51 protein-coding genes (1 of these 51 running past the window's edge) are annotated in these 56,726 nt (G+C 74.1%); 28 read left to right on the forward strand and 23 right to left on the reverse strand.

The annotated features are described in order from the left end of the window. The first annotated feature begins 223 nt into the window (after nt 1-223). On the forward strand, nt 224-718 hold the full coding sequence (locus AC07VC_RS10970; protein WP_317229084.1) for an FAD synthase family protein: 495 nt from the start codon (nt 224-226) through the stop codon (nt 716-718). Nucleotides 719-819: 101 nt separating this feature from the next. On the opposite strand, the gene pip is transcribed toward AC07VC_RS10970, so the two are convergent. Further along, on the reverse strand, nt 820-1,785 hold the full coding sequence (gene pip, locus AC07VC_RS10975) for a prolyl aminopeptidase (RefSeq protein WP_494675254.1): 966 nt from the start codon (nt 1,783-1,785) through the stop codon (nt 820-822). A 152-nt stretch (nt 1,786-1,937) separates the two neighbouring features. Between pip and AC07VC_RS10980 the strand changes: the two genes are divergently transcribed. Then, nucleotides 1,938-2,519: a DUF1349 domain-containing protein gene (locus tag AC07VC_RS10980; protein WP_494675253.1), complete on the forward strand. Its 582-nt coding sequence runs from the start codon at nt 1,938-1,940 to the stop codon at nt 2,517-2,519. 109 nt (nt 2,520-2,628) lie between these two features. Then, nucleotides 2,629-3,738 (forward strand): hypothetical protein, encoded by a 1,110-nt coding sequence (locus tag AC07VC_RS10985; protein ID WP_494675252.1) that lies wholly within the window; start codon nt 2,629-2,631, stop codon nt 3,736-3,738. Between the two features lie 6 nt (nt 3,739-3,744). Here the strand turns inward: AC07VC_RS10985 and AC07VC_RS10990 are convergent, their stop codons facing one another. The 4 genes from AC07VC_RS10990 to AC07VC_RS11005 form a co-directional block, all read right to left on the reverse strand. Further along, nucleotides 3,745-5,967 carry an acyl-CoA dehydrogenase family protein gene (locus AC07VC_RS10990; RefSeq protein ID WP_494675251.1) on the reverse strand — a complete coding sequence of 741 codons (2,223 nt, stop codon included), beginning with the start codon at nt 5,965-5,967 and terminating at the stop codon, nt 3,745-3,747. Between the two features lie 505 nt (nt 5,968-6,472). After that, entirely contained in the window at nt 6,473-8,347 is a 1,875-nt protein-coding gene (gene recQ / locus AC07VC_RS10995; RefSeq protein WP_494675250.1) for a DNA helicase RecQ, read from the reverse strand. A gap of 110 nt (nt 8,348-8,457) precedes the next feature. Next, entirely contained in the window at nt 8,458-8,859 is a 402-nt protein-coding gene (gene trxA / locus AC07VC_RS11000) for a thioredoxin (RefSeq protein ID WP_104290319.1), read from the reverse strand. Nucleotides 8,860-8,946: 87 nt separating this feature from the next. Beyond that, nucleotides 8,947-11,067 carry an ExeM/NucH family extracellular endonuclease gene (locus AC07VC_RS11005; protein ID WP_494675249.1) on the reverse strand — a complete coding sequence of 707 codons (2,121 nt, stop codon included), beginning with the start codon at nt 11,065-11,067 and terminating at the stop codon, nt 8,947-8,949. A 340-nt stretch (nt 11,068-11,407) separates the two neighbouring features. Here AC07VC_RS11005 and AC07VC_RS11010 point away from each other — a divergent pair, with 340 nt between their 5' ends. The 16 genes from AC07VC_RS11010 (at nt 11,408) to AC07VC_RS11085 (ending at nt 24,663) form a co-directional block, all read left to right on the forward strand. Then, nucleotides 11,408-12,325 carry a sugar phosphate isomerase/epimerase family protein gene (locus AC07VC_RS11010; protein ID WP_494675248.1) on the forward strand — a complete coding sequence of 306 codons (918 nt, stop codon included), beginning with the start codon at nt 11,408-11,410 and terminating at the stop codon, nt 12,323-12,325. A gap of 96 nt (nt 12,326-12,421) precedes the next feature. After that, nucleotides 12,422-13,429, forward strand: coding sequence for an inositol 2-dehydrogenase (gene iolG / locus AC07VC_RS11015; RefSeq protein ID WP_494675247.1), 1,008 nt, complete (start codon nt 12,422-12,424; stop codon nt 13,427-13,429). A gap of 237 nt (nt 13,430-13,666) precedes the next feature. Next, nucleotides 13,667-14,650 (forward strand): sugar ABC transporter substrate-binding protein, encoded by a 984-nt coding sequence (locus AC07VC_RS11020; RefSeq protein WP_317230237.1) that lies wholly within the window; start codon nt 13,667-13,669, stop codon nt 14,648-14,650. A 145-nt stretch (nt 14,651-14,795) separates the two neighbouring features. Continuing rightward, the gene (locus AC07VC_RS11025) at nt 14,796-15,839 is read left to right on the forward strand and encodes an ABC transporter permease (protein ID WP_317230238.1); all 1,044 of its coding nucleotides are present in this window, start codon (nt 14,796-14,798) and stop codon (nt 15,837-15,839) included. Then, the gene (locus AC07VC_RS11030) at nt 15,836-16,753 is read left to right on the forward strand and encodes an ATP-binding cassette domain-containing protein (protein WP_317230239.1); all 918 of its coding nucleotides are present in this window, start codon (nt 15,836-15,838) and stop codon (nt 16,751-16,753) included. The genes AC07VC_RS11025 and AC07VC_RS11030 overlap by 4 nt, the downstream gene beginning before the upstream one ends. A 53-nt stretch (nt 16,754-16,806) precedes the next feature. Further along, nucleotides 16,807-17,568, forward strand: a complete 762-nt coding sequence (locus AC07VC_RS11035) for a GntR family transcriptional regulator (protein ID WP_094115215.1) — start codon at nt 16,807-16,809, stop codon at nt 17,566-17,568. Nucleotides 17,569-17,637: 69 nt separating this feature from the next. Then, complete coding sequence (locus tag AC07VC_RS11040) at nt 17,638-17,982, forward strand: hypothetical protein (protein WP_494675246.1); 345 nt, start codon at nt 17,638-17,640, stop codon at nt 17,980-17,982. Between the two features lie 279 nt (nt 17,983-18,261). Further along, nucleotides 18,262-18,594, forward strand: a complete 333-nt coding sequence (locus tag AC07VC_RS11045; RefSeq protein WP_494675245.1) for a DUF7882 family protein — start codon at nt 18,262-18,264, stop codon at nt 18,592-18,594. Between the two features lie 51 nt (nt 18,595-18,645). After that, nucleotides 18,646-18,942, forward strand: coding sequence for a hypothetical protein (locus AC07VC_RS11050; RefSeq protein ID WP_494675244.1), 297 nt, complete (start codon nt 18,646-18,648; stop codon nt 18,940-18,942). Nucleotides 18,943-19,006: 64 nt separating this feature from the next. Beyond that, nucleotides 19,007-19,705 carry an ANTAR domain-containing protein gene (locus tag AC07VC_RS11055; RefSeq protein WP_494675243.1) on the forward strand — a complete coding sequence of 233 codons (699 nt, stop codon included), beginning with the start codon at nt 19,007-19,009 and terminating at the stop codon, nt 19,703-19,705. A gap of 89 nt (nt 19,706-19,794) precedes the next feature. Next, nucleotides 19,795-21,531, forward strand: coding sequence for a dihydroxyacetone kinase family protein (locus tag AC07VC_RS11060; protein ID WP_494675242.1), 1,737 nt, complete (start codon nt 19,795-19,797; stop codon nt 21,529-21,531). Between the two features lie 25 nt (nt 21,532-21,556). Beyond that, nucleotides 21,557-22,018, forward strand: a complete 462-nt coding sequence (locus AC07VC_RS11065) for a ribose-5-phosphate isomerase (RefSeq protein ID WP_094115210.1) — start codon at nt 21,557-21,559, stop codon at nt 22,016-22,018. A 4-nt stretch (nt 22,019-22,022) separates the two neighbouring features. After that, nucleotides 22,023-22,826 (forward strand): triose-phosphate isomerase family protein, encoded by an 804-nt coding sequence (locus AC07VC_RS11070; protein WP_494675241.1) that lies wholly within the window; start codon nt 22,023-22,025, stop codon nt 22,824-22,826. 15 nt (nt 22,827-22,841) lie between these two features. Next, entirely contained in the window at nt 22,842-23,573 is a 732-nt protein-coding gene (locus AC07VC_RS11075) for a GntR family transcriptional regulator (RefSeq protein ID WP_494675240.1), read from the forward strand. 59 nt (nt 23,574-23,632) lie between these two features. Then, entirely contained in the window at nt 23,633-23,986 is a 354-nt protein-coding gene (gene cmtR, locus AC07VC_RS11080; protein WP_317230246.1) for a Cd(II)/Pb(II)-sensing metalloregulatory transcriptional regulator CmtR, read from the forward strand. Continuing rightward, nucleotides 23,983-24,663, forward strand: a complete 681-nt coding sequence (locus tag AC07VC_RS11085) for a cation efflux transmembrane domain-containing protein (protein ID WP_494675239.1) — start codon at nt 23,983-23,985, stop codon at nt 24,661-24,663. Before cmtR ends, AC07VC_RS11085 begins: the two co-directional genes overlap by 4 nt. A gap of 30 nt (nt 24,664-24,693) precedes the next feature. Here the strand turns inward: AC07VC_RS11085 and AC07VC_RS11090 are convergent, their stop codons facing one another. From AC07VC_RS11090 to AC07VC_RS11150, 13 genes are all read right to left on the reverse strand, one after another. Further along, on the reverse strand, nt 24,694-25,671 hold the full coding sequence (locus tag AC07VC_RS11090) for a 3-hydroxyacyl-CoA dehydrogenase family protein (RefSeq protein WP_494675238.1): 978 nt from the start codon (nt 25,669-25,671) through the stop codon (nt 24,694-24,696). Further along, nucleotides 25,668-26,678, reverse strand: coding sequence for a sugar phosphate isomerase/epimerase family protein (locus AC07VC_RS11095; RefSeq protein ID WP_494675237.1), 1,011 nt, complete (start codon nt 26,676-26,678; stop codon nt 25,668-25,670). Before AC07VC_RS11095 ends, AC07VC_RS11090 begins: the two co-directional genes overlap by 4 nt. A gap of 106 nt (nt 26,679-26,784) precedes the next feature. Further along, nucleotides 26,785-28,701, reverse strand: a complete 1,917-nt coding sequence (gene iolD, locus AC07VC_RS11100; protein ID WP_494675236.1) for a 3D-(3,5/4)-trihydroxycyclohexane-1,2-dione acylhydrolase (decyclizing) — start codon at nt 28,699-28,701, stop codon at nt 26,785-26,787. Then, nucleotides 28,698-29,690: a 5-deoxy-glucuronate isomerase gene (gene iolB / locus AC07VC_RS11105; protein WP_494675235.1), complete on the reverse strand. Its 993-nt coding sequence runs from the start codon at nt 29,688-29,690 to the stop codon at nt 28,698-28,700. The genes iolD and iolB overlap by 4 nt, the downstream gene beginning before the upstream one ends. A gap of 55 nt (nt 29,691-29,745) precedes the next feature. Continuing rightward, entirely contained in the window at nt 29,746-31,251 is a 1,506-nt protein-coding gene (locus AC07VC_RS11110; RefSeq protein WP_494675234.1) for a CoA-acylating methylmalonate-semialdehyde dehydrogenase, read from the reverse strand. 67 nt (nt 31,252-31,318) lie between these two features. Then, complete coding sequence (locus AC07VC_RS11115) at nt 31,319-32,281, reverse strand: class I fructose-bisphosphate aldolase (protein ID WP_494675233.1); 963 nt, start codon at nt 32,279-32,281, stop codon at nt 31,319-31,321. After that, nucleotides 32,278-33,237 (reverse strand): 5-dehydro-2-deoxygluconokinase, encoded by a 960-nt coding sequence (gene iolC / locus AC07VC_RS11120; RefSeq protein ID WP_494675232.1) that lies wholly within the window; start codon nt 33,235-33,237, stop codon nt 32,278-32,280. The genes AC07VC_RS11115 and iolC overlap by 4 nt, the downstream gene beginning before the upstream one ends. Nucleotides 33,238-33,371: 134 nt before the next feature. Then, on the reverse strand, nt 33,372-33,863 hold the full coding sequence (locus tag AC07VC_RS11125) for a GNAT family N-acetyltransferase (protein WP_317231090.1): 492 nt from the start codon (nt 33,861-33,863) through the stop codon (nt 33,372-33,374). 106 nt (nt 33,864-33,969) lie between these two features. Continuing rightward, nucleotides 33,970-36,114: a DEAD/DEAH box helicase gene (locus AC07VC_RS11130; protein ID WP_494724463.1), complete on the reverse strand. Its 2,145-nt coding sequence runs from the start codon at nt 36,112-36,114 to the stop codon at nt 33,970-33,972. A 267-nt stretch (nt 36,115-36,381) separates the two neighbouring features. Beyond that, nucleotides 36,382-37,245 carry an aldo/keto reductase gene (locus AC07VC_RS11135; protein ID WP_317230464.1) on the reverse strand — a complete coding sequence of 288 codons (864 nt, stop codon included), beginning with the start codon at nt 37,243-37,245 and terminating at the stop codon, nt 36,382-36,384. Between the two features lie 97 nt (nt 37,246-37,342). After that, a complete protein-coding gene (locus AC07VC_RS11140; RefSeq protein WP_494675230.1) occupies nt 37,343-37,972 on the reverse strand; it encodes an NAD(P)-dependent oxidoreductase in 630 nt (209 codons plus the stop codon). A 115-nt stretch (nt 37,973-38,087) separates the two neighbouring features. Then, nucleotides 38,088-38,753: a TetR/AcrR family transcriptional regulator gene (locus AC07VC_RS11145; protein ID WP_494675229.1), complete on the reverse strand. Its 666-nt coding sequence runs from the start codon at nt 38,751-38,753 to the stop codon at nt 38,088-38,090. 59 nt (nt 38,754-38,812) lie between these two features. Further along, nucleotides 38,813-42,055 carry an efflux RND transporter permease subunit gene (locus AC07VC_RS11150; protein ID WP_494676547.1) on the reverse strand — a complete coding sequence of 1,081 codons (3,243 nt, stop codon included), beginning with the start codon at nt 42,053-42,055 and terminating at the stop codon, nt 38,813-38,815. A gap of 189 nt (nt 42,056-42,244) precedes the next feature. Here AC07VC_RS11150 and AC07VC_RS11155 point away from each other — a divergent pair, with 189 nt between their 5' ends. Beyond that, the gene (locus tag AC07VC_RS11155; protein WP_494675228.1) at nt 42,245-42,643 is read left to right on the forward strand and encodes a DUF3253 domain-containing protein; all 399 of its coding nucleotides are present in this window, start codon (nt 42,245-42,247) and stop codon (nt 42,641-42,643) included. 17 nt (nt 42,644-42,660) lie between these two features. Then, a complete protein-coding gene (locus tag AC07VC_RS11160) occupies nt 42,661-43,059 on the forward strand; it encodes a hypothetical protein (RefSeq protein ID WP_317230460.1) in 399 nt (132 codons plus the stop codon). Here AC07VC_RS11160 and AC07VC_RS11165 read toward each other — a convergent pair. The 4 genes from AC07VC_RS11165 to yczR form a co-directional block, all read right to left on the reverse strand. Further along, nucleotides 43,056-44,138: an FUSC family protein gene (locus AC07VC_RS11165; RefSeq protein ID WP_494675227.1), complete on the reverse strand. Its 1,083-nt coding sequence runs from the start codon at nt 44,136-44,138 to the stop codon at nt 43,056-43,058. The two genes, AC07VC_RS11160 and AC07VC_RS11165, sit on opposite strands and share 4 nt — an antisense overlap. Nucleotides 44,139-44,366: 228 nt before the next feature. Then, complete coding sequence (gene glgX, locus AC07VC_RS11170) at nt 44,367-46,448, reverse strand: glycogen debranching protein GlgX (RefSeq protein WP_464171316.1); 2,082 nt, start codon at nt 46,446-46,448, stop codon at nt 44,367-44,369. A 128-nt stretch (nt 46,449-46,576) separates the two neighbouring features. After that, nucleotides 46,577-47,590: a trypsin-like serine peptidase gene (locus AC07VC_RS11175; protein WP_494675226.1), complete on the reverse strand. Its 1,014-nt coding sequence runs from the start codon at nt 47,588-47,590 to the stop codon at nt 46,577-46,579. A 160-nt stretch (nt 47,591-47,750) separates the two neighbouring features. Beyond that, complete coding sequence (gene yczR / locus AC07VC_RS11180; RefSeq protein WP_494675225.1) at nt 47,751-49,214, reverse strand: MocR-like transcription factor YczR; 1,464 nt, start codon at nt 49,212-49,214, stop codon at nt 47,751-47,753. 63 nt (nt 49,215-49,277) lie between these two features. Here yczR and yczE point away from each other — a divergent pair, with 63 nt between their 5' ends. The 6 genes from yczE to AC07VC_RS11210 all read left to right on the forward strand — a co-directional run bounded on the left by yczE (nt 49,278) and on the right by AC07VC_RS11210 (nt 54,969). Then, the gene (gene yczE / locus AC07VC_RS11185; RefSeq protein ID WP_317230964.1) at nt 49,278-49,943 is read left to right on the forward strand and encodes a membrane protein YczE; all 666 of its coding nucleotides are present in this window, start codon (nt 49,278-49,280) and stop codon (nt 49,941-49,943) included. An 88-nt stretch (nt 49,944-50,031) separates the two neighbouring features. After that, complete coding sequence (locus AC07VC_RS11190; protein ID WP_494675224.1) at nt 50,032-52,089, forward strand: APC family permease; 2,058 nt, start codon at nt 50,032-50,034, stop codon at nt 52,087-52,089. 188 nt (nt 52,090-52,277) lie between these two features. Then, nucleotides 52,278-53,162: a hypothetical protein gene (locus tag AC07VC_RS11195; RefSeq protein ID WP_494675223.1), complete on the forward strand. Its 885-nt coding sequence runs from the start codon at nt 52,278-52,280 to the stop codon at nt 53,160-53,162. Next, nucleotides 53,159-53,578: a phage holin family protein gene (locus AC07VC_RS11200; protein ID WP_494675222.1), complete on the forward strand. Its 420-nt coding sequence runs from the start codon at nt 53,159-53,161 to the stop codon at nt 53,576-53,578. The genes AC07VC_RS11195 and AC07VC_RS11200 overlap by 4 nt, the downstream gene beginning before the upstream one ends. After that, a complete protein-coding gene (locus AC07VC_RS11205) occupies nt 53,575-54,138 on the forward strand; it encodes a DUF3618 domain-containing protein (RefSeq protein ID WP_494675221.1) in 564 nt (187 codons plus the stop codon). Before AC07VC_RS11200 ends, AC07VC_RS11205 begins: the two co-directional genes overlap by 4 nt. Before the next feature lie 621 nt (nt 54,139-54,759). Next, nucleotides 54,760-54,969: a DUF3073 domain-containing protein gene (locus AC07VC_RS11210; protein ID WP_012037444.1), complete on the forward strand. Its 210-nt coding sequence runs from the start codon at nt 54,760-54,762 to the stop codon at nt 54,967-54,969. Between the two features lie 196 nt (nt 54,970-55,165). Here AC07VC_RS11210 and purM read toward each other — a convergent pair whose 3' ends face one another. Further along, nucleotides 55,166-56,275 (reverse strand): phosphoribosylformylglycinamidine cyclo-ligase, encoded by a 1,110-nt coding sequence (gene purM, locus AC07VC_RS11215; RefSeq protein WP_494675220.1) that lies wholly within the window; start codon nt 56,273-56,275, stop codon nt 55,166-55,168. 89 nt (nt 56,276-56,364) lie between these two features. Between purM and purF the strand changes: the two genes are divergently transcribed. Beyond that, nucleotides 56,365-56,726, forward strand: the beginning of a protein-coding gene (gene purF, locus AC07VC_RS11220; protein ID WP_494675219.1) for an amidophosphoribosyltransferase. The gene runs 1,099 nt beyond the window's last position; the window shows 362 of its 1,461 coding nt (coding positions 1-362); the start codon lies at nt 56,365-56,367; its stop codon lies off the right edge, out of view.

A 56,726-nucleotide genomic window follows, 5' to 3' on the forward strand; every position in this document is an offset into this window, starting at 1 on the left:
CCCCCCCTTTCGCGGGCTCCCGCTTCCCACGGCGGGACCCCGCGACCTATGCTCGTGAGGAGATCCACCCGCTCCCCGCCGCCCCCACCCAGGTCGGCCGACGTACCCGCGTCGCTGGAGCAGGTCGATCCGACCCGGCGTACCCGCACCGGGCAGCACCCGATCCCGCTCCCCCGGCGTACCCGCGCCCGGACGCGGTCTACCCGAGAAGACACGACGAGCCATGACCCGTATCGGCTACGCCGCTGGAGCATTCGACCTGTTCCACGTCGGCCACCTCAACATCCTCAAGCACGCCAAGAGCCAGTGCGACTACCTGATCGCCGGCGTCGTCTCGGACGAGATGCTCGAGCGCAACAAGGGCATCACCCCGGTGGTGCCGCTCGCCGAGCGCCTCGAGATCGTCAGCCACATCAGCTACGTCGACGAAGCCCGCGCGGAGACGCTGTCCGACAAGCTCGACACCTGGCGCGACGTGCGCTTCGACGTCTTCTTCAAGGGCGACGACTGGCGCGGCACCCCCAAGGGCGAGCGGCTCGAGGCGGAGTTCGCCGCGGTCGGCGTCGAGGTCGTCTACTTCCCATACACGATGCACACCTCCAGCACCCGGCTCCGTCGCGCGCTCGACGTCCTGAGCGGTGTCGGCGCCGCGGCCGCTCCCGCGGCCACGCTCGCCCAGCCCGCCGGCCACGTGGCGCACACGCTGGTCAGCCGCTAGCGGCCATCCGCCAGCCGAGAGCGGCACGCGGCTGCCATGCGCTCACGTGACGGCGGATGCCCGTGCCTCCGCTCCGCGCAGAAGCCCCGCCAGCCCGCACCTCACCCCAGCCGCTCCGCCGCCCGGTCCGTCGCGGCGACGAGCGCGTCGAGGATGCCGGGCTCGTCGAACGCGTGCCCCGCGTCCGGCACCATCGTGAAGCGCGCCTCCGGCAGCGCCCGGTGGAGGTCCCAGGCGGTGACCGCGGGCGTGCACATGTCGTAGCGGCCCTGCACGATCTCGGTGGGGATGCCGGCGAGCAGGTGCGCGTCGCGGAGCAGCTGGCCGTCCTCCATCCAGCCGCCGTGGGTGAAGTAGTGGTTCTCGATGCGCGCGAAGGCCAGCGCGTAGGACGGCTCGGCGAAGCGGGCGACGACCTCGGGCTTCGGCAGCAGGGTGATGCCCGACGCCTCCCACGTCGACCAGGCGACCGCGGCCGGCCCGTGCACCTCCGGGTCGGGATCCGCGAGCAGCGCCGCGTACGCCGCGATGATCCCGCCGCGCGGGACCCCGCGGACGGGCGCGGTGAACGCCTCCCACCCGTCGGGGTAGACCATGCCGGCCGGGCCCTCGTAGAACCAGTCGAGCTCGGATGCCCGCAGGGTGAAGATGCCACGGAGGATGAGGCCGGTCACGCGGGTCGGGTGCGTCTCGGCGTAGGCGAGCGCGAGGGTCGAGCCCCAGGATCCGCCGAACACCAGCCAGCGCTCGACGCCGAGGTGCGTGCGGAGCCGCTCCAGGTCGGCGACGAGGTGCCAGGTCGTGTTCACGGAGAGGTCTGCGGAGGGCTCCGACACGTGCGGCGTGCTGCGGCCGCAGCCGCGCTGGTCGACGAGGACGATGCGGTACCGGGCGGGGTCGAACAGGCGCCGGTGCGCGGGGCTGATACCGCCCCCGGGACCGCCGTGCAGGAAGACGACCGGGATGCCGTCGGGGTTCCCGGAGGTCTCCCAGTAGAGGAGCTGGCCGTCCCCCACGTCGAGCATGCCGGTGTCGTACGGGTCGATCTCGGGGTACGGGCTGCGCATGGGACGAGCCTACGGTCGCCTCGCGGCCGGGTGCCGCGGACCGGGAGCGTCGGCGCGGTCCGGGCGCGTCGGACCAGGCGCACCGCGCCGAGCGGCCCGCATCGCCCCGACGCCGGGTCGCGCGGGGACACGGGGACCCGTAGCGTCGACGCATGATCGACGTGCCCTGGACGGACGGACGCTGGACCACGGAGCCCGAGGCGGTGCGGATCCACTCGGACGGCATGGACGTGACGGCCCGCGCGGGCAGCGACGCCTGGCGCACCACGTCGTACGGCTTCGTGCACGACACGGAGCACGCCCTGCTGGCGCCCCTGCCGCCGGGCTCGGCCGTGGAGGTCGCCTTCGTCCTCGACCTGGCGGAGCAGTTCGACCAGGCGGGTGCGTTCGTGCGGGTCGACGCGGAGAGCTGGATCAAGGCCGGCGTCGAGCGCAGCGACGGGGAGGACGGGCTCGGCGCCGTCGTGACCCGCGGCGTGTCCGACTGGTCGCTCGCGCCCGTGCCGGGCTGGTCCGGCCGGCTGGTCACCATCCGCGCGAGCCGCTCCGGCGACGCCCTCACCGTGCGCGCGCGGGTCGACGAGGAGTCGTGGCGCCTCGTGCGGGTCGCGCCGCTGGATCCGGCCGCGTCCGCGGGCGCCGGTCCGTTCTGCTGCGCGCCCACCCGCGCGGGCTTCACGGCCCGCTTCACGTCGTGGCGCACGGGACCGGCGGACGCCGCCCTGCACGCCTGACGCCCGGCACGCCTGACGCCCGGCCCTCCCCCGCACGGACGCACCGGCGGTCCGTCACCGGCACCCCGGCCGGGGCCCGCGCGCCCCGTCCGCCTGCCACACTCGGCGGATGCCCTCCTCCCCGCCGTCCGCCTGGTTCACGACCCGCATCCGGGGCGCCCGCGTCCGGGTGGGCGTCGCCCAGCCGGTGGCCGTGATCGAGCGCGACGACGGCACGCGCGAGGTCGTGGCCTGGCCCGGCCTCCCGACCGGCCTCGTCCGCCCCGTCCAGGAGGTCGCGCCCACGTCCGACGGCGTCTGGGTCGCGTACCTCCCCGACGAGGCGCCGGAGGGCGTGCCGCGGGAGACCACCGCGTCCGCCGTCCACGTCGCCCTCGACGGCCGGATCCGGCAGCACCACGGGCTGCCCGCCATCGCCTCCCTCGGAGCGACGCGGCACGGACTCTGGCTCTCGACCGCTCGGGAGCTCCCCGATCCGGACGTGCCCGCGTCGTGGCGTCGGGATCGGGAGCTGCTCGTCGTCGCGCCCGACGGCACGCGCCGCCCGATCACGGTGGACCGCGTGCCCGTGCGCGCGAGCGACCACGGCGAGGGCTCCCAGCTCGTCCTGTACGCGGACGGACCCGAGCGGACGCCCGCGCACGGCGGGTGGGAGTACGCCTACGCCGAGGTCGCCGTCGCCCTGCCGGCCGGTCTCCCCGCGGTGCTGCGGGTGGATGCGCACGACCCGAGGCCGCTGCGCGACGACGACGAGCGGGAGGCCGCTCGTCCGGCGGACCTGACGGGCGACGACCCGACCGACCGCTCGAGGGGCGACGACCCGACGGGCGAGGAGCCCGCGCGCCCCGACGACCCCGCGATCCCCTGGGACCTCGTCGCGATGCCCGACGCGCTGGCCCGCGCGGCCACGGAGGCCATGGTCGCGGGCTTCGGCGATCCCGACGCCTACTGGCGCGACACGCGCGGACGCGCCCCGCTGGCGCAGGGCATGAGCGGCTCGAGCGTCACGGTCGTCGGCGACTGGCCGCGGACGCGCGTCGTCGTGGCGTTCCGGCACGCGAGCCGCCCGGGGCTCCTCCTGCGCCGCACGCTCCCCGTGTTCGACGCGGCCGGCCGCATCGCCACCGCCGAGTACGCCTCGATCCACCTGATGGAGGACGTCGAGACCGGGCAGCTGCCCCCGGCGAGCGCGGCCCGCGACGGCGTCCTCGAGTTCTGACCCGCGCTACCGCGCCGTCTTCCTCTTCTCGCTCCGCTCCATGCGCGGCGCCGTGCCATCGGCGATCCGCGCGTCGCGGTACGCGCGCGCCTCGTCCTGGCGCGCCCGCTCCTCCCCCGAGGCGACGGCGGCGCGGACGTGCGCCGGCGTGTAGCCGAACGCGTCGACGAGGTCCTGCGCGTGCGGGCGCAGGCGCGCGACGAGCCGGTCGATGTAGGCGGTGACGGCCCGGGCGCGCGGCGCGCTGATCCGGCCGTGGATGAGGTACCAGGCGAGGTCCTCCTCGATGAGGCGGAGGCCGAACAGGTCGCGTGTCCAGGTGAGGATGCGACGCGTGCCGTCGTCCATCGCGCGCCCGGTCTCCGACGCGGGATCCAGCGCCTCCGTGAACGCCTCCCACTGCAGCAGCTGCGCGTGCGCGCGGGCCGCCTCGATGAGCGCGTCCTGGTGCCGGTTGAACAGCGTCGCCGCCTCGGCGGGCGCCATCTTCCGGGTGGCCCGGAGCGCTGTCGCGATCTCGCCGACCATCGTCTCGACGCGTCCGGTGAGGAGCGCGCGCTGGGTGTCCGGCTCGCGGAGCTGGCCGACGGAGCGGGCGGTGGATCCGCGGTCCGCGAGCGCCTGCCCGAGCGTCCGGAGCCCCGTGGAGCGGAGCGTGCGGTCGGCGGCCTGCTCCACGACGTACCGCGCGAGCACTCCGAAGTCCGCCTTCGCGAAGCGGCGGTTGACGTCGGTGAGGAGGCGCTTGGCCACGAGCTGCAGGAGCACGGTGTTGTCGCCCTCGAACGTCGCGTAGACGTCGAGGTCCGCGCGGAGCCCGACGAGGCGGTTCTCGGCGAGGAAGCCCTGGCCGCCGCACGCCTCGCGCGCCTCCTGGATGGTGTCGAGCGCGTGCCAGGTGCTGAGCGGCTTGAGCGCGGCGGCGAGCGTCTCGAGGTCCTGCCGGTCCTCGTCGGTGTCCGTCGTGCCCGAGAACACGGAGTCGAACTGGCCGAGCAGCTTCTCGTGCGCGAAGGAGGCGGCGTAGGTGGTCGCGATGCGCGGGATCAGGCGCCGCTGGTGCCGCTGGTAGTCGAGCAGCACCTCCTCGTCGGTTCCGCCGGCGACGAACTGGCGCCGCTCGTTGCCGTACGTGACGGCGATCTGCAGCGCGATCTTCGCGGCGCTCGTCGCCGCCCCGTCGAGCGAGACGCGGCCCTGCACGAGGGTGCCGAGCATGGTGAAGAAGCGGCGTCCGGGGCTCGGGATCTCCGACGTGTAGGTGCCGTCCTCGGCCACGTCGCCGTAGCGGTTCAGGAGGTTCGCGCGCGGGACGCGGACGTGGTCGAAGTGCAGCCGGCCGTTGTCGATGCCGTTGAGCCCGCCCTTCAGGCCGTCGTCCTCGCCGCCGATGCCGGGGAGGAACGCGCCGTGCTCGTCGCGGAGGGGCACGAAGAAGCAGTGCACGCCGTGGTTCACGCCCTGCGTGACGAGCTGCGCGAAGACGGTCGCCGCGCGCCCGTCGACGGCGGCGTTGCCGAGGTAGTCCTTCCACGCCGCGCGGAACGGGGTGTGCAGGTCGAACTCGCCCGTCGCGGGGTCGTAGGTCGCGGTCGTGCCGATGCTGGCGACGTCGGATCCGTGCCCGGTCTCCGTCATCGCGAACGCGCCGGGCGTCTCGAGGGTCATGATCCCGGGCAGCAGCTCCCGGTGGTGGCGCTCGGTGCCGAGGTGCATCACCGCGGAGCCGAACAGGCCCCACTGCACGCCCGCCTTGATCTGGAGCGAGGGATCCGCCGCGACGAGCTCCTCGAAGCCCGCGATGTTGCCGCCGTGGTCCTCGAGCCCGCCGACGATGCGGGGGAACGCGCGGTGCACGCCGCCGTGCTCGACGAGGATCCTCAGCTGCTCGGTCACGCGCGCCCGGTGCTGGTGCATGTCGAGGCCCTCGATGCGGTGCAGCTCGGGGCGGCTGGTGAGCTCGCGCGACGAGGTGCGGACGTCGGCCCAGCGGCCGAGCAGGATGCGGCCGAGCCGGGCGACGTCGACCTGCGGGCCGTCCCCCGTGCCCGCGGTCCCGTCGGTGCGGTCGAGGTCGCGCGCCACCTCGGCGTCGACGTCGCCGGCGACCGGCACGTCCGCCTCGCGGAGCGCGCCGTCCGCGGGCGCGCCGCCGTCGCGCGGGCTCGTGGCGGGGCCCCGTCCCCTCGTGCCGCGGGTGGTGCGTCCTCGTGCCGCCGTGTCGACCATGGATCCTCCGTGCCGTCGTCTCCGCCGGCGTCCCTGCCGGCACCGGCCACGCTACGGACGATTCCTCCACCTGCCGAATGTCCCGTCGCGGGCCTCCAACGCGGTCCCGCGGCGACGGCCCGCGGGTTGTGGGAACCCTCAGCGCGGGGTCGGGCGACGGGGCCAGGACGGGCGCGTCGCGTGCCGGCCGGGAGGGTGGCATCCCGAGGGGGCGTCCGAGGCCTGCGTCGCCCGCGGAAGCGCGGCCCTCAGCGGCGCGGCGCACCGAGAGCGGACCCTTCGGCCCACCGCGCGTCCGGCAGCGGGACGCCGTCGCTCCTCACAGCCCGCATGGGGCGGACGCACGGACCAGTACGATCGTGGGCAACGGCGACAGCTCTTCGGGTGAGCTGTCCCGCCAGCGCCGGGCCGGTCTTCGGGTAAAAGTCGGCCGTGTGCGCGGCCCGGTCCCGTAGCCCTCGAGGCTCGGGACCGGGTCCCTCTCCCCTCGCCGCGCCGCCGGACCCTAGGCGGAGGCGGTGGACTCCGCGGCGACGACCGCCAGGAGGCCCTCGCCGTAGGTGTCGAGCTTCTTCTGCCCGACGCCCGTGACCTGCGCCAGCTGCCCGAGGTCCGCCGGGCGCACCGTGGCGACCTCGCGCAGCGTGACGTCGGCGAAGACGACGTAGGCGGGCACGCCCTGCTCCTTGGCCTGCTCCGAGCGCCAGGCGCGGAGCGCCTCGAACAGGCCCTGCGCCTCCTCGGGGAGGTCGACCACCTGGCCGCCGCGGCTCCGCGTGGTGCGCGTGCCGCGTCCGCGGACGATGCGCTCGGGCTCCTGCCGCATGGGCACCTGGCGCGCACCCGTCAGGACGTCGCCGCTGCCGGCCGTGATGACGAGGGTGCCGTAGCCGTCGTCGCTCACGCCGAGGAGGCCCTGCGCGAGGAGCTGGCGCACCACCCCGCGCCACTGGACGTCGGTGAGCTCGGTGCCGATGCCGAAGGTGGCGAGCTGGTCGTGGCCCTGCTGGCGCACGCGCTCGGTCTCCTCGCCGCGCAGGATGTCGATGAGGTGCGCCGCCCCGAAGCGCTGGCCGCGCTCGCGCTGCAGCCGCACGACGGTGGAGAGGAGCTTCTGCGACGGGACGGTCGCGTCCCACGTCTCGACGGGCTCGAGGCACGTGTCGCAGTTGCCGCACGGGCCCGTCTCCTCGCCGAAGTAGCGGAGGAGCTGCACGCGACGGCACCCCACGGTCTCGCAGAGCGCGAGCATGGCGTCGAGGTGCTGGGAGAGCCGCCGCCGGTGCTGCGCGTCGCCCTCGGACTGGTCGATCATGCGGCGCTGCTGCACGACGTCCTGGAGCCCGTAGGCGAGCCAGGCGGTGGACGGCAGCCCGTCGCGGCCCGCGCGCCCGGTCTCCTGGTAGTAGCCCTCGATGGACTTCGGCAGGTCGATGTGGGCGACGAACCGCACGTCCGGCTTGTCGATGCCCATGCCGAAGGCGATGGTGGCGCACATGACGATGCCGTCCTCGCGGAGGAAGCGCGCCTGGTTGCGCTGGCGGACCGCCGCGTCGAGGCCCGCGTGGTACGGCAGCGCGGTGATGCCCTGCTTGTTCAGCGCCTCCGCGGTCTGCTCGACCGTCTTCCGGGAGAGGCAGTAGACGATGCCCGCGTCGCCCGCGTGCTCGGTGCGGATGAGGTCGACCAGCTGCTTGCGCGGCTCGGCCTTCGGCACGATCCGGTAGCGGATGTTGGGCCGGTCGAACGAGGAGACGAAGTGCCGGGCGTCCTGGAGGCCGAGGCGCGCCGTGATGTCAGCGTGGGTAGCCTCGTTGGCGGTCGCGGTGAGGGCGATGCGCGGCACCTCGGGCCAGCGCTCCGCCAGCATGGACAGGGAGAGGTAGTCCTTGCGGAAGTCGTGGCCCCACTGGGAGACGCAGTGCGCCTCGTCGATGGCGAAGAGCGCGATGCGCGCCTCGTCGAGGAGGCGCCCCATGCGGTCGAGGATGAGCCGCTCCGGCGCGAGGTACAGCAGGTCGAGGTCGCCGTCGAGGAGGGCGCGCTCGACCTCGCGGCTGGTCTCGAGGTCCTGCGTGGAGTTGAGGAACGCGGCCCGCACGCCCACGGCGCGCAGGGCGTCGACCTGGTCCTGCATGAGGGCGATGAGGGGCGAGATGACGACGCCGGTGCCCTCGCGCACGAGGCTCGGGATCTGGTAGCAGAGCGACTTCCCGCCGCCCGTGGGCATGAGCACCAGGGCGTCGCCGCCGCCGATGACGTGCTCGACGATCTCCTGCTGGTCGCCGCGGAAGGCGTCGTACCCGAAGACCGTGCCGAGGCGCTCGAGGGCGGGGGCCAGGGCGGGGGATCCGGCGGGCGCGGGAGGGGTGGAGGTCATCGCGGCAATCGTATCCGGGCCCCGGGGAGCAGGCGGCGGTGGGGCGGGGTCGGGGACGACGACGGCCCCTCCCGGATGGGGAGGGGCCGTCGTCGCGGATCGGGCGCGGCTCAGATCGCGGTGGGGTCCGAGCTCGCGCCGGGGGTGGCCTGCGCGGCCTCGGCCGCCGCCTGCTCCTTGAGGGCGGCCACGTCGACGGCGCGCACCTCCTGGATGAGCGACTCCAGCGCCGGGGCGGGCAGCGCGCCCGCCTGGCTGAAGATGAGCGTCTGGTCCTTGAAGATCATCAGCGTCGGGATGGCGGAGATGTTGGCCTGCTGCGCGAGGAACTGCTGCGCCTCGGTGTCGACCTTGCCGTGGACGATGTCGGCGTGCTTCTCGCTCGACTGGTCGAACACCGGCGCGAACTGCTTGCACGGGCCGCACCAGTCGGCCCAGAAGTCGACGACGACGATGCCGTTCTGGTCGACGATGCTCTCGAAGTTCTCGGCGGTCAGTTCGGTGGTGGCCATGGTGCGTCCTCTTCTCGTGCTCGTCGTCAGGGTCGTGGGGTGCAACAGGCCGGGCGGCCCGGGCATTCCGCCCGCGCCGCCCCGCCGCTACCAGACGAGGACGATCGACGGCCAGACGGTGCGGGAGCCCCGGGCCGCGTCATCGCCGGAGTAGGACGCCGTGAGCAGGTGGATCCCCCGCGACAGGCGCGGCAGCGTCACCGTCGCGCGGCCCGCGTCGGCCTCGGTCAGGTCGACCGACGCGATCGCGCGCCCCCGGTCCAGGATCTGCACGCGACCCGTGACGGGCGCCCCGCCGGCCGCGAGCCGCACCGAGTACCGCACGGGCTGGCCGCTGCGCGCGAGGAGCCGGTCGGCGTGGCCGGTGAGGCTCGACGCGTCGCGCACCGTGTCGAGGCCGACCACCACGGGGTCGTGGTCGCTCGAGCGGAACGCGCTCGTGCCGTCGGTGGCGGCGCCGTCGTACTGGCGCGCCGCCCACTCCGGCGCGTTGACGTCCCAGACGCCGACGCCCGTGACCTGGCGCGCACCGGTGCCGGTCGCGAGCACGTGGTCGAGCGATCCGACCTCCCCGTCGAAGGAGTACGTGCGCTCGCCGGGGGCGCGCGCGGCCACCAGGTCGACGAAGCCCGCGTCGCGGAGGACCTGGATGGGGTCCTCCTCGGAGTAGGCGTTGAAGTCGCCGAGCAGGTAGAGCAGGTCCGACCCGCTCGACGCGCGCAGCTCGGTCGCGAAGCGCGCGACGGCCCGGGCCTGCGCGACCCGGTCGGCGTTGAAGAAGCCCTGGCCGTCGGCGGGCTGGGTGCCGGATCCCGACTTCGACTTGAAGTGGTTCGCGACCACCGTGAAGGTCCGGTCGCCGCCGCGGAACGACTGCGCGATCGGCTCGCGGGCGTTGCCCCACACCGTCTCGTCGATCTGCGTGGCGGCCGCGCCCACGGGCGTCACCGCGTCGGTCCGGTAGACGATCGCGTTCTGGATCTCGTCGGTCGGCGTGCCCTGGAGCGCCGCGGGGGTGCGCACGTAGTCCCACACCGCCGATCCCGCCGCGTCGTTCAGGCCGCGCACGAGGTCGGCGGTGGCGGTGTCGGCCGGCTCGCCGAAGCGCGTCGAGTCCTCGATCTCCATCAGGGTCACGACCTGCGCGTCGAGCCCGGTGATGGCCGTGACGATCTTGGCGCGCTGGGCGCGGAACTCCTCGGGGGTCTGCGCGCCGCGCTCCCCGAGCGTCGTGAAGTAGTTGAGGACGTTGAAGCCGGCGATGCGGACGTCGCCGCCGACCTCCGGTGCGGCGGCCGGGCGCGGCGCCGCGCTCGTGAAGGTCGGCACGCGGCCGGCCGCGTCGAGCGAGGTCAGCGGGGTCGTGGGCTGCAGGCGCCAGTCGTCGAAGCCGAAGGCGAGCACGTAGGGCGTCGCGGGGAAGACCGGCGCGTCGCCGTTCCGGACGACCTGCTCGGCCGAGTAGTACGGCTGGGTCGCGCCGGCCGGGTAGGCGGCGTTCGTCAGCTGGATGGCGAATCCGTCGTCGAGGAGGAGCCGGCGCGCGCGGTTGTCGGCGGCGATCCGGTCGGCCTCCGCGCCCGGCCGCACCACGTCGGTGGCCTTCACGGGCAGGTCGGCGCCCGCGCTCAGCCACAGCGTGCCGAAGGACTCGAGCTGGTGGGCGGATCCGACGCGGTACTCGCCCGTCGGCGTGACGAGCATGCTCTCGAGCGACTCGCGGTCCGCGCCGCGCAGCGTGTCGGGCAGCGCGGTGGGGGCGGGCACGCCGACGCCGGCCTGCACGAGGTCGGTCGCGGTGGCGGACACCTGGGTCTGGCCCTGCCGCTCGGAGGCGGTGCCCGTGACGCGCACGAGGTCGCCCATTGCGACGGCCGGGTCCGCGGCGCCCAGGTAGACGAAGAGGCCGTCGGAGGCGCCGGGCGTCGCGTCGACCGCGCCTCCGCTGCCGGCGGTCTGGATGGCGACGCCGGCGTAGCCGCTCGCGCCGCGGTAGTCGCCCGTGACGACGCCCTCCACGGTGACGACCCGGCCGGCGTACGGCGTCGTGCCGCCGGTCCCCTGCACGTCCGCGATGGAGACGGTGTCGGCCTGCGCGGGGGCTGCGACGAGCGCGCCCAGGGCGAGGGCCAGCGCCGTCCCCACGGCGGCCGGTCGGCGGAGCGCGCGGCCCGCGCGCCTCGTGGTGTCCTCGTCGTGCGCCGTCATCCGGTGTCCCCCTCCATCGCGTGACGGTGCCCGGCGGGGCACCTCCTCGAGGCTATGCGGCGCGGGGGCGCAGGGGGGAGGCCGGGCACCGTCCCGTCACGCGCTCGTCACATGCCGGCAGCCCGTGGACCCTGGCCGCACGGTGCGCTCCTGCGGTGCCGCCGTCCGGGACCTCCGCGGCTCCTCGTCGGACGTTGAGCGCCCGGTGCGCTTGTACTATTGTAAGGACATTCCGCCGCCGGACGCCCGGCGCGTCCGCCGACCGAGAGGCTGTGCACCGCCGCATGTCCCCCTCCTTCCCGCTCCTCCCCACCCGCCCCCGCGCGCCCCGGTCCCGTCGATGAGGGCGACCGTCGCGGGTGCGCCCGTCAGCTTCGGCGTGTTCGAGCTGACCCCCGAGGGCGCCGAGGTCGTCACCCCCGACGACATGGTGGAGGCGCTGGCCGAGACCGGCTACTCCGGCATCGACCTGGGGCCGGTCGGCTACCTCGGCCGCGGCCGGGAGCTGCGCGACCGCCTCGCCGGAGCGGGACTCGAGCTCGCGGGCGGGTGGATCCAGCTCCCCCTCACCGACGACGACGCCTTCGAGGCCGCCCTCCCCGAGCTGCACGCGTCGCTCCGCGTGTTCCAGGAGGCCGCCGAGGCCGGGCCCGCCCGCCTGCCGCTGCCGACCCTCGCCGACGCCGGATCCGCCGTGCGCGCCGCCGCCCCCGGCCGCGGCGCCGCGGCCGACCCGCTCGACGACGCCGCCTGGTCCCGCCTCGTCCGCAACACCGCGCGGGCCGCCGCGATCACGCGCGCCGCGGGCCTCGAGCCGACCTTCCACCACCACGCGGGCACCTTCGTCGAGTCGCCGGAGGAGGTCGACCGGTTCCTCGACGCGGTCGACGTCGGCCTCACGCTCGACACCGGCCACCTCGTCATCGCCGGCGGCGACCCGCTCACGGCCGTCGAGCGCTGGGGCGCGCGCATCACGCACCTGCACCTCAAGGACGTCGACGGCGCCGAGCTCCGCCGGGTGCTCGCGGCGGGCGGCGGCATGCGCGAGGTCTGGTCGTCGGGCGCCTTCGTGGCCTTCGGCCGCGGCGACGTCGACATCGCGAGCGTCATGGCGGCGGTCGATGCCCAGGGCTTCGACGGCTGGGTGGTGGTGGAGCAGGACGTGCTCAACGCGCCCGACGCCGACATCCGCGCCTTCCGCGCGGAGCGCACCGAGGACCAGCGCGTGAACCGCGAGGCCCTACGCGCCTGGGCCTGACCCGGCGACCGGCCGCGGTCCCCGGCATCCGGCCCACGGCCCGCACCACCCGACCCCGCACCACCCGCACCACCCACGAGACACGAGGACGGCGACATGACCACGACCCCCCTGCGCTTCGGCCTGATCGGCACCGGCCGCATCGGCCAGGTCCACGCCGCGAACATCGCCCGGGATCCGGACGCCGAGCTCGCGTGGATCTGCGACCCCTTCGTCGAGGGCGCCCACGCCCTGTCCGCCCGCCACGGCGGGACCGTCACCGAGGACGCCGCGGCGATGATGGCATCCGGCGGCATCGACGCCGTCCTCATCGCGTCGCCCACCCCGACCCACGTCGACCTCATCTCCGCCGCCATCGACGCCGGCCTGCCGGTGCTCTGCGAGAAGCCCATCGACCTCGACATCGCGCGCGTGGACGCGCTCCTCCCCCGCGTCCGCTCGGCGGGCGTGCCGGTCGCCCTCGGCTTCAACCGGCGCTTCGACCCGGCCTTCGCGGAGGCCCGCGCCCGCGTGGCCGCCGGCGAGGTCGGCGAGCTCGAGCAGCTCTCCATCGTCAGCCGCGACCCGGCCGCGCCGCCCGCCGCCTACGTCGCGGTCTCCGGCGGCATCTTCCGCGACATGACCATCCACGACCTGGACATGGCCCGCTTCTTCCTGCCGGACATCGTCGAGGTGCAGGCCACGGGATCCACCACGTTCGACCCGGGAGCCCGCGAGCACGGCGACTTCGACACGGCCGTCGTCACGCTCCGCTCCTCCAGCGGCGCGCTGGTCGTCATCACGAACTCCCGCCACAGCGCCGTGGGCTACGACCAGCGGATCGAGGCCTTCGGGTCGCGCGGGTCGCTGCAGGTCGCGAACGCGCTCACGAGCCTCGTCAGCCTCTCGACCGCGACGAGCGTCGAGGGCAAGCCGCCGTACCAGGACTTCTTCCTGGAGCGCTACGCCGCGGCGTACGTGGCGGAGCTCCGCGCCTTCATCCGCCTCGCGCGCGGCGAGGAGTCCGACAGCCCGACGTTCGAGGACGGCCGCGCGGCGCTCGTGCTCGCGGACGCGGCCCAGCGCTCGGCCGTCGAGCGCGTGGCGGTGCCCGTCTCGCTCTGACCCGCCGTCCATCCCGAGGTCCCGGTCGCGCCGCGCGCGCCCGGGCCTCGGCGCGGGCGGGCGCGGGTGCGGGCACGCGGCAGACTGAGGGGTCGGACGGCCTCGCGCGCCCGAGAGGTCTCGACCCGGCGTCTTCTTGTCAGTATGTATTGACAAGGACGACGAGCGGGACGAGGATCGCCCCGACGACGACGTCAGGACCCCGCGTGCGGGCGTCCGCCCGACAAGGAGCATTCGATGAAGAGCAGATCCCTCGCCCCCCTCGGCCTCGTGATAGCGGCCGGCCTCCTCCTGACCTCGTGCGCGGGCACCGGCCAGGAGGCCGCGCCCACCGCCGGCGGCGGCAGCGGCGGAGGCGGCGGGGACCTCACCTTCGCCGTCGTCACCCACTCGGGCCCCGGCGACGCGTTCTGGGACCGCGTGAAGTCCGGCGCGGAGACGGCGGGCGGCGACTACGGCGCCACCATCACGTACAACGCCGACCCGGACCCCGCCAAGCAGTCGCAGCTCATCGACAACGCGGTCGCGCAGGACGTCGACGGCATCGTCGTCTCCATGGCCAACCCGGACGGCCTGCAGGACAGCATCGAGAAGGCCGTGGCGGCCGGCGTCCCCGTCGTCACCATCAACTCCGGCATCGAGCGCTCCGCCGAGTTCGGGGCCCTCACGCACATCGGCCAGAGCGAGACCGTCGCGGGCGAGGCCGTCGGGGAGCGCCTCGGCGACGCGGGCCTGGAGAACGTGCTGTGCGTCATCCAGGAGGCCGGCAACGTCGGGCTGGAGGAGCGCTGCTCGTCCGCGGCGAGCGCCTTCCCCGGGCAGATGGCGAACCTCCAGGTCGACGGCACGAACGACGCGGAGGTCAAGGCGACCATCAAGTCCAAGCTGCAGGCGGACCCCTCCATCGACGGCGTGCTGACCCTCGGCGGCCAGTACGCGATCGACGCGGTCGGCGCCGTGGAGGAGTCGGGCAGCGCGGCCCAGATCGGCACCTTCGACCTCTCGGAGGACGTCGTCAGCGCCGTCGAGGCCGGCACCGTCCTGTTCGCGGTCGACCAGCAGCCCTACGTGCAGGGGTTCCTCGGCGTCACGGCGCTCCAGCTCTACGCCACGAACGGCAACGTGATCGGCGGCGGCCAGCCCGTCTACTCCGGCCCGGCCTTCGTGACGGAGGACAACGCGGCGCAGGTCGCCGAGTTCGCGGCGAACGGCACCCGCTAGGCCGCCGGGCCGGGCACGCACGACGCGCCCGGCCCGCCGTCCCGGTGCCGTCCGCGGCACCCGGACCCGGACCCGCACGCCGCCGCACCGGCGACGACCCCGCATCCCCACCCCCGTGCACCGCCCACACCCCTAGGAGCCCGCGTTGACCACGACGGACATCGTGACGATCGCCACGAGGCCGCGCCTCGAGAACAGGCCGATCCGCAAGATCCTCGCCCGACCGGAGATCGGCGCCCTCGTGGCCGCCCTCGCCGTGCTGCTCTTCTTCTCCCTCTACACGCCGCAGTTCCTCACCCTCGCCGGAGCGGGCGTGTGGCTCGAGTCGGCCTCGACCTTCGGGATCATGGCGGTCGCCGTCGCGATGCTCATGATCGGCGGCGAGTTCGACCTCTCCGCCGGCGTCATGACGGGCTTCTCGGCCCTCGTCGTCGGCATCCTCACCTCCCACTACGGCCTCAGCATCTGGGTCGCGGTGGTCGTGTCGCTCGCGGCGGCCCTCGCGGTCGGCGCCCTCAACGGCTTCCTCGTGATGAAGACGGGCCTGCCGAGCTTCATCGTGACCCTCGGCACGTTCTTCGCCCTCGCCGGCGTCGACCTCGCGGTGACGAAGCTCATCACCGGTCAGGTCGCCATCCAGGGCATGACGAAGGTGCCGTCCTACGACGCCATCCAGCCCATCTTCGGCTCGTCGCTCCAGATCGGCGGCGGCAACTTCTACGTCTCCGTGCTGTGGTGGTTCCTCGTCGCCGCGGTGGCCACGTGGATCCTGCTGCGCACCCGCGCCGGCAACTGGATCTTCGCGGTCGGCGGCGCCAAGGAGTCCGCCCGCCAGGTGGGCGTCCCGGTCTTCAGGACCAAGGTCGGCCTCTTCATGGGCACGGCGGGCGCGGCGTGGCTCGTGGGGATGATCTCGCTGTTCCGCACCTCGACGGTGCAGGCGAACACGGGCGTCGGCCAGGAGTTCATCTACATCATCTGCGCGGTGGTCGGCGGGTGCCTGCTCACGGGCGGCTTCGGCTCCGCGATCGGCGCGGCCCTCGGCGCCCTCATCTACGGCATGGTCTTCCAGGGCATCACGTTCGCCCAGTGGGACACGAACTGGCTGCGGACCGTGCTCGGCGGCATGCTCCTCGCGGCCGTGCTCCTCAACAACCTGGTGCGCACGCGGGCGGGAGGCGGACGATGACCACGGACATCGATCCCGGCGCCGCATCCGCGCGCCTCGCGGGCGCCACGCCCGGTGCCGCCGAGGAGGCGGGCGGGCGCCCGACTCCCGCGCTGCCCCCGGTCGGCTCGACCATCCTCGAGGTCCGCGACATCGGCAAGAGCTACGGCGCCGTCAACGCGCTGACGGGCGTCTCGACGGTCGTGAACGCCGGCCAGGTCACCTGCGTGCTGGGCGACAACGGCGCCGGCAAGTCGACCTTCATCAAGATGCTCGCGGGCGTGCATGCGCCGAGCGAGGGCACGATGCTGCTCGACGGCGAGCCCGTCACGCTCGGCTCGCCGCGCGCGGCCCTGCAGGCGGGCATCGCGACGGTCTACCAGGACCTCGCGGTCGTGCCGCTCATGCCCGTCTGGCGGAACTTCTTCCTGGGCTCCGAGATCACGAAGGGCCGGGGGCCGCTGCGCCGGCTCGACGTGCAGGCCATGAAGTCCATCACGCACGACCAGCTCGCCCAGATGGGCATCGACCTGCGCGACGTCGACCAGCCCATCGGCACGCTGTCCGGCGGCGAGCGCCAGTGCGTGGCGATCGCGCGGGCCGTGCACTTCGGCGCCCGCGTGCTGATCCTCGACGAGCCGACGGCCGCGCTCGGCGTGAAGCAGTCGGGCGTGGTGCTGCGGTACATCGCCCGCTCGCGCGACCAGGGCCTCGGCGTGGTCTTCATCACGCACAACCCGCACCACGCGTTCCCGGTGGGCGACCGGTTCCTGTTGCTGAACCGCGGATCGAGCCTCGGCACGTTCGAGAAGGACGAGATCACGCTCGGCGAGCTGACGAGCCTCATGGCCGGCGGCGCCGAGCTGGACTCCCTCGCCCACGAGCTGGCGCGCGACCCAGGTGCGGACGGGAGCCGGCCGGCGCCGGACGCGTGAACGGGCGCGTGCCAGGATGAGACGTTGACCTGACCAGCGAGGGAGCGATCCGCGTGACGCAACCGGAGCAGATCCTGCCCCCCGACCTGTTCCTGGCGCTCGACCGCTCGGGCCCGGTGCCGCTCTACTACCAGGTGGCCAACCTGCTGGAGACGGCGATCCACGACGGCACGCTGCCCGCGGGCGCGCGGCTGGAGAACGAGATCGCGCTGGGCAACCGGCTCGGACTGTCGCGGCCGACGATCCGGCGGGCCATCCAGGACCTGGTCGACAAGGGCCTGCTCGTCCGCCGCCGCGGCATCGGCACGCAGGTCGTGCACGGCCGGGTCACGCGCAACGTCGAGCTCACGAGCCTCTACGAGGACCTCGAGCGGCAGGGCCAGACGCCGCGCACGGAGATGCTGTCCTCCGCGCGCGGCACCGCCGACGACCGGACCGCCGAGGCGCTGGGCGTCGAGGTCGGCAGCCCCGTCCTGCACCTCACGCGGCTGCGCACGGCCGACGGCGTGCCCCTGGCGATCCTCGACAACGTGCTGCCCGAGCCGTTCGTCGACCTCGACCCCGAGGAGCTCGCGACGCACGGCCTGTACCAGCTGCTCCGCGGCCGCGGCGTGATCATGCGGGTCGCGAAGCAGCGCATCGGCGCGCGCGCGGCGACCGCGTCCGAGGCACGGCTCCTCGACCTGCCGCGCGGAGGCGCCGTGCTCACGATGTCGCGCACGGCGTTCGACAGCTCCGGCCGCGCGGTCGAGCACGGCCAGCACTGCTACCGACCCGACCTCTACTCGTTCGAGATCACCCTGGTCGACCGGTAGCAGCCCCCCCCAGAACCCGTCGAGTCAAGGGCCGTGGCGATGCGCATCCGCGCGCCTAGCCTCAGCGCCATGAAGCACATCACCTACGCCGAGAAGTCGCTCCTCCTGGGCGACGAGGCCGCCGACACCCTCATCGAGTACGCGGCCGTGCTGGCCAGCCACGGGCGCGGGGACAGCGTCACCCTCCGCGCCCTGAGCTCCGACGGGGACGAGGTGGACGCGACGTTCCTCCTTACCGCCGGGGCGCCGCTCATGGCGGAGACGGCGAGCACGCGGCTGCCCGCGCCCGAGAACGCCGAGGCCGTGGCGCTCATGCGGTCGCGGATCGACCGCTGGGAGCGGCCCGAGGCCGTGTCCGCCGGCGAGGCCCACCCCGGGAGCGTCGTGGACGAGGACCACTTCCGGTTCGAGTGACGGCAGACATCCCAACCAGCACCGTGGGGTCAAGGGTCCGGCCGGAATGAGCAGGGACCCGTGAGGGTCGTTACCTTCGGCATCAGGATCGTGTACCCGCACGGACCCGGACGGAGGACCCGGACGAGCCGTGGCTAGGCTCGATCCACGCCTCGAGCCACGCCCCAGCGTCCTCATCGCGTCGACGCGTCCGGGCGCCCCCGTCCCCGCGTGCTGACGACGAACAGCGCGACGACGCAGGAGCCTCCCGCGTCTGGATGAACGGAGAGAGAGCCGGACATGGGCCACCTCATCCACGACTCCCGCAGCCGCACCGAGATGGAGGACCGCGCGCTCGCGCACCTGCAGATCGTCATCATCAACAAGCTCCGCCGCAAGGAGAGCTTCTCGTTCTCCTGGAAGAACCCCGCGTCCGAGGGCGACGGGCGGCGCACCATCTGGATCGCCCCCGAGATCCCCCTGGAGTTCGTCTACCTCGGCGGTCGCGCTCCGGCGATCAACATGGCCTGGGTCGAGGCGATGATGCTCGCCGCGAACACGTCGGCCGGCCTGCACCTCGTGCGGGAGCCCGCCTCGCCCGCCTCCCAGGACACGCCCCCCGCGGCCGGCTGACCACCGACGGGCGTCCGCCCGTCGTCGCGCTCCATCACCTGGAAGGGCCTCATGGCCATCAGCAACATCCCCTACGACGACGACCGCATCGTCGCCGCGCTCGACGCGGGCGCCGGCGTGCGCTCCGAGACGCGCGACGTGCGCGTGGACTTCCCGGGGACGGGGATCACGGAGGACGACGTCGCGACCGTGACCGCCACCCTCACGTGGACGGTGCCCGCGCTGGTGGCCGTCCGGATCCTCGACGCGGCGCGCGTCCTCGCGGAGGACGTCCGCCACGATCCCGAGCCGACCGACCTCCGCGCGTCCACGGCCGCGTTCGACGACGGGGCGCACGACCCCGCGTAGCACCTTCGACACCGGGGCGGCGCCCCCCCTCCCCAGCGGCACCCGTCCGGCCTAACGTGGAGGGATGAGCGACCTCGACGACGATGCCTTCAGCGCCCTGGCCGATTCCCTCGCCGACTCCGACGTGCTCGACGTGCTCGCGGACCTCGTGCGCGCGAGCACGCGGCACACATCCGCGACCGAGGGCGGGATCGTGCTCGTCGACGCGGGCGGCGACCTCCACGTCGTCGCGTCCACGAGCGAGCGCGCGGCGGACGTGGAGGAGGCGCAGCTCGGCGCCCTCGAGGGCCCGGCGCTCGACTGCGTGCGCGGCGGCGAGCCCATCGAGGTCCCCGAGATCGCGGAACGCGCCGACGCCTGGCCGCGCTTCTCGCGGCTCGCCGCCGAGGGCGGCTTCCGGGCCGCGTACGCCACGCCCATGCGCCTGCGCGGACGGACCCTCGGGTCGCTCTGCCTCTTCGCCCCCGAGCCCGGGCCGCTCAGCGACCGGGACGCGGCGCTCGTGCAGACGCTGGCGGACCTCGCCACCCTGAGCGTGCTGCAGCAGCACGCGCTCGACCGCAGCAACGCGCTCGGCGACCAGCTGCAGCTGGCGCTCGACAGCCGGGTCGTGATCGAGCAGGCGAAGGGGGCCATCGCGCAGCGCATGGGCATCACGGTCGACGAGGCCTTCACGGTGCTGCGGCGGCAGGCGCGGTCGACGTCCCGGCGCCTGCGCGACGTGGCGGCGGAGGTCCTCCGCGCGGAGGGGCGCACGGGCTGATCCGCCTCGCCCGGAGCATGCGCGGAAGATCCAATATCCTATAGGATCTGTTAATCACGACCGCGTGCTCGACGAGGAGGACTTGACGGATGACCCGGCTCTGGAACGACCCCGCGGACTTCGCCGACGACATGACGGCGGGCTTCGTGCGCGCCAACGGCCGGTGGGTCCGGCGGGTGCACGGCGGCGTCTCCCGCTCCACCCGCGCGGCCGAGCCCGAGGTGGCGGTCGTCATCGGCGGCGGCTCGGGCCACTACCCCGCGTTCGGCGGGCTGGTCGGCCCCGGGCTCGCGCACGGCGCCGCCATGGGCAACCTCTTCGCCTCGCCCTCCGCGCACCAGGTGGAGTCTGTGATCCGCTCCAGCGACCAGGGCCGCGGCGCGCTCCTCCTCTACGGCAACTACGCGGGCGACGTGCTCCACTTCGACGACGCGCAGGAGCGGGTGCGGCGTGACGGGATCGACTGCCGCACGGTCGTCGTGACGGACGACATCTTCAGCGCCGGCCCCGACGAGCAGGAGCGGCGCCGCGGCATCGCGGGCGACCTCACCGTATTCAAGGCGGCCGGCGCGGCCTCCGCCGCGGGCTACGACCTCGACGGCGCCGAGCGCATCGCCCGGCACGCCAACGCGCGCACCCGGTCCATGGGCGTCGCCTTCACGGGCTGCACCCTGCCCGGGGCGGACGAGCCGCTGTTCTCCGTGCCGGAGGGGCGCATGGCGATCGGGCTCGGGATCCACGGCGAGCCCGGCATCGACGAGACCGACATCCCCTCCGCCGACGGCCTCGCCGAGCTCTTCGTGCGGCACCTGCTCGCCGAGGCCGAGGTCCCCGACGGGGTCGAGGTGCGGGGCGCGCGGGTGGTCCCCGTCCTCAACGGCCTGGGATCGGTGAAGAACGAGGAGCTGTACGTGGTCTTCACGCGGGTCGCGGACCTGCTGGAGGAGGCGGGCATCACCCTCGTCGACCCGCAGGTCGGCGAGTTCTGCACCAGCTTCGACATGGCGGGCGCCTCGCTCACGCTGTTCTGGCTCGACGAGGAGCTCGAGCGGCTGTGGACCGCGCCCGCGGACACCCCGGCCTTCCGCAGCGGCGCGTTCGACGGATCGGCGCTGCAGCCCGTCGACGCGCGCGAGGACGACGAGGTCGACGCCGCCATCCCCGACGCCACCGACGCGTCCCGCGCGGCCGCCGTCCGGGTCGCCGCGGCGCTCGACGCCGCGCACCGGGTCGTCGCCGAGCACGCCGACGAGCTCGGCCGCCTCGACGCGGTCGCGGGCGACGGCGACCACGGCATCGGCATGCTGCGCGGATCCCGCGCCGCCGCCGAGCGCGCGGCGTCGGCCCTGGCGGCGGGCGCCGGTGCCCGCACGGTCCTCCGCCTCGCGGGCGACGCCTGGTCCGACAAGGGCGGCGGCACGTCCGGCGCGCTGTGGGGGCTCATCCTGCAGGCGGTCGGCGACGCCCTCGACGACGCGGACGCGGATCCCGTCACCGCACCGGCCGTGGCGGCCGGCGTCGGCGCCGCGCGCCACGCCGTCATGGGCCACGGCAAGGCCGCGCTCGGCGACAAGACCATGGTCGACGCGCTCGTGCCGTTCGCCGAGGTGCTCGCGGAGCGCGTCGGATCCGGCGCCCCGCTCGCCGACGCCTGGGCCGACGCGAGCGCCGCCGCCCAGGAGGCCGCCGACGCGACCGCCGCGCTCCGGGCCGGCATGGGACGCGCCCGCTCGCACGGCGAGCGCTCGGTGGGCGCGGCGGACCCGGGCGCCGTCTCGCTCGCGCTCATCACCGCGGCCGTCGGCCGCACCCTCGCCGACCGGTGAGGGACCCCAGCAGGAGGAGGACATCATGACCAGGACCTGGCGCATCGTCGTCGGCGCGGACGACGCCGGCTACGACCACAAGGAGGCCCTCAAGGCGGACCTCGAGGCGAGCGGGCTCGTCGCCTCGGTGGTCGACGTGGGCGTCGACGCCGACGGCCACACGAACTACCCCACCGTCGCGACCACGGCGGCCGAGATGGTCGCGCGCGGCGAGGCCGACCGCGCGCTGCTGATCTGCGGTACGGGCCTCGGCATGGCCATCGCGGCGAACAAGGTGGCCGGGATCCGCGCCGTCACCGCGCACGACGGCTTCTCGGTGGAGCGCAGCGTGCTCTCCAACGACGCGCAGGTGCTGTGCATGGGCCAGCGGGTCGTCGGGCTGGAGCTCGCCCGGCGGAACGTCCGCGAGTGGCTGACGTACGAGTTCGACACGACGAGCGCGTCGGCCGACAAGGTCGACGAGATCCGCGCGTACGAGGCCGGGTAGCCGCATGGGCGCGCCCCGGACCCCGGCCGTGGTCGGCGTGAGCCTCAAGATGTACCTCGGCCACGCCGCCACCCTCGAGTGGTGCGCGGCCGTGGCCGGGCTGGCGCGCGCGCATCCGGCGGTCACGGGCGGGCAGGCGGAGCTCGTGGTGCTGCCGTCGTACCTGGCGGTGCCGGAGGCGGGGCGGATCCTCCGGGGCGTCGCCGCCGTGGGCGCGCAGGACCTCGCCGCGGAGGACGCGGGCGCGTTCACGGGCGAGGTGTCGGGCGGGCAGATCCGGGAGGTCGGCGGCGCCTTCGTGGAGGTCGGCCACGCCGAGCGGCGGCGCCTCTTCGGGGAGACCGACGAGGTCGTCCGGCGGAAGGCCGACGCGGCGCTCCGGAACGCCCTGGTCCCGGTCCTCTGCATCGGCGAGGAGGAGCGGCAGGACGCCGGCGACGCCGCGCGGGAGTGCGCGCGGCAGCTCGACGACGCGCTGTCGCTCGCGCGCGATGCGGGGCACGGCGGCCGGGTCGTCGTCGCCTACGAGCCGCACTGGGCGATCGGCGCCGCCGAGCCCGCCTCCGACGCGCACATCCGCGAGGTGTGCCGCGGGCTCCGCGCGCACGTCCGCGCGCTGCCCGCGCATCCGGGATCGTCGGTCATCTACGGCGGGAGCGCCGGGCCCGGGCTCCTCACCCGCATCGGCGACGACGTCGACGGGCTCTTCCTCGGCCGGTCCGCGCACGATCCGCGGGCCCTCGCGGCCGTGCTCGACGAGGTGCACGCGCGCGCCGGGGCCGGCACGGCGGCGGATCCCGCCGGCTGACGGCAGACTGTCCTGGTGACCACCGGCCTCCCCCTCGACGCGACCTCGATGACCGCGCGCCAGGGGCTGCGCGACCGCGTCTACGACCTCGTCCTCGACATGCTGATGGGATCGGCGCTGGAGCCCGGCTCCCGGCTCGCCATCGACCAGATCGCGCGGGACCTGCACGTCTCCCCCACGCCCGTCCGCGAGGCGCTCGTGCAGCTGGAGCGCACGGGGCTGGTCGCCCGCGAGGCGCACAAGGGCTACCGGGTCGCGCCGCCCCTCGCCGGGGACCAGCTGGAGGCGCTGTTCGACGCGCGCCTCGTGCTCGAGGGCGGGGCGGCGGGGCTGGCCGCCCAGGACCCGGCGCGCCTCGTCCCCGCGCTCGAGGAGGCCCTCGCGGCCCATGAGGAGACCACCCGCCGGGTGCGCACGGCAGCGGGGGACGGCGACATGCCCGTTGGCCTCATCCGCGAGTACTTCGTCGTCGACTGGGACTTCCACCACCGCATCTTCGAGGCGACCGGCAACCCGTTCCTCCTCGACATGTCGGAGTCCATCTCCACCCGCGTGCACCGCATGCGGCAGACGATGCGCACCGGCGTCCACGACGCCGACGACGCGGTGCACGAGCACCGGGCGATCATCGACGCGGTCGCCGAGGGCCCGGACGCTGCCGCCGCCGCGATGCGCGCGCACATCGAGCGGGTGCGCGAGCGCTCGCGGCGCGACGCGGCGGACGCGTCGAGCACGGCCAGCGCCTAGCCGGACTACTCGCGAGATCCACCGTAGCGATCGGTCAGCATCCGCTGTATGGTCAGCGGATGCTGACCATCGCCTCCCGCGTCGACGTGATGAACCGGCTCGGCCGCGCCATGGCCGACCCGACCCGCTCCCGCATCCTGCTCTCCCTGCTGCAGGGGCCCGGGTACCCCAGCCTCCTGGCCCGCGAGCTCGGGCTCACCCGCTCGAACGTGTCGAACCACCTCACTTGCCTCCGCGGCTGCGGGATCGTCGTCGCGGTGCCCGAGGGCCGGTCGACCCGCTACGAGATCACCGACGCGCACCTCGCCCGGGCCCTCGGCGCGCTCGTGGACGTGGTGCTCGCGGTCGACGACGGCGCCCCCTGCGCCGACGCCGACTGCGACGTGCCGCTCTGCTGCGAGCCCGGCGCGTGAGCGCGCTCCTCGCGCCCGCGGGTCCGGCCCCCGCCCGGCGCGCGCTGCTGCGGCGCCGCATCCGGTGGATCGTCGCGGGCACCATCGCCTACAACGTCGTCGAGGCGGTCGTCGCGATCTCCGCCGGCACCATCGCCTCCTCCACGGCGCTCGTCGGCTTCGGCCTCGACTCGATCGTGGAGGTGCTGTCGGCCGCCGCGGTGGCGTGGCAGTTCGCCGCCCCCGACCCGGAGGAGCGCGAGCGCGTCGCCCTCCGCGTCATCGCGGTCTCCTTCTTCGGACTCGCCGCGTTCGTGAGCGTCGACGCCGTCCTCGCCCTCACGGGCATCCGCGAGCCCGAGCACTCCCCCGTCGGCATCGTGCTCGCCGCGGTCAGCCTCGCGGTGATGCCTTTTCTCAGCCTGCTCGAGCGCCGCACCGGGACCGAGCTCGGCTCCGCGTCGGCGATCGCGGACTCGAAGCAGACGCTGATCTGCAGCTACCTTTCCGCCGCGGTGCTCCTCGGGCTCGTCCTGAACCTCGCCCTCGGGTGGACCTGGGCCGATCCCGTCGCCGGGCTCGTGATCGTGGTCTTCGCCGTCCGCGAGGGCCTCGAAGCCTGGCGCGGCGAGGCCTGCACGACGCCCGTGTCCGCCCTCACCGGCGAACGCGAGGTCGCGGCCTGCGACTGCTGCTGAGCGGCTGCTGCTGAGGACCGCTGCTGGGCGTCAGCCGACGGGCGCCGGGCCGAGCTCGTCCATGAGCTGCTTGATGGCCACGTACGCCTTGTTGCGGTACGCCACGAGCGCCGCGGTGCGCTCGCTCGGCACGTCGAGGTACCCGGATCCCGTCTTCGTGCCGTACTCGCCCGCGTCCACGTGCGCCTGCAGCGACGCCGGCGTCGCGAAGCGCTCCGGCCAGCGCGTCTGCAGCGACGCGTAGCAGAACGCGTACACGTCGAGGCCGGCCATGTCCGCGATCGCGAACGGCCCGAACACCGGCAGGCGGAAGCCGAACGTCGTGCGGACGATCGTGTCGATGTCCTCGGGGGTCGCGATGCCCTCCTCCACGATCTGCGTCGCCTCGTGGAAGAGCGCGTACTGCAGCCGGTTGAGCACGAAGCCGGTGCTGTCGGTGACGCGCGCGGTCTCCTTGCCGGTGGCCGCGACGATCGCCTCCGCCATGCGGACGGCGGACTCGTCCGTGCCCGCGTGCGGGATGAGCTCGACGCCCGGGATGAACGGCGCGGGGTTCGAGAAGTGCACGCCGAGGAACCGCTCCGGGTTGGTCACGGCCTCCGCGAGCGAGCCGATGAGGATGGTGGAGGTGTTCGACCCGATGACGGCGTCGGGGCGCGCCGCCGCCGAGATGCGCCGGAGCGTCGCGTGCTTGATCTCGAGCTTCTCGGGCACCGCCTCCTCGATGAAGTCGGCGCCGGCGACGGCCTCCTCGATGGACGCGGCGGGCGTCACGGCCGCGGCGATGCGCTCCACGGCGTCGGGCGGGAACAGCCCGTCCGCGACGAAGCGGCCGGCCTCCTCCAGCAGGCGGGCGTGGTTGGCGACCGCGATCTCCTCCGAGATGTCGGCGATGCGGACGCGCGCGCCCGCGAGCGCGAGCACCTGCGCGATGCCGCCGCCCATGTAGCCGGATCCGACGATGGCGATCTCCCGGGCGACGCCGCCCGTGCTGTCCTGTGCGGTCATGACGACCCCTCCTGTCCTCGTGCGCCCTGCGGGAGCAGGGTGCGGATGTAGTCCCGGTTCTCCGCGCAGACGCCGAGGCTGTCGCCGCCGTACTGCTCGGTGAGGATGATCCCGTCGAAGCCGAGCTCGACCGCGTCGCGGATCACCTGCCGGTAGTCGATGAGGCCGGACCTCATGGTGGTGGGCACGCTGGTGGCCCAGCTGCCGTCGGCCGCCTCGTCGCGCATGTAGTTCTTCACGTGCCAGTAGTTCGCGTACGGCAGCGTCTTCGCGTACAGCTCGCGCCAGCTCTCGACGGGCCGGTGCAGGCGGATGAGGTTCGCCACGTCGGGGTTGAGGCCGACGTTGTCGAGGCCGATCTCTTGCACGAGGCGCACGGCGCTGTCGGCGGTGCCGAGGTAGGTGTCCTCGTACATCTCGAGCGCCATGCGGAGGCCGAGGTCGGCGGCGTGCCGGCCGAGCTCGCGGAGGCGGGTGACGGCGGCGTCCCACACCTCGGGGTCGTCGGGGTCCTTCGGGCCCTCCGCGGTCCAGAACCACAGCGCCTTCCGCTGCGCGTCGCTGAACGGCTGGTGGAGGCCCGTGGAGAAGACCTCCATGCCCATCTCGGCGATCGCATCGATCGTGCGGTGCGCGTACGCGAGGTTCCGCTCCTCGTGGCCCGGCATGATCACGCTCTGCCGCTGCAGGTGCACCGACGGGATGCCCACGCCGTGCGCGCGGGCGACGGCGAGGAGCTCGTCCCGGCGGGCGGGGGTCAGGTCGGCGGGCCGGATGTGGCTGTCGGCGAGCTCGGCGAGGGTGAAGCCCTCCCGCGCGATGTCGGCGAACATGCGGTCCCACACGGCGGCGTCCGCGTCGTGGAGGGCCGTGCCGTCGCGGCCCACGGTCGCGAACGCGTGCAGGCACGTGGCGATGGGCCAGTCCTCGGCGGTGAACGCGGGGGCGGGCGCGCTCCCCGTGGCGGGGGCGGCCCCGGATGCGGGGTTCGCGGGTGTGTCCGGCATGCTGCTCCATCGCGGTCGTCGGTCCCGGATGCCCGGGGTCAAGATCCTATAGGAAATAGCATCCTGACGACCAGGGCCCGCGCCCGCGCCCGGACCCGTCCTCGCGTCAGCCGAGCAGCGGCCGCTGCGCCTTCCGCCTCTCCACGTACTCCGCGTGCGCGGCCCGCGTCGACGGCATCTCGGAGACGCCGGGCACCGGCACGTCCCACCAGCCCTCGCCGTCGGGCCCGTAGACGAGCGGGTCGCTCTCCACGTGGATCACCGTGGTGCGGTCCGACGCCTTCGCGCGTCGCACCGCGTCGCCGAGGTCCCGCGTCGCGTCGGGGCCGGGCGCGACCTCGATCACGTCGACGCCGTAGCTGCGGGCGTTGGCCGCGAGGTCGACGGGGAGGGGCTCCCGCCCCTCGAAGTTCCGGGCGGCCGGGTCGAGCGACCGGTACCGCGTGCCGAAGCGCTCCGTCCCGACCGTCTCGGAGAGGTGCCCGATGGACGCGTAGCCGTGGTTCTGGATCACGACGACGATGATCTTCAGCCCCTCGGCCACCGCGGTCACGAGCTCCGTGTGCAGCATGAGGTACGAGCCGTCGCCGACCATGACGATCACGTCGCGGTCGTCGCCGAGCGCCTCCGCGCCGCGCTTCACGCCGAGCCCGCCCGGGATCTCGTAGCCCATGCACGAGAACGCGTACTCCACGTGGTAGCCGAGCGGGTCGCGCACCCGCCAGAGCTTGTGGAGGTCGCCGGGGAGGGAGCCGGCGGCCTGCACGACGACGTCGCGCGGGTCGCTCGCGGCCTGCACGGCGCCGATGATCTCCGGCTGACCGGGGAGCGTGCCGCCCGTGGGCGCGAGCGCGCGGTCGACGGCGGCGTCCCACTCGCGCTTCTCGCGGGCGATGCGGTCGGCGTACGCGGCGTCCACGCGCGTGCCGGCGAGCGCCGCGATGAGCGCCTCCAGCGCCTCGCGCGCGTCGGCGACGACGGGCAGCTGCGTGCCGTGCTTGTAGGCGTCGAAGGGCGCCACGTTGACGTTCACGAAGGTCACGTCCGGGCGCTGGAACGCCGTGCGGCTCGCGGTGGTGAAGTCGGAGTAGCGCGTGCCGATGCCGATGACGACGTCCGCCTCGGCGGCGAGTCGGTTCGCGGCCGTGGATCCGGTGGCGCCGATGCCGCCCAGGTACTGCGGGTGGTCCCAGACGAGGGCGCCGCCGCCCGCCTGCGTCGTGGCGACGGGGATGCCCGTCTGCTCGGCGAAGCGGAGGAGGGCGCCCTCGGCCGCGCTGTAGATCACGCCGCCGCCCGCGACGATGAGCGGCGTGCGGGCGTCGCGCACGGCCTGCACGGCGCGGGCGAGCGGCCCGCGCTCCGGCACCGGGCGGCGCAGGTGCCACTCGCGCGGCGCGAGGAACGCGTCCGGCACGTCGAGGGCCTCCGCCTGCACGTCCTCCGGGAGCGCGATGGTGACGGCGCCCGTCTCGGCGGGGTCGGTGAGCACGCGCATGGCGGCGAGCGCGATCGAGTACAGCTGCTCGGGCCGCTGCACGCGGTCGAAGAAGCGCGACAGCGGGCGGAACGCGTCGTTCACGGTGATCCCGATGTCGTGGGGCAGCTCGAGCTGCTGAAGCACCGGATCCGCCACGCGCGTCGCGAAGGTGTCGCTCGGCAGGAGCAGCGCGGGCAGGCGGTTGGCGGTCGCGAGGGCGGCCCCGGTGAGCATGTTGGCGGCGCCGGGGCCCACGGACGCGGCGCTCGCGTACGTCGCGAGGCGGCGGTGCATGCGCGCGAAGCCGACGGACTGGTGCACCATCGCCTGCTCGTTGCGGGCCTGGTGGTACGGCATGAGGTCCGGGTCCTGGGCGTTCGCCTGCATGAGCGCCTGCCCGATGCCGGCGACGTTGCCGTGGCCGAAGATCCCGAAGACGCCGGGGATGGTGCGCTCGCGGTGGTCGCCGTCGACCGTCCACTGCGCCGCGAGGAACGCGACGAGCGCCTGGCTGACGGTCATGCGGGTGGTGGGCTCGGTCATCGGGTGGGTGCTTCCTGGTCGGGGTCGGATGCGGGCGCGGCGGCCTCGGGCAGCGCGGCCTCGGGCGCGGCGGCCTCGGGGTCGGCGGCGAACGGCAGGCGCGGGTCGATGCCCTGCCCCTCCCACGTGCCGCGGATCCAGCCGTGCGCCGGGTGGTCGGTGATGAGCCAGGCGCGGTCGGCGCCCGGCCCCGCCATGACGTTGAGGTAGTAGAGGTCGTAGCCGGGCGCCGCGACCGCGGGCCCGTGGTAGCCGAACGGCACGAGCGCGACGTCGCCCGTGCGCACGACCGCGTCGATCGCGATGTCGCCCGCGGGCGAGGAGGACGTGTGGAACAGGCCGAACGGATCCGCCTCCGCGGGCGCCGGGAGGCCCCGGCCGACCTCGGACTCGAAGTAGTAGATCTCCTCCAGCCGGGACTCGACGCCGGGCCGCTCCTCGTCGTGCTTGTGCGCGGGGTAGCTCGACCAGTTCTCGGCGGGCGTCAGGACCTCGCAGACGATGAGCCGCTCGGCGTCGAGGGACCCGGGGGTGCCGGGGGTGCCGAAGTTGTGCACCTGGCGGCTCGACCGGCCGGCGCCGCGGAGCTCGACGGACACGTCCTCGCGGGCGATGCGGCGGGTCGGCACGTGCCGGGTGGCGGGCGACTCGGCGACGGCGACGCGGCCGGATCCCGTGAGCACCGCGCTCGACGCGCACGACAGGTACAGCACGTCGGTGGGGCCGGCGAACACCGACGCGCGGCCCTCGAGGTCCGCGACCCGCTCCTCGCCGTCGCCCTCCCGGTGCCGCACGGCGAAGGACCCCGCGAGCGGCACGACCATGCGCTCGACGCTGGACGCGGGCAGCTCGAGCTGGTCGCCGTCGCCGAGCACCGCGACCCGGAGGCCCGTGTGCTCCCAGCCGGGGAGCGATCCGTCGACCACGCTCTCCCAGCCGTCCCGGCCGATGCTGCCGCGCGGGTGCAGCCACGCCTCGTTCGTCGTCATGCTCGTCTCCGTCGTCGTCGTCGGGTGCCGGCCGTGCAGCGGGCGGTGGTGCGGGTCAGTTCTGCGGGAAGCCGAGGTCGACGCCGCCGTGGGACGGGTCGAGCCAGCGGCTCGTGATCGCCTTCTGCTGGGTGAAGAAGCGCACGCCCTCCGCGCCGTGGGCCTTGGTGTCGCCGAACAGGCTCGACCGCCAGCCGCCGAACGAGAAGGTGGCGACGGGCACGGGGATGGGCACGTTGATCCCGATCATGCCGACCTGCACCTCGTTCTGGAAGCGGCGCGCGGCGCCGCCGTCGTTGGTGAAGATCGCCGTGCCGTTGCCGAACGCGCCGGCGTTGATGAGGGCCACGCCCTCCTCGTAGGTGCGCACCCGGACGACGCCGAGCACGGGCCCGAAGATCTCCTCCGTGTACGCCCGCGAGCTCGTCGGCAGCGCGTCGATGAGGGTCGGGCCGAGCCAGAAGCCGTCGGCCTCGCCGTCGACCTCGATGCCGCGGCCGTCGACGACGATCCGGGCGCCGTCCTCCTCGGCGATGCCGATGTAGGAGGCCACCTTGTCGCGGTGCGCCTCGGTCACGAGCGGGCCCATGTCGCAGCCGCGGCGGCCGTCGCCCACGCGGAGCCCCGACATGCGGGAGGAGATGCGCTCGAGGAGCGCGTCCGCGACGGGCTCGACCGCGACGACCACGGAGATCGCCATGCAGCGCTCCCCCGCCGACCCGAAGCCCGCGTTGACGGCGGAGTCGGCCACCAGGTCGAGGTCCGCGTCCGGCAGCACGAGCATGTGGTTCTTCGCACCTCCCAGCGCCTGCACGCGCTTGCCGTGCCTGGTGCCCGTCTCGTACACGTACTGCGCGATGGGTGTGGACCCCACGAACGAGATCGCCCGCACGTCGGGGTGCGTGAGCAGCCCGTCCACGGCCTCCTTGTCGCCGTTCAGCACCGTGAACACGCCGTCCGGCAGGCCCGCGCGCTTCCACAGCTCCGCGATCCAGATGGCCGCGCTCGGGTCCTTCTCGCTGGGCTTCAGCACCACGGTGTTGCCGGCGGCGATCGCGATGGGGAAGAACCACATCGGCACCATCGCCGGGAAGTTGAACGGCGAGATGACGCCGACCACGCCGAGCGGCTGCTTCGTGGAGTACACGTCGACGCCCGTGGAGACCTGCTCCGAGTACTCGCCCTTGAGGTGGTGCGCGAGGCCGGTCGCGAACTCCACGACCTCCTGCCCGCGCGTGATCTCCCCCAGCGCGTCGCTCACGACCTTGCCGTGCTCCGACGTGATGATCTCCGCCAGCTCGCCCTTCTCGGCCTCCAGCAGCTCGCGGAAGCGGAACAGGATCGCCTGCCGCTTCGCGAGCGAGAGGTCGCGCCAGGCCGGGAACGCGGCGTGCGCGGACGCGATGGCGCGCGCGATCTCGTCGCCGTCCGCGAGCGCGACCTCCTTCGTCACGACGCCGCGTGCGGGGTCGTAGACGGGCGCGGTGCGGCCGGAGGTCGAGGGCGATCGCGCGCCGTCGATCCAGTGCGGGACGACGGGGAGCGGGGCGGTGTCGGTCATCGTTTCCTCTGGCGTTCTCAGGTGGCGGAGCGGGTGCGGATGCGGGTGCGGGAGCCGTGCGGGTGTCTCAGGAGCGCGGACGCGAGCGGCCGTGCACGAGAGCGACGGCCTGGTCGACGGCGCGCGCGACGTCGCCGTCGGCGGGGTGGATGAGCGTGCGGCCGACCACGAGACCGCGGACGCCGGGCAGGTCGAGCGCGGCCTCCCACGACGACCAGGTGTCCTCGCCGCTGCCCTGCGGGTCGCCGCCGAGCAGCAGCGTGGGCAGCGTGGTGGCGGCCATGACGCGGGCCATGTCGTCGACGACGGGCAGCTTCATCCACGTGCGGGCGGAGGAGGAGCCGAGGCCCGACGCGATGGCGATGGACGTGATGACGGCGTCGGGCGACAGGTCGTTGACGATCCGGCCCTCGTGCCAGGCGCTCAGGAACGGCTCGAGCATGATCGGCAGGCCGGCGCGCACGGCGGCGTCGACCGCGCGGGCGTTCGCCTCGAGGGTGGGAGCGGTGCCGGCGTCGCCGAGGTTCACGCGCACGAGGGTCTTCGCGAAGTCGAGGCCGTCGCGCACGATGCCGTCCACGTCGTAGGCGGTGAAGCGGTCGTCCATCTCGAAGACGGCGCCGCGGAGGCCGCCGCGGTTCATGGACCCGACGACCACCTTGTCGTCGAGGAGCCCGAGGAGCGCGAGGTCGTCGACGATGTCGGGCGTGCCGAGCACGCCGTCGACGCCGTCGCGCGTGAGGGCGGTGGCGAGCCCCGCGAGGAGCTCGTAGCGGTCGGCGAGGGCCATCGGCTCGTCGCCGACGCCGAGCGCCCCGCGAGCCGGGTGGTCGGCCGCGACGATGAGGAGGCGGCCGTCGTCGCGGAGCAGGGGACGGCGCGCTCGGCCGGCGAGCGCCCGGGCGACGGCGCCGGGATCCGTGGCGCGCACGTCGCGCAGGGCCTGGAACGCGGCCGGCAGGTCGCCCGCGCGGAGCGCCTCGGCGGGCGCGGCGACGGCGGCGGCGCGCGCGGCGTCGACGGCGGTCATCGGATGCCCTCGAGCACCGCGTCGACCTCGGCCGTGGTGGGCATGGCCGTGGAGCACTCGCGGCGGGACGCGACGAGGGCACCCGCGACGTTGGCGAAGCGCAGGATCCGCTCCAGGTCCCAGCCCGCGAGCAGCCCGTGCACGAGCGCGCCGCCGAAGCCGTCGCCCGCGCCGAGCCCGTTGACGACCTCGACCGGGTACGGCGGCACCTCCACGGTCTCCTCCCGGGTGCGGGCGAGCACGCCCTTGGGTCCCTGCTTCACGATGGCGAGCTCGACGCCGCGCTCGAGCAGGGCGTCGGCGGCGCGCAGGGGATCCGTCTCCCCCACCGCGATCTCGCACTCCTCGCGGTTGCCGACGGCCACGGTCACCTGCTCGAGCGCGCGGCCGACCTCGCGGGTCGCGTCCGCGGGCGACGACCAGAACATCGGCCGGTAGTCGAGGTCGAGCACCGTGAGCGGGCGGCGACCGCGGGCGGCCCACGCGGCGTGGTGGGCGGTGCGGCTCGGGTCCTCGCTGAGGCCCGTGACGGTGGACCAGTGGACGCGGGCGTCGCGGATGGCGTCCAGGTCGAGCGCGTCGGCCTCGATGCAGAGGTCGGGCGCCTTCGGGCGGCGGTAGAAGTAGAGCGGGAAGTCGTCCGGCGGGAAGATCTCGCAGAAGGTGACGGGCGTGGGCAGGTCCTCGACCGGGGTCACGTACGCGGCGTAGACGCCGAGGCGCTCGAGCTCGCGCGTCACGTACCGGCCGAACGGGTCGTCGCCCACGCGGGAGACGAGCGCGGCGGACCGGCCGTGGCGGGCGGCGGCGACGGCCACGTTGGCGGCGCTCCCGCCGAGGTACTTGCCGAAGGTCTCCACGTCCTCGAGGCCCACGCCGTCCTGCAGCGGGTAGAGGTCGACGCCCACGCGGCCGAGGGCGATGAGGTCGTGGACCGTGGTCGGTGCAGGGCTCATGGCGGCGCTGCTTTCTCTCCGGCGGTGGAGGGCGAGGGGCGGATGCTGCGGTCCCTTCAACGTAGCGCATGTTCTGACATGTGCACATGGACGGATCCGCTCCGACCGCCGCGCCCGCGGATGGCGGCCGCGCCTCAGCGCAGCGGCAGGTGCATCACGTGCAGGCCCACGAGCCCCTCCTGGGCGTCGTCGAACGCCTCGGGGACCGTGCCGACGATCCGGAATCCGAGCGACTCCCACAGGTGCACGGCCGCGTGGTTGGTCTCCACGACCGCGGTGAACTGGATCGCGCGGTAGCCCTCGTCGCGCGCCCACGCGATGACGTGCTCGCCGAGGGCGCGGCCGACGCCGCGGCCGGAGTGCGCCGGATCCACGAGGAACGACCCCGTGGCCACATGCGCGCCGCGGCCGGGGCGGTTGGGGGCGCCCTTCGCGGATCCGAGGACCGTGCCGTCGTCGTCCACCGCCACGAAGGTGCGACCGGGCGCCTGGGCCATCCAGTTCGGGCGCGCCTCCTCGAGCGACTGGCCGGCGGGCAGCGCGTAGGTGCGCCCGGCGTCGACGACCGCCCGGTAGAAGGGGTGGATCAGGGACCAGTCGGCGTCGACGGCGGGGCGGATCAGCATGCGGTCGAGGCTATTCCCCCGCGTGCAGACCGCGCAGCCCGCCCACGACGACGGCCGCCCCACCCGCGAGGGGTGGGACGGCCGTCGTCGTGGTCGTGCGTGAGCGCTAGGCGCGTGCGAGGTCCGCGATGACGCGGTCCCCGGCGGCGGCCATGACCGTCGTCGCCTTGATCTCGGCGCGACCCAGGAGGTCGTCCATGCGACGGCGGCGGGCCTTCGTGATCAGCGTCACGACGGTGCCCTGCTTGCCCGCGCGACCCGTGCGGCCGGCGCGGTGGAGGTAGCTCTTGTACTCGTCCGGCGCGTCGGCCTGGATGACCAGCCCGATGTCGTCCACGTGGATGCCGCGGGCGGCGACGTCGGTGGCGACGAGCACGCGGACCTTGCCGCTCGTGAGCAGCTGCAGGTTGCGCGTGCGGCGCGCCTGGTTGAGGTCGCCGTGGAGCGACGTGGCGGGGATGCCGGCGTCCTCCAGCTGGTCGGCGAGCTGCTCGGCGAACGCGCGGGTGCGGGCGAAGATCAGCGTCTTGCCCTCGCCGGAGCTCAGCTGCTCGATGATCGCGGCCTTGTCGCGCTGCTCGATGAGGAGCACGCGGTGGTCGATGGTCGACGACGCCTGGTCCTCGCCCGCGACCTCGTGGACGCTGGGCGACGGCAGGAACTCGTTCACGAGCGTCGCGACGCCCTTGTCGAGCGTGGCCGAGAACAGGAGGCGCTGGCCGTCGGGCTTCACCTGGCGGAGGATCCGCTGCACGGGCTCGAGGAAGCCGAGGTCGCACATGTGGTCGGCCTCGTCGAGGACGGTCACGACGATCTCGGAGAGGTCGAGGCGGCCCTGGTCGATGAGGTCCTCGAGGCGCCCGGGGGTCGCGATGAGGATGTCGACGCCGCGCTGCAGCGCACCGACCTGCTTGAACTGCGGCACGCCGCCGAAGATCGTGGTGGTGAACAGGCCCACCGAGCGGGCGATGGGCTGCACCGTGCGGTCGATCTGCATGGCGAGCTCGCGCGTCGGGGCGAGGATCAGCGCGCGGGGCTTGCGGCCCATCTTGCGGTTCTTCGCGCCGTCGTTCTCGAGCAGGCGCTCCACGAGCGGGGCGCCGAACGCGATGGTCTTGCCGGATCCGGTGCGGCCTCGGCCGAGCACGTCGCGACCCGCGAGCACGTCGGGGATCGTGGCGGCCTGGATCGGGAACGGGCTCGCCGCGCCCAGCTCCTCGAGCACGCGGACGATGTTCTGGCCGAGGCCGAGGGCGGCGAAGGTCACGCCGTCGACGTCCTTGGCCGTGGTGGCCTGGGCCTCGAGGCGCTCGAGCACGACGTCCTCGGCGGGCGCGTGGCGAGGGGCGCCCTCGCGCGTCGGGTAGAAGTCGCTGTCGCGCTTCGGGCGCGCGTCGTCGTAGGACGGGCGCTCGGACCGCTGCGGACGGTCGCCGTACGAGGGGCGCTCGGACCGCTGCGGACGGTCGCCGTACGAGGGGCGCTCGGACCGCTGCGGACGGTCGCCGTACGACGGGCGCTCGGAGCGAGCCGGGCGGTCGTCGTACGCCGGGCGCTCGGCACGGGCCGGACGGTCGTTGTACGACGGGCGCTCGGCGCGGTCGTTGTACGCCGGGCGCTCGGCGCGGGCCGGGCGGTCGTTGTACGCGGGACGCTCTGACCGCTGGGCGCGGTCGCCGTACGAGGGACGCTCGGCACGGTCGTTGTACGACGGACGCTCCGACCGCTGCGGGCGGTCGTTGCCGTAGGACGGACGCTCGGACCGCTGCGGGCGGTCGTTGCCGTAGGAGGGACGCTCGGAGCGCTCGCCGCCGCGGGCGGGACGCTCGTTGCCGTAGGACGGGCGCTCGGAGCGCTGGCCGCGCTCGGCACCGTAGGAGGGACGCTCGCTGCGCTGGCCGCGGTCGGCGCCGCCGCCGTACGAGGGGCGCTCGCCGCGCTGCGGGCGGGCGTCGCCGCGCTCGGGGCGCTGGCCGGCGCGGTTGGGGCGGTCGCCGTACGCGGGACGCTCGCCACGGCCGGCGGGACGCTCGGCGCGGGGCTCCCAGTTGGGGCGGTCGCCGCCGCGCGCGGGACGGGCGGCGCCGCCGCGCTGGGGGCGGTCGTCCTGGCCGGAGCGCTGGGCGCGCTCGTCGGCGTTCCAGCGCTGCTTCTTGGGCGCGGGATCGGAGTTGTAGCCGCGGTGGTTCGGGCTGCGCGATCCGGACGAGGCGCGCTTCGCGCCGCGCGGGGAGTCGTTGTTGTAGGGCATGAGGGATTCCTCGTTCTGCTCGAGTGCATGACAATGCTCATTCGAAGCAGCGCGCTACAGGATCAGGGTGCGCAGAGCTGCTCTCAACCCGGGCAGTCGTCGACCGGGGGCCGTGTCATCGCGTGACGTACCCCTCTGCGGAACGAGAGGGGGAGACCGGCCCACCTGACTGACAAATCCATCCGCCCGGATGGATGGTCCGGTAGCGGTGTCAAGAGCCGACTGGACGACACTACCGGATCCGGCCGCCCCGCACCAGGGCCCCGGTCACTGATCCGCGATCTCGACCACCTCGGCAGCGCTCAGCTCGACGTCGCGCGCCGCCGTGTTCTCCTCCAGGTGCGCGACGCTGCCCGTCCCGGGGATCGCCAACGTGACCGGCGAGCACGCGATCAGCCAGGCCAGGGCGACCTGGGATGCGGTGATGCCGCGGGACGCTGCGATGCGGCGCACCACCTCGCCCCCCACGTCCACCATGCCGCCGCTCAACGGGAAGAAGGGGACGAACGCGATGCCCGCCTCCTCGCACATCCGGAGGAGGGCGGCGTCCTCCGGGCCGTCGGTGCGGTACGTGTTCTGGACCGCCACGACCGGCGCGATGGCACGCGCCTCCGCGACGTGCTGCGCGTCGACGTTGCTGAGGGCGAGATGCCGGATGAGGCCCTCCTCGCGCAACGCGGCGAGCGCCGCGAACCGCTCGCCGATCGACTCGCCCCGTGGCGGCCGCATCGCGCCCACCCGAAGGTGCACCACGTCGAGCCGTGGCACGTCGAGCTCGCGGAGGTTCTGCTCGACCTGGGCCCGCAGGCCGCTCGCGGGAGCGTGGAGGTCGACCGTGCCGTCGGGTCGCCGGGAGGGCCCGACCTTCGTCGCGATCACGAGCCCGTCGGGATAGGGGTGCAGGGCCTCGCGGATGAGCCCGTTCGCACTCAGGGAACCGTCGTCGCTGACGTAGAAGGCCGCGGTGTCGATGAGGTCGATGTCGAGCTCGACGGCACGGCGCAGGACGCTGCGGCTCGTCTCCGCGTCGCGAGCGGGGCCGGTGAAGCCGTCGGCAGCCAGTCGCATCGCGCCGAACGCGATGCGGTTGACGGGCAGGTCGCCGCCGAGGAGGAAGGGGGTTGCGGTCATGGGGTGCTCCGGGGTCGGGGTGGTCGGTCGCGGCGATGCGCCGCGCGGGGAGGGAGGGGTGGACGGGGCGCGGCGGGACGCCGCGCGGGTGGACGGATCAGCGGCCGCTGATCACCGCGTCGCGACGCACCCACGTCGCCTCCTGGGCCTCCTGCAGGAGGAACGCGGCGACATCGTCCCGGCTGATGGTGGGGTTGCCGCGCATGGGCAGCCGCTCCCCCACCACGAAGGCCCCGTCACCGGGAGAGTGCGTGAGCGCCGTGGGGTAGACGAGGGACCAGTCGAGGGCGCTCCCGCGGATGATCCGCTCGGACGCGGCCTTGTCCGCGTACAGGTCGCGGAGGAAGGTCCGGTAGAAGGCCTTCTGCAGGAGGCTCGCATCCCGGTAGGTCGCGCCGACCCCGAACGACGACAGCCAGACGAGCCGCCGCACGCCGGCGTCGCGCGCTCCGTCGACGACCGCGCGGGCCGCGCGGGTGAAGAGGCCCTCGGACCTCATGGACGTCCCGCGACCGAGGGCGGAGACGATGACGTCGACACCCTCCGCGGCGGCGGCCACGTCGTCCCGCGACGTCGCGTCGCCGGTGACCACGTCGAGCCGATCCGCGAGCTCCGCGACCGCCTCCGGACGTCGGACGAGCACGGTGACGTCGACGCCGTCCGCGAGCGCCCGTCGGAGGAGGTGCCGGCCCGTGGGTCCGGTCGCGCCGAGCACGAGGATCTTCATGGGGTGCCTTCCGTCCAGATGCGGACACCTGTCCGCTTCTTGAGAAGGTAACGGACAACTGTCCGCCATGCAAGTGCTCCCCCGCCGAGGCGCAGGGACGTGCCGCCGCTCCGCCCTATGCGCGCTCCCCGCCGTCTCCCGACGGGTCATCCGCGCCGCTCGCCGCCGCACCGGTCGCTGCCGCACCGTGGGCCGCGGCACCGTCGGCCGATGCACCGGCCGCGAGCCCCGCCATGATCACGTCGAAGAGGATCTCCGCACGCTCTCGCCAGTCGCCCTCGGCATCGAGGTCCCAGATGCCGGCGATCATCAGGAGGAGGTCGTCCACCGCGACGTCCGTACGCACGGCGCCCACCGCGCGGTTGGCCTCGAGCAGTCGCTCCACCACGTTCCGCACCGCCCCGTAGCCCGGCCGCGACGATCCGCCCGTCTTCGCGCTGACGCGCTTCATGGCACCGCCGAGCCCCGCCTTCGCCATCGCGAACTCGGCGAGGGACGTCAGCCAGCGGCGCAGCGCGACGGCGGGGGGCTGCGTCGCGAGCAGACCCTCCGCCGCCTCGACGATCTGGTCGACCTCGCGGTGGTACAGCTCCAGGACGAGGGACTCGCGGTCGGGGAAGTTCCGGTACAGGGTCCCCTGGCCCACTCCCGCCCGCTTGCCGATGACGCTGAGGGCGACGTCGGGGTCACGGGACAGCTCCGCCATCGCCGCCTCCAGGATGCGGTCGCGGTTGATGCGGGCGTCGGAACGGGTCCGCCGACCGAGCGGCTCGTCCTGCATCCGGCACCTCGTCCCCCCGGGGATCCCGGCGCACGCGGACGGTGGTCCGCTCCGGCAGACTACTCGGCGGCAGCCCCCGCCGGCAGCCCGCGCTCGGCCCGGCGCCGCTCGCCGCGGGCCTTCAATCGGAGCCCCCCGCGCTCCACGACCGAGTACAGCGACGGCAGCACCAGCAGGGTCAGCACGGTCGACGACAGGAGCCCGCCGATCACGACGATCGCGAGCGGCTGCGAGATGAACCCGCCGTGCCCGGTCAGGCCGATCGCGAGCGGCAGCAGCGCGAAGATCGTCGCGAGCGCCGTCATCAGGATGGGCCGGAGCCGTCGGCCGGCGCCCTGGAGGACCGCCTCGCGGAGGTCCATCCCGCGCGTCCGGTACTGGTTCACGAGGTCGATCAGCACGATGGCGTTGGTCACCACGATGCCCACCAGCATGAGCAGGCCGATGATCGACGCGACGCCGAGCGGGATCCCCGTCACGACCTGCAGCAGCACGGCCCCGGTCGCCGCGAACGGCACCGAGACGAGCAGGACGAGCGGCTGCACGAGGCTCCGGAACGTCGCCACCATGATGATGTAGACGATCAGGATCGCGGCCAGCACCGCGAGCCCCAGCTGCCCGAACGCGTCGGACTGCTGCGACGCGACGCCGCCGAGGGACGCCTGCGCGCCCGCCGGGAGCTGCACGTCGGCGACGGCCTGCGAGACCTCGGACGAGGCGAAGCCGACGTCGTCGCTGCCGGGCGTCGCGCTCACGGTCGCGCTGCGGAAGCCGCCCGTGGTGGTGACGGACGCCGGCCCGTCGGCGACCTCGACGGTCGCGAGGTCGCTGAGCGGTACCGGCCCGCGGACGGTGGGGATCGGGAAGTCGCGGAGCCCCTGCAGGCTCTGGGCGGCGTCCGGGTCCTGGATGTAGATCGACAGCGTCTCCTCGTCGATCACGACCTGCCCGACCGCGGCCGGCAGGCGGCTGGCCGTGACGATGCCGCCGACAGCCTGCTCGCTGAGCCCGGCCTCGGCGGCCTTCGCCCGGTCCACGTCGATCGCGATGTACGGCTGCGTCTCGGAGAGGTTGCTGGTGGCCTGCTCGATGGACGGGATGTCCTGCACGGCGGCGAGGACCGCGTCCGCCGAGGCCTTCAGGTCGTCCGAGTCGTTCGCCGTGATCTCCACCTCGATGTCGCTGGAGGAGAAGCCGCCGGACGCGGCGGCGAGGGAGACGTCGCCCACGTCGGAGAGCCCGTCGACGGCGGTGCGCACGCGGTCCTGGATGGCCTCCTGGTCGGCGTCCGGGTCGGTCGTGAGGGAGAACGTGATCCCGCCTCCCCCGCCGAACGCGGAGGTCAGCGACGTGCTGTCCGAGCCGATGGAGGTCTGCACGGTCTCGACGCCCTCGACGCCGATGAGCGCCTGCTCCACCTGCGTGGCGGCGGTGTCCTGCGCCTCGAGGCTCGTGTCGCTCGGCAGCTCCTGCGAGACGGTGAGGGTGTTCTGGCCGCTGTCGCCGAGGAAGTTGGTCTTCATGCTCGGGATGAGCGCGACCGTGCCGCCGAGCACCAGGATCGCGAGCACCAGGGTGACCGCGGAGTGCTTCAGGGTCCAGGCGAGGATCGGCAGGTAGCCGCGCTGCAGGCGCGTGGGCTTCCCGATGCCCTCGCCCTCGTCGTACGCCGCGTGGGTCCCGCGCGCCGGCCGGTCGGCCAGCTCCCGGTCGTCGACGGGGCCGGCGACGGCGGCGTGCGCGCCCGTGCGGACCGCGCCCTGGGGCGCGGTGGCCGATGCGGCCGCGGCCGCGGCGGCCTTCCGACGTGCCCGGCGGGACTCGCCCTCCGGCCGGAGGAACCAGTACGCGAGCACCGGCACGATCGTGAGCGACACGAACAGCGAGGCCGCGAGCGCGATGGTGACGGTGAGCGCGAACGGCCGGAACAGCTCGCCCGTGATGTCGCCGACGAGCGCGATCGGCAGGAACACGGCGACGGTCGTGGCGGTGGAGGCGGTGACCGCGCCCGCGACCTCCCGCACCGCGGCGCGGATGGCGTCGAGGCGGTCGGGCGTGAACGAGAGGTGCCGCTTGATGTTCTCGATCACGACGATCGAGTCGTCCACCACGCGCCCGACGGCGATGGTGAGCGCGCCGAGCGTGATGATGTTGAGGGTGTAGCCGGACGCGAGCATCCCGATGAACGTGATGAGCACGGAGGCCGGGATCGAGATCGCGGTCACGATGGTCGACCGGATCGACAGCAGGAACACCAGGATCACGAGCACCGCGAACACGAGGCCGAGGAGGCCCTCCGTGGTCAGGCTCGAGATGGACTGCTCGATGAAGGGCGCCTGGTCGAAGACGACCGTGAAGCGGGTGCCGTTCCCGAGGTCCTCGGCCAGCTGCGGCAGGAGCGCGGTCACGAGCTGGGACACGTCGACCGTGTTGCCGGCGGGCGTCTTCGTGACGGCGATCGTGAGCGACGGCTCCCCGTCGACCCGGGAGATGCCGGTCGTGGGGTCCTGGCCGAGCTCGACCGTGGCGACGTCGCCGATCGTCAGCTGGCGTCCGCCCGCGGCGCCGAGCAGCGGCAGGGAGGCGAGGTCCTCGGTGGATCCGAGGCGCGTGCCCGACTGCACGGAGAGGGTGGTGCCGTCCTCGGTGACGGCGCCGGCGGGCAGGAGCGAGCCGTTGGCGTCGAGCGCGTCGCGGATGGCCTGGTTCGAGAGGCCGGCTGCCTGCACCTCGGCGGGATCCGGCGTGATGACCACGCGCTGCCCGACCGTACCGAGCAGGCTCGCGTCGCGCACGCCGGCGAGCTTCCGGATGTCCGCCAGCGTCGAGCGCTCGAGCGCGGCCGTCAGCTCCTGCGGGCTGAGGTCGCTCGTGACGGCGATCTGGATCACCGGCAGGTCGTCGATGCTGCCCGCGATGACGACCGGGTCGATGCCGTCCGGCAGCGTCGTGCGGATCCGGTTGATGGCCTGGTCGATCTTCTGCTCGGCCGTCGCGAGGTCGGTCCCGTAGGTGAACGACGCGGAGATCACGGACGAGTCCGTGCGGGAGGTGGCCGTGGAGGACTCGAGCCCGGGGACGGCCTGGATCGCGCGCTCGATGGGCGTCGACACGTCGGTGTCGACGACCGCGGGCGAGGCGCCCGGGTAGGCCGTGACGACCGCGAGCTGCGGGAACGACACCGACGGGATGAGCTCCTGCTTGAGGGTCGTCAGCGCGATGCCGCCGAACACCCCGATGACGATCGTGATGAGCGCGATCAGCGCCCGGTTGCGGAGGCTGAAGACGGAGAGGAGATGCAGGGGGTGCTCCTTGTGCGATGCGGGCCGCGGGTGCGGCGGTCGCTCGGGCCGCTGATCGCCCGCACCGGGAACCCGCCCCGTCCGGTCATCATCCCACCCGCGACCAGGGGGAACCCTGCTCGTGGCAGGTTTTCGGCAGCCACCCGTCATGACCAGACGACGCCCATGCGCGCGGGGCATGCTGGGGGGATGGCGCACCGGGCATCCACCACGAAGGACCGCGTCCCGGAGCCGAAGACCTGCGTCGCGTGCGGTCGCACGATCGAGTGGCGGCGCAAGTGGGAGCGCGACTGGGACGAGGTCCGCTACTGCAGCGACGCGTGCCGCCGCCGCGGGGTCTCCGCCGTCGACGCGGCGCTCGAGCGGCGCATCCTCGACCTCCTCGCGCACCGCGCGGGCGGCGCCACCATCTGCCCGTCGGAGGCCGCGCGCGCCGAGTCGCCCGACGGTTGGCGGGAGCTCATGGAGCCCGCCCGCCGCGCGGCCCGCCGGCTGGTCGACGCGGGCGAGGTCGAGATCACGCAGAAGGGGTCGGTCGTCGACCCGTCCATGGCCCGCGGACCCATCCGCATCCGCCGCCGTCGCTGACGAGGCACACTAGGGGGATGCATCGACCGACCCTCACCGTCCTGGCCGCCGTCGCGAGCGCGGCGCTCCTGTCCGGATGCGGGGTCCAGTCGCAGTTCCAGACGCCCACGACGAGCATCTACGCCACGACGGCGGACGCGCAGGCGGCCCTCGGGGAGTCGCTGCCGTCGTGGATCCCGGAGGACGGCACCCTCATCCGGGTCAAGTCGGAGGCGAAGGCCGGCACCATCGTGTCCGTCCAGACCGCCGAGCCCGCCCCGGCGCCCGGCGGCTGCACCGACCTGCAGCCGACGACCATCCAGGACACCTGGTGGCCGCCGGAGGTCGACCCCGCGGCCGTCACGTGCGCCGACGGCTGGAACGTGTTCGGCGCCGACGGCCGCCTCCTCGGCTGGAGCAGCACGGCCCTCGGCTAGGCGGCGGCCCGCGGCGATCCGCCCGCCGGGCCCTCCCGACGGGCGCGGCGCCGGGCGAGAGCCCGCAGCACGAGGATCACGGCCACGCCCACCGCGGCGCCCACCGCCGTGTCGACCACGCGGTCGGCCACGAGCGGGAGCACCGGCTGCGTGCGGCCGAGCCCGCCCATCACGAGCGCGAGCGGCGTGATGAAGACGAGCGCCAGCCCGTAGTGCCGTCCGACGGCGAGCTCCGCGGCGAACTGGCACGCGACGGCGACCACGATGACGGCCGCTACGGGGAGGTGGAGCGCGAGGATCCCCGCGGCGACCACCGACCCGGCGAGCGTCCCGAGCACGCGGTGCGCCACGCGGGTGAAGGAGAGCGGGCCGCGCACCACGGGCAGCACCGCGACGAGCGTCACGACCGCCCAGTAGTGGTGGCCGAGGCCGAGCGCGACGGCGATGCCGCCCGCGACGAGCGCGCCGGCGACGTTGGCGGCCACGGCCGTCCACGCGGCCGGATCGCGGTGCACGGCGGCGTCCCGCACGGGGACCCGGGGCAGCGCGCGGAAGCGGTGGGCGTGCGCGTCCGGCACCCACCGGCGCAGCAGCCAGCCGGACATGCAGACGCCGGCAGAGAAGAGGATGGCGGCCACCGCCGTCACGAGGGCGTCGCGGGCCTGCGCCGGGTCCACGGGCACGGCCGCGCAGACCACCAGCCCGAACACGGGGAAGAGCGGGTGCGGCGGCACGAGGCTCATCGCGGTCGACACGAGCGACGCCCCGCCGAGCACGATCGCGAGCCCCACGGCCTCGAGCGCCAGCGGCGCCTCGGCGAGCGAGAGCAGCACGCCCGTGGCGATCGCGACGAGCATCATCCCGGCGGCCGCGCCGACGCTCGCGAGCCGCAGCCGGTAGCGCTCGTTCCGGCCGTAGAGGCCCGTGAAGGCGCCGAAGGAGGCGTAGAGCGCGAGGTCGAGCCGGTCGACGGCGAGGAGCACGAGGAGCGGGACGAGGAGGCCGACGCTGGCGCGCACGGCGGCCTCGAGGTCGAGCGCGCGGGTCGACGGCGGCCGCGGGGCGGGCGGATCGGTCACGCGGTCCCTCCGGATGCCCGGGGGTGGGGTCCGGGCGACCCTCCACGCTACGCCCGCGCGGCACCGTCCCCGCACGCTCGCGCGCCCGCCCGGATGGTCGAGCGCCCGGCCGGCCGGCACGACGCGTCGGCACGCCCCGCCCGCACGGCGATGCGCCCCGCCCGCACGACGACGCGCCCCCGGTCTCCCGGGGGCGCGTCGTCGTGCAGCCCGTCGTGGGCGGTGCGGCTACGAGCGCGCGGCCCGGAGCACCGTGAAGGAGCGGTCGCGCGTGAGGATGCTCGTCGCGTCCTCCGTCACGTTCTGCTCGGAGTCCGACGAGATCGCCAGGTGCCAGGACACGCCGAGGCCCTCGGGCAGCTGGAACTCGACGGGGCCCTCGGCCGCGTTGAACGCGACGAAGAACGCGTCGCTGTCCTTGCCCTTCATGATCACGCCGATGCTGAACGCGTTCGGGTCCTCCCAGTCCTTCGGCTCGAGCGTCGCGCCGTCCGCGCGGATGAAGCGCACGGCCTCCTCCTGGCCCTCGACGTCGTCGCCGCGGAACCAGATGGGCCGGAGCGCGCGGTTGCCGCGGCGCAGGCGGATGAGCTTCCGCGTGAAGTCCTGCAGCTCGCGGTCCGCGTTCTCCCAGTCGAACCACGAGATCTCGTTGTCCTGGCAGTAGGCGTTGTTGTTGCCGCCCTGCGTGCGCGCGATCTCGTCGCCGCCGAGCACCATCGGGACGCCCGAGGAGAGCATGAGCGTGCCGAGCATGTTGCGGCGCTGGCGGTCGCGGATCGCGTTCACCTCGGCGTCGTCCGTGGGGCCCTCGACGCCGGCGTTGGAGGAGCGGTTGTCGCTCTCGCCGTCGTTGTTGTCCTCGCCGTTGGCCTCGTTGTGCTTCTCGTCGTAGGCGGTGAGGTCGGCGAGCGTGAACCCGTCGTGCGCCGTGATGAAGTTCACGCTGCACAGGGGCGAGCGGCGGCCGGACTCGTAGACGTCCGGGCTGCCCGTGATCCGCTGGGCGAGCGCGCCGAGCACGTTCTGCCCGCTGTGCCAGAAGTCGCGCACGTCGTCGCGGAACTTGCCGTTCCACTCGGACCAGTCGGCGGGGAAGCCGCCGACCTGGTAGCCGGCGGTGTCCCACGGCTCGGCGATCATCTTCACCGGCGCGAGCACCGGGTCCTGGTGGATCAGCGTGAGGAACGCGCTGTGCAGCTCGGCGTCGCCGTCCTGGCGCGTGAGGGTCGTGGCGAGGTCGAAGCGGAAGCCGTCGACGTGCATCTCCTCGACCCAGTAGCGGAGCGAGTCCATGATGAGCGCGAGCGCGGCCGGGTGGCCGACGTTCAGGCTGTTGCCGGTGCCGGTGGTGTCGAAGTACGACGCCTCGTCGCCCTCCACGAGCCGGTAGTAGGACGCGTTGTCGATGCCCTTGAGCGACAGGGACGGCCCCATGTGGTTGCCCTCGGCGGTGTGGTTGTAGACCACGTCGAGGATGACCTCGAGGCCGGCCGCGTGCAGGGCCTTGACCATCTCCTTGAACTCGGCGACCTGCTGGCCGCCGTCGCCCGCGGAGCTGTAGTCGGAGTAGGGCGCGAGGAAGCCGATGGAGTTGTAGCCCCAGTAGTTGCGGAGGCCCTTCTCCTCGAGGTGCGAGTCCTGCATGAAGTGGTGCACGGGCAGGAGCTCGACGCTCGTCACGCCCAGGTCGGTCAGGTACTCGATGGCGCTCGGGTGGGCAAGGCCCGCGTACGTCCCGCGGATCTCCTCGGGCACCGACTCGAGCCGCTCGGTGAAGCCCTTGACGTGGACCTCGTAGACGACGGTCTCGTCGAGGGGCGTGCGCGGGGCCTCGTCGTCCTCCCAGTCGAAGCGGCGGTCCGCGACGACGGAGCGGGGCATGGAGGCGGCGGAGTCGGCGTCGTTCATCACGTTCGGGTCGTCGAAGGTGTGCGCGAACACGTCCTCGCCCCAGGTGGGGTGGCCCTCGATCGCGATGGCGTACGGGTCGAGGAGGAGCTTGGCCGGGTTGTGGCGGAGGCCGCGGGACGGGTCCCACTCGCCGTGGACGCGCAGGCCGTAGCGCGTGCCGATGCCGGCGCCCTCGACGAGGCCGTGGAAGACGTGGCCGGTGCGCTCGGAGAGTCGCGTGCGGGTCTCGGTGCCCGCGTCGTCGAACACGCAGACCTCGACGGCCTCCGCGGTCTCGGAGTAGACGGCGACGTTGAGCCCGCTGGGCAGTCCGCCGTCGCGGGCGACGACGGTCGCCCCGAGGGGGTACGGACGGCTGATGTAGGAGCGGCTGATGGGAGGGAGTTCGATGGTCACCGGTTCAGTATGCTCGCGCTCCCGCGACTGCTTCGTGCACGAAGGGCGATCCCCAGGCAGCGGTGCCCGGACCGGCGCTCACCGGCCATGGCACCGCCGCCCGGGGACCCGGCGGCACGTGGAGGGCGCTATCGCGCGTGCAGGGAGGCGAGCGCCTGCTCGGCGTCGGCACCCCAGGTGGCGAGCAGCACCCCTCGGCCGGCGGACGGCCGGGCGACCACCGCCCGCTGCTCGCCCGCAGCCGTCACCACCGGCGACCCCGCGGAGCCCTTCTCGAGCGCGCAGGGCAGCGCCACCTGGTCGCCGGCGTCGTGGTGCGGGCGTCCCGCGCACGCCTCGAGCACGGCCGTCGGGGATCCCGCGGCGGGGTAGCCGAGGACGGACAGGCGCGGCGCGAGGCCGGCCGGCGGGACCAGCGCGGATCCGAAGACGGGCACCGCGGCGCCCACGGAGGCGGCGAGGGTCGGCCCGACGGGACCGCGCACGCGCGCGAAGCCGGCGTCGTCGGCCGGGTTCCCCGACGCCGTCCAGGCGGTGGACACGGCGGCGACCCGCACCGGCCAGATGCCGTGCGGAGCGGTGGCCCCCTGGGCGCCGGGGATGAAGGTCGCGAGGGTGGTCGCGGTGCGCGCGTCCCGGTCGTAGAGGCAGTGGGCCGCGGTCGCGATGGCGTCGCCGTCGGCGGTCGCCACGACGCCGGCCGTGCACGCCCGGTCGCGGCCGCCGGCGACGTAGAAGAGGACGCCGACGGACGGCAGGTCCGCGTGCGACACCTGGCCCGGGGAGAGGGCGCCGGCGTCGTCGGGGACCGACCGGAGGGACAGCCGTCCGGCGGCGGACGCGCTCTGGGGGTCGGCCGCGCTCGACGGGGCGGCGGCCGGATCGGTCGCGAGGGCCGCCGCGCGGCGCTCCGCGGTCCAGTGGCCGATCGCGGCGCCGCCGTCCCCCTCGGCCGCCGGGACGACGAGGGACGCGTCGGCCGCGGACGCAGGGGCGGCGGATGCCGCGGCCGGCACCGCCAACGCGCCCGCCGCGACGAGGCCGCCCACGAGCGCGAGCGTCGTGGCGGCGCGACGGGCGCGCGGGCGGGGAGCGGCGGCCGCTCCGGCGGCGTGGGGGGTGCGAGGTGGTCGGATGCTCATGGTCGTACCTCCGGTCGGGTGCGGGGAAGGCGCCCCGGCGGTGCGGTGCGGCGGTGCCGTGCGGCCACCGTGCAGACGACCCTCCGGTCGGGACGCAGGGATCGCCAGACCGTAGCCGCGGGCGGGCGCCCGACGTCGGATCCGTCCCCAGGCCCGGCCGTCAGACCAGCACGGACCGGTCCACCACGTCGTCCGCGCGACGGGCGTCGACGCGCGCGCGGTCGGGCGCGAGCCCGCGCCACGCGTCCTCGAGGATGTCCAGCGCCCGGTCCGTCGCCGCCGGCGGCGCCGTGATCGGGATCCGGAGGAAGCGCTCGAACGCGCCGTCGTGCCCGAACCGGCTGCCCCCGGTGATGGCGAGCCCCCGGGACCGGGCGGCGAGCGCCAGCTCGGTGCTCACGGGCGCGCCGATGCCCACCCAGACCGCGAGCCCGCCGTCCACGCGCGGCACCTCCCAGCCCGGGAAGCGGCGGGCGAGCTCGGCCTCCACGTGGTCCCGCGTCTCGCGGAGGCGCGCGCGGCGCTCGGCGAGGATCCCGTCCATCCCGCCGAGCACCTCCGCGACCACCAGCTGCTCGAGCACCGGCGTCCCGAGGTCGCGGGCGGAGCGGGCCCGGGCGAGCTCGCGGAGGAGGGGACGGCCGGCGCGGATCCAGCCCACCCGGAGGCCGCCCCACACCGTCTTCCCGACCGAGCCGACGAGCACGACCGCGCCGGGCGACCCGTGCACGGCGAGCGGCGGATGCGCCCCGGCCCGGTCGATGTCGAGCTCCGCCGTCGTCTCGTCGGCCACGACGGTCACGCCGTGCGCCTCGGCGAGCGCGACGATCCGGGCGCGCTGGTCCTCCGGCATCGTCCGCCCGGTCGGGTTGTGGAAGTCCGGCATGAGGTACGCGAGCGCGGGTCGGGTGCGCCGGACGGTCTGGTCGAGCACGTCCTCGTCCCAGCCGTCCGCGCCGACGCCGACCCCGACGAGGCGCGCGCCGGCGTCGCGCAGCGCCTGGATCGCATGGGGGTAGCTCGGCTGCTCCACGAGCGCGCGGTCGCCGCGGTGCACGAGGACGGACGCCAGCAGCCCGATGGCGTGCTGCGCGCCCACCGTGACCATGACGTCCTCGGCCTCGGTCGGCAGGCCGCGGACGCGGTAGCGGGCGGCGATCGCCTCGCGGAGCTCCGGCAGGCCCTCGACGTCGTAGCCGTGCCCGTCGAGGTGCGCCGGCAGCCGCGCGGCGGCGCGCATCGCGGCGGCGGCGAGGGCGGGCGCGGCGGGCACCGCGGCGCGGCTCATGTCGGCCGCCTCGGGGCCCTCCCCCTCCGCAGCCGGCTCGCGGGGCGGGATCCGGGTCACGCTGCCGGAGCCGCGCCGGCTCTCGAGGTGGCCGGTCCCGCGGAGCGCCGCGTAGGTGGCCGCGACGGTGGTGCGGCTGAGCCCGAGGGCCGCGGCGAGCTCGCGCTCGGCGGGCAGCCGCGCGCCCACCGGCACGCGGCCGTCGAGCACGAGGCGCCGGATGCCGTCGGCGAGCGCCCGGTACGCCGGGCTCCCCGTCCGGGTCCACTCGCCGAGCAGCCCGAGGAGGGCGGTGGTGCCGAGCACGGTGGAGGGAGCGGATCCGGACGGCGTCATGAGGCCACAGCCTGCCGATTGGCCACTTGTCCCGCAAGCCCTTGCCGCGATTGGATCTCCCACATGCTCCGTCGCTCAGTCCAGTTCGCCATCGGCATCTTCCTCTACGGCTTCGCCATCGGGATGATGCTCCAGGCGGGCATCGGCGTCTCCCCGTGGGACGTCCTCTCCCAGGGCGTCACCGTGCGCACCGGGCTCCCCTTCGGGCTGGTGACGAACATCATCGGCGCGCTCGTGCTGCTGCTCTGGATCCCCATCCGCCAGCGCCCCGGCTGGGGCACCGTGCTCAACGTCGTCTTCGTGGGCTACAGCGCCCAGGTCGCGCTCGTCGTCGTGCCGGTGGTCGACAGCCTCTGGATCCGCGTCCCGCTCTTCGCCGGCGGCCTCGTGCTCCTCGGGCTCGCGACGGGCCTCTACATCGGGGCGCACTTCGGCCCGGGCCCCCGCGACGGCCTCATGACGGGCATCCACCGCCGCACGGGGTGGCCGGTGTGGCGCGTGCGCGTGGGGATCGAGCTGGTCGTGCTCGGGATCGGCTGGGTCCTCGGCGGGAACGTGGGGCTCGGCACGCTCGCGTTCGCCCTCCTGATCGGCCCGATCGTCCAGCGGACCCTGCCCCTGTTCGACCTCCCCGTCCCCGTGCGGGAGCGCCGCCGGCGCGGCCGCGGCGGGCCGACCGGCGACGCCGCCGGGACCCTGCCCACGGGACCGGTCGCGACCGCCGGGTAGTCCGCGGGACGACGGGGATCCGGCGCCCGGGGAAGCCGCTCCCGGAACCGTCGCGACCCGGGCATGTCGCGGGGTATCGTTGCCGCTCGTGACTCCGGACCCCCAGGCTCCCGAGAGCAGTCCCGCCAAGCGGCTGCTCATCGGCGAGAAGCTCGCCAGCGACAAGCTCGAGGGCCAGCTGCTCCCCAAGCACCTGGCGCTGCCCATCTTCGCGAGCGACCCCCTGAGCTCGGTGGCCTACGCCCCGCAGGAGCTGCTCCTCATCCTCACGCTCGGCGGCCTCGCGTTCCTGAGCTTCGCGCCCTGGGTCGCGGCCTGCGTCGTGATCCTGCTCGTGGTCGTGGTCCTCAGCTACCGCCAGCTCATCAAGGCGTACCCGTCGGGCGGCGGCGACTACGAGGTCGCCCACAAGAACCTCGGGGAGAAGGCCGGCCTCGTCGTCGCGTCCGCGCTCCTCGTGGACTACATCCTCACCGTGGCCGTGTCGGTCGCCTCCGGCGTCGACAACATCATCAGCGCCATCCCCGAGATCGCCCCCTTCCGCGTCGAGATCGCGGTCTTCTTCGTGGCCCTCCTCGCGGCGGTCAACCTCCGCGGCGTCCGCGAGTCGAGCAAGGCGTTCGCGGTCCCCACGTACCTCTTCATCGCGAGCGTCGGCGTCATGATCGCGGTGGGCCTCGCCCGCACGGCGCTCGGCGACCCGCCCGTCGCCGAGTCCGCGGCGTACACGGTCGACACCCCGAGCCTGTCGCAGGTCGCCTTCATCCTGCTGCTGCTCCGGGCGTTCTCGAGCGGGTGCTCGGCCCTCACCGGCGTCGAGGCCATCTCGAACGGCGTGCCCGCGTTCCGCACGCCCAAGGTCAGGAACGCGCAGTCGACCCTCGTCATCATGGGCGGCACCGCCATCGTCCTGTTCGTCGGCCTCACGTCGCTGGCCCTCATCGCCCGCGTCCACTACGGCGAGCACCCGTGCGACCTCATCGGCTGGGCCGAGTGCGCCACGGAGCCGCAGAAGAGCCTCATGGCGCAGGTCGCGGCAGCCACGTTCGGCGACGGCAGCATCATGTTCTACCTGCTGCAGGCCACCACCGCGGCCGTGCTGCTCCTCGCCGCCAACACCGCGTTCAACGGCTTCCCGCTGCTCGGCTCCGTGCTCGCGAAGGACGCCTACGCGCCCAAGTCGCTGCTGACGCGGGGCGACCGCCTCGTCTACAGCAACGGCATGCTGCTGCTGGCGCTCGGCGCGACGCTGATCCTCGTCGTGTACCAGGCGAACCTCACGCAGCTCATCCAGCTGTACATCATCGGCGTCTTCGTGTCGTTCACCCTCGGGCAGACGGGCATGGTGGTCCACTGGCTGCGGATGCTCCGGGCCGGGTGCGCCGACCGGGGCGAGGTCATCCGCAGCCTGTCCATCAACGCGTTCGGGGCGCTGCTCACCGCGCTGGTGCTCATCGTCGTCACCATCACCAAGTTCACGCACGGCGCCTGGCTGGTGTTCGCGATCATGCCGGTGCTGTTCCTCCTCATGCTCGGCGTCAACCGCTACTACCGGGACGTGGAGAAGGAGATCGAGGTCGACCCCGTCACGGTCTTCGGCTCCACGGGCGACCACGCGGTCGTGCTCGTCGGGCGCATGCAGAAGCCCGTCCTCAAGGCCCTCGACTACGCCATCGCCGCGAACCACGACAGCATCGAGGCCGTGCACGTCTCCATCGACGACGAGGCCACCCGGCTCCTGGAGCGGCAGTGGATCGACATGGAGATCGACATGCCGTTGCGCATCGTGGCCTCGCCGTATCGGGACATCAGCTTCCCGCTCATCAAGTACCTGAAGTCGCGCCGTGAGGAGCACGGCAGCGAGATCATCACGGTCTACACGCCCGTCTACATCGTCGGGCACTGGTGGGAGACGCTGCTGCACAACCACAAGGCGCGGCGGATCCGCCAGAAGCTGCTGCTCGTGCACGGCGTCACGCTGGCGCTGGTCCCGTGGCTGCTCGACTCCTCGGAGCTCATCTACGGCCGGCGCTCCCGTCCCGTCCCCGGCCAGGACCGTCGCGGCGAGCCCGTGCGACCGGCCGTCCGCCGCCAGGGTCCGCCCGTGACCCCGGTGAAGCACACCAGCGGGCGCAAGACGCCCTAGCGCGCAGCGCGCGGCGCGCGGCGCGCGGCGCATGGCGTATAGCGCATTCGCGCGCGAATTGTTAGGGGGCCCCGTTTTCGACGGGGCCCCTTCTCACTCCCCTCCCTGCGGAGTTGCGTAGGTCATCGCCGGGCCCTGCGGCTCCGGCGATCTCGAACACGATCACGATCAGCAGCGAGAGGGAACACATGTCGAACGACATCTCACCGGCGGTGCCCACGGGCGCCGGGACCGACGCCGACGACGCGTACGCGGTCGTCCCCGCCACCGTCACGTCGACGACCGGGACCGCCACGGGCGGCGCCGACGGCGGCGGCAGCACGAAGGACACCGCGAAGGAGCAGGCCGCGGGCGTCGCCTCGGACGCCAAGGCCGGCACCCAGCACGTCGCCGGCGTCACGAAGGACGAGGCCGGGAAGGTCGCGTCGGAGGCGCGCAGCCAGATCCAGGGCCTCGTCAGCGAGACCCGCGACCAGCTCCGCCAGCAGACCGGCGTGCAGCAGGAGAAGGCGGCGGGCAGCCTGCGGACGCTCAGCGACGAGCTCCGCGACATGGGCGACAGGTCGGAGAGCACCGGCCTCGCGAGCGAGCTCGTCGCCCAGGTCTCCCGTCGCGCGGGCAGCGCCGCCGACTACCTCGAGGGCCGCGACCCGGGGACGCTCCTCTCGGACGTCACCGACTTCGCGCGCCGCCGGCCGGGCCTCTTCGCGGGGCTCGCCGTCGTCGCTGGCGTCGCCGTCGGCCGCCTGACGCGCTCGCTCGCCAGCGAGGCCCACGACGAGGCCCGGCCCGAGGCCCCGGGCACGACGGGCGCCACGGGCGCCACGGGCGCCACGACGCCGCCCGCCGGCGTCGCCGCACCCGGGTACGTCGCCCCGGCGGCCCCCGCGGCCGCGACGACCGCGGACCTGCCGTCGACCCAGCTCGGCGCGGACGACCCGGTCGGCGTCGGCCCCTACGACGACGCGGACGACGTGACGGGCGCCACGCCCCTGTACGACGAGACGCGGCCCGTCGACCCGCTGACCGGGACCTTCGGCGCGGGCGAGCCCACGGATCGGCCACGAGCATGAGCGACGGGCACACCCCCTCCAAGGAGAAGGCCGCGACCACGAGCCTCGGCGACCTCCTCGGCGACGTGACGAAGGACGTCTCCACGCTCATGCGGCAGGAGATCGCCCTCGCCAAGGCGGAGATCGGCGACTCGGCGAAGAAGGCCGGGAAGGGGGCGGGCCTGCTCGGCGGCGCCGGCTACGCGGGCGTCATGGCCGTGCTCTTCCTCTCCGTCGCCCTCATGTACGCCCTGGGCTACTGGTTCGACGACCTGGCCTGGGCCGCGGTCGTCGTGGCCGTGATCTGGGCCGTGATCGGCCTGGTCCTGTACCTGCAGGGCCGCAAGCAGCTCAAGACCGTGCAGGGCGCCCCCCGCACGGCCGAGAGCGTCAAGAGGATCCCCGAAGCGATGAAGAGGAACGAGGCAGACCGATGAGCGACAACCCCGACCAGATCCGCGCCGACATCGAGCGCACCCGCGAGGAGCTGAGCGTCGACGTGGACGCGGTGGCCGACAAGGTCACCCCCGCGAAGGTGGCCCAGCGCCAGACCGAGAAGGTGCGCGGCGCCTTCTCGAACGTCAAGGACAGCGTCCTCGGCTCCGCGAGCGATGCCCGCGCGAGCGCGGGCGACGCCGTCTCCGGCACGGCGGGCGGCGCGAAGGCCAGGGCGAGGGGCAACCCCCTCGGCCTCGGGCTCGTCGCGTTCGGCGCCGGCCTCGTCATCGCCTCGCTGATCCCGGCGAGCGACACGGAGAAGGAGCTCGCCTCGACCGTGAAGGACAAGGCGCAGCCACTCGTGGAGAAGGCGACCGACGCGGCCAAGGACGTCGCCGGCGAGCTCAAGGAGCCTGCGCAGCAGGCGGCGGAGGCGGTGAAGGGCACCGCGACCGACTCCGCCGAGACCATCCGGTCCGAGGCGCAGTCCACCGCGCAGGACGTGAAGGGCAGCGCCCAGGACGCGAAGCAGACCGTCCAGGACGACGCCCGGAGCTGATCCGGAGCACCCGTCGAGGGGAGCCGCGCCCGTCGGCGCGGCTCCCCTCCCCTGTCGCCGGGCGGAGGCGGCAGGTGACGCCCTCGCTCCCCAGGGTCCTCGAAAAGGGGGACATCGGGTACACTCGTTAGCGCACGAACTCTTCCCCCGAGAGCTCGTGCAGGTCGACCGGAGAACGGCGTGCGCCGATGGCGATGCACCCGGACCGGTCGGATGACGTCCGGATCGACCCGAAGGATCCGGATCCGCGCGGAGGTCGCGCCGCGAGTTCCCGCGGACGGCGCCGGCCTCCGCGCGACCCTCGTCAGTGGGAGGTCCGCACCCACCCGGGCCGGCTGAGCGCCGCGACGTCCGGCGGAGGGGCTGGCCCGTCCCTCGGCCGCGGCGGGGGTCTCAGCGGATTCGCGGCTCCGGGGACGCCCGGGTCCGCGCCCGGCCTCCCGGGGATCCACGCTCCGGACCGCGACGGGGACGGCTCCCGCAGGCCGTCCGGACGAGGAGGACACGCCCGGGACGACGAGGGCCACATGTTAGGGTAGCCCCTAGGTTTTCTCCAATCCCTGTCCGCTGCATCCAGCGTTGTCACCGCCCGTCGGGGCCTGAGTCGTGAGGGGGTCTCGCATGGGGCGCGGCCGTCAAAAAGCTAAGCACACCAAGATCGCGCGAGAGCTGAAGTCGTTCAGTCCCAATGTGGACTACACCCAGCTGGAGCGCGAGCTGACCACCCACGGGGCGGTCGACGAGCAGTACGCGGCCGAGGCCGCCAAGTGGGACGAGTACGCCGACGAGCCGGACGCCTACGTCCCGGGCGACGAGCAGAAGCGCGCCTGACCCCGCCGCCGGCTCGCGCCGGCCGCGCATCGGACCCGTCTCCTGGTGAGGCGGGTCCGTTCACGTGCGCCCGGTGCATCCGCGCGCCGCGCGGGCGAAGCGCTCCCGGGCGTCCGCGCACGGCGCAGGTGGGTCGCCCGCAGGCGTCCCCGCGCCGACCGCTCGAGGCGCTCGGGCACGAGCCGCAGGAGCCGGATCAGGCGCGGTAGGCGCCCGTGAGCCGCACGGCCCCGCCGTCGACGCCCTTGGCGCCCTGCTCGAACCCGGCGCCGACGGGGGCGTCGCCGACGGTCACGCGCCCCGCCTCCCACGTCGGGATCCCCGCGGCCGTCAGCGCGCGCGCGATGCCGTCCGCGGCCGCGGCGTCGACGACGGCGATCATGCCGATGCCGAGGTTCCAGGTGCCCTCGGCGCTCTCGAGCGTCGAGCCGGCGATGCCCGCCAGCGCCCGGAACACCGCGGGCGGCGACCAGGTGGAGCGCTCCAGCTCGCTGAACGAGCCGCGCGGGAGGACGCGCGCGAGGTTGGCGGCGATGCCGCCCCCGGTGACGTGGCTGATGGCGTGCACGCCCGGACCGAGCTCCGGCTGCGCGAGCACGTCGAGCAGGGGCGTCGTGTAGAGGCGGGTGGGCTCGAGGAGCACCTCGCCCACGACCCCGCCGAGCTCGGCGGAGGTGTCGCCGAAGCCGATGCCGGCGGACGCGAGGATGTGGCGGACGAGCGAGAAGCCGTTGCTGTGCAGGCCGCTCGACGCGAGCGCCAGCACGACGTCGCCGTCGCGCACGCGCTCCGCCCCCAGGACCCGGTCGGCCTCGACGGCGCCGACCGCGGCACCCGCGACGTCGTAGTCGTCCGGTCCGAGGAGGCCGGGATGCTCGGCCGTCTCCCCGCCGACGAGCGCGGTGCCGGTGTCCGAGCAGGCGCGGGCGATGCTGGCGACGATGTCGGCGATGCGGGCCGGCACGACGCGGCCGCACGCGATGTAGTCCGTCATGAAGAGGGGCCGGGCGCCGACCACGACGATGTCGTCGACGACCATGCCCACCAGGTCCTGCCCGATGGTGTCGTGCTTGTCGATCGCCTGGGCGATGGCGACCTTCGTGCCCACGCCGTCCGTGGAGGTGGCGAGGAGCGGGTGGCGGAAGCGCGTGAGGGCGCTCGCGTCGAACAGCCCGGCGAAGCCGCCGAACCCGCCGATGACCTCGGGGCCGTGGGTGCGCGACACCGCGTCCTTCATCAGCTGGACCGCGAGATCGCCGGCCTCCGTGTCGACGCCGGCCTCTGCATACGAGCTCTTGGTGGTCACCGGGACAGAGTACCGGCCGACCGCCCCGCTCCCGTGTGGGAGACTGGCCGCTCCCCCACCTCTTCTACTCTTCAGGAGTCAGCCGAAGCATGTGCGGCATCGTCGGCGTCGTATCGTCCGAACCCGTCAACCAACTCGTCTACGACAGCCTCCTGCTCCTGCAGCACCGCGGTCAGGACTCCACCGGCATCGCCACGGCGGAGGGCAACACCTTCCATGTGAAGAAGCTCAGCGGCCAGGTCCGCGAGGCCTTCCGCACCCGCGACATGCGCGCGCTGCTCGGCACCATGGGCCTCGGGCACGTGCGGTACGCGACCCGGGGCAGCGCCGCCGACGAGGACGAGGCCCAGCCCTTCTACGTGAACGCGCCGTACGGCATCGTCCTCGTCCACAACGGCAACCTGACGAACACGCGGGAGCTGGCGCAGGAGCTCTTCCACGTCGACCGCCG

The sequence above is a fragment of the Clavibacter sp. GW821-FHT01D01 genome (genome assembly GCF_059422605.1).

Coding starts and splice junctions, on each gene's coding strand:
- AC07VC_RS10970 (WP_317229084.1), top strand. CDS start 224: ATGACCCGTATCGGCTACGCCGCTGGAGCATTCGACCTGTTCCACGTC.
- pip (WP_494675254.1), bottom strand. CDS start 1,785: ATGCGCAGCCCGTACCCCGAGATCGACCCGTACGACACCGGCATGCTC.
- AC07VC_RS10980 (WP_494675253.1), top strand. CDS start 1,938: ATGATCGACGTGCCCTGGACGGACGGACGCTGGACCACGGAGCCCGAG.
- AC07VC_RS10985 (WP_494675252.1), top strand. CDS start 2,629: ATGCCCTCCTCCCCGCCGTCCGCCTGGTTCACGACCCGCATCCGGGGC.
- AC07VC_RS10990 (WP_494675251.1), bottom strand. CDS start 5,967: ATGGTCGACACGGCGGCACGAGGACGCACCACCCGCGGCACGAGGGGA.
- recQ (WP_494675250.1), bottom strand. CDS start 8,347: ATGACCTCCACCCCTCCCGCGCCCGCCGGATCCCCCGCCCTGGCCCCC.
- trxA (WP_104290319.1), bottom strand. CDS start 8,859: ATGGCCACCACCGAACTGACCGCCGAGAACTTCGAGAGCATCGTCGAC.
- AC07VC_RS11005 (WP_494675249.1), bottom strand. CDS start 11,067: ATGACGGCGCACGACGAGGACACCACGAGGCGCGCGGGCCGCGCGCTC.
- AC07VC_RS11010 (WP_494675248.1), top strand. CDS start 11,408: ATGAGGGCGACCGTCGCGGGTGCGCCCGTCAGCTTCGGCGTGTTCGAG.
- iolG (WP_494675247.1), top strand. CDS start 12,422: ATGACCACGACCCCCCTGCGCTTCGGCCTGATCGGCACCGGCCGCATC.
- AC07VC_RS11020 (WP_317230237.1), top strand. CDS start 13,667: ATGAAGAGCAGATCCCTCGCCCCCCTCGGCCTCGTGATAGCGGCCGGC.
- AC07VC_RS11030 (WP_317230239.1), top strand. CDS start 15,836: ATGACCACGGACATCGATCCCGGCGCCGCATCCGCGCGCCTCGCGGGC.
- AC07VC_RS11040 (WP_494675246.1), top strand. CDS start 17,638: ATGAAGCACATCACCTACGCCGAGAAGTCGCTCCTCCTGGGCGACGAG.
- AC07VC_RS11045 (WP_494675245.1), top strand. CDS start 18,262: ATGGGCCACCTCATCCACGACTCCCGCAGCCGCACCGAGATGGAGGAC.
- AC07VC_RS11050 (WP_494675244.1), top strand. CDS start 18,646: ATGGCCATCAGCAACATCCCCTACGACGACGACCGCATCGTCGCCGCG.
- AC07VC_RS11055 (WP_494675243.1), top strand. CDS start 19,007: ATGAGCGACCTCGACGACGATGCCTTCAGCGCCCTGGCCGATTCCCTC.
- AC07VC_RS11060 (WP_494675242.1), top strand. CDS start 19,795: ATGACCCGGCTCTGGAACGACCCCGCGGACTTCGCCGACGACATGACG.
- AC07VC_RS11065 (WP_094115210.1), top strand. CDS start 21,557: ATGACCAGGACCTGGCGCATCGTCGTCGGCGCGGACGACGCCGGCTAC.
- AC07VC_RS11070 (WP_494675241.1), top strand. CDS start 22,023: ATGGGCGCGCCCCGGACCCCGGCCGTGGTCGGCGTGAGCCTCAAGATG.
- cmtR (WP_317230246.1), top strand. CDS start 23,633: ATGCTGACCATCGCCTCCCGCGTCGACGTGATGAACCGGCTCGGCCGC.
- AC07VC_RS11090 (WP_494675238.1), bottom strand. CDS start 25,671: ATGACCGCACAGGACAGCACGGGCGGCGTCGCCCGGGAGATCGCCATC.
- AC07VC_RS11095 (WP_494675237.1), bottom strand. CDS start 26,678: ATGCCGGACACACCCGCGAACCCCGCATCCGGGGCCGCCCCCGCCACG.
- iolD (WP_494675236.1), bottom strand. CDS start 28,701: ATGACCGAGCCCACCACCCGCATGACCGTCAGCCAGGCGCTCGTCGCG.
- iolB (WP_494675235.1), bottom strand. CDS start 29,690: ATGACGACGAACGAGGCGTGGCTGCACCCGCGCGGCAGCATCGGCCGG.
- AC07VC_RS11110 (WP_494675234.1), bottom strand. CDS start 31,251: ATGACCGACACCGCCCCGCTCCCCGTCGTCCCGCACTGGATCGACGGC.
- AC07VC_RS11115 (WP_494675233.1), bottom strand. CDS start 32,281: ATGACCGCCGTCGACGCCGCGCGCGCCGCCGCCGTCGCCGCGCCCGCC.
- iolC (WP_494675232.1), bottom strand. CDS start 33,237: ATGAGCCCTGCACCGACCACGGTCCACGACCTCATCGCCCTCGGCCGC.
- AC07VC_RS11125 (WP_317231090.1), bottom strand. CDS start 33,863: ATGCTGATCCGCCCCGCCGTCGACGCCGACTGGTCCCTGATCCACCCC.
- AC07VC_RS11130 (WP_494724463.1), bottom strand. CDS start 36,114: ATGCCCTACAACAACGACTCCCCGCGCGGCGCGAAGCGCGCCTCGTCC.
- AC07VC_RS11135 (WP_317230464.1), bottom strand. CDS start 37,245: ATGACCGCAACCCCCTTCCTCCTCGGCGGCGACCTGCCCGTCAACCGC.
- AC07VC_RS11140 (WP_494675230.1), bottom strand. CDS start 37,972: ATGAAGATCCTCGTGCTCGGCGCGACCGGACCCACGGGCCGGCACCTC.
- AC07VC_RS11145 (WP_494675229.1), bottom strand. CDS start 38,753: ATGCAGGACGAGCCGCTCGGTCGGCGGACCCGTTCCGACGCCCGCATC.
- AC07VC_RS11155 (WP_494675228.1), top strand. CDS start 42,245: ATGGCGCACCGGGCATCCACCACGAAGGACCGCGTCCCGGAGCCGAAG.
- AC07VC_RS11160 (WP_317230460.1), top strand. CDS start 42,661: ATGCATCGACCGACCCTCACCGTCCTGGCCGCCGTCGCGAGCGCGGCG.
- AC07VC_RS11175 (WP_494675226.1), bottom strand. CDS start 47,590: ATGAGCATCCGACCACCTCGCACCCCCCACGCCGCCGGAGCGGCCGCC.
- yczR (WP_494675225.1), bottom strand. CDS start 49,214: ATGACGCCGTCCGGATCCGCTCCCTCCACCGTGCTCGGCACCACCGCC.
- yczE (WP_317230964.1), top strand. CDS start 49,278: ATGCTCCGTCGCTCAGTCCAGTTCGCCATCGGCATCTTCCTCTACGGC.
- AC07VC_RS11195 (WP_494675223.1), top strand. CDS start 52,278: ATGTCGAACGACATCTCACCGGCGGTGCCCACGGGCGCCGGGACCGAC.
- AC07VC_RS11200 (WP_494675222.1), top strand. CDS start 53,159: ATGAGCGACGGGCACACCCCCTCCAAGGAGAAGGCCGCGACCACGAGC.
- AC07VC_RS11205 (WP_494675221.1), top strand. CDS start 53,575: ATGAGCGACAACCCCGACCAGATCCGCGCCGACATCGAGCGCACCCGC.
- AC07VC_RS11210 (WP_012037444.1), top strand. CDS start 54,760: ATGGGGCGCGGCCGTCAAAAAGCTAAGCACACCAAGATCGCGCGAGAG.